The organism is Chloroflexota bacterium, assembly GCA_026708035.1.
In the GTDB taxonomy this organism is placed as follows: domain Bacteria; phylum Chloroflexota; class UBA11872; order UBA11872; family UBA11872; genus JAJECS01.
Map to the genome: position 1 here is coordinate 56,275 of JAPOVQ010000009.1, position 57,671 is coordinate 113,945.

The window sequence follows — 57,671 nt, forward strand, 5'->3', positions numbered from 1 at the left end:
AGCTGCCAGCGCCATTCCTCGATCCCGAGCCGCCCGGCCAGCGGCGCGAAGATTTCGAGCGTCTCCTGCCCATATCTCGCGCGCTTCTCGGCCGAATAGACCCAGGCGGTGCGCACGTTGTGCAGCCGGTCGGCGAGCTTGATCAGCACCACGCGCACATCGCGCGCCATGGCCAGCAGCACCTTGCGCAGGTTTTGCGCCTGCTGCTCGTCCAGGCTGGCGACGGTGACGCGCTCCAGCTTGGTCACCCCATCGACAAGCTCGGCCACCCCGCTGCCGAACTGCCGCCGGATCACGTCCAGGCTCAGGCTGGTGTCTTCGACTGCGTCGTGCAGCAGACCGGCGGCGACCGTGTCGGCGTCGAGGTGCAGATCGGCCACCAGCATGGCCACCGCCAGCACGTGCTGAATGTAGGGCTCGCCGGACAGCCGCTTCTGCGGCGCGTGCGCACGCTCGGCGGCGTCATAGGCGCGACGGATGAGTTCGCCGGCCTCGGGCTGATCGTCGGCGGGCGTGTAGGCGGCGACCCGCTTCAGCAGCTCGTCGATGGCCAGCGCGGGCGTCTCCGCGCTCACCATCGGCGCCAGCGTGGCCGTCACGGATACCGGCATGCGGCGCCCTCTCTAGGCCGCCGTGTGGCGGATGTCGTCGATAAGCATTTGCAACCGCGTCTCGTCGTTGAACGTGCGCAGGTTCAGACGAAACGCCACGTCGCAGCGCCGGCCCGGCGGCAGCGCGTGGCGCAAATCCGCCTGTCCGAACCAGATGCCCTCCACATCCGCGCCAAGCTCCGCAAAGCGCAGGACGAGATGCGTCGAGCCCACGACCCGGGTTTCGTCGATAGCCACATTTTCCACCACGAACCGCGGTTCGGCATGCGCCTCGCCAAACGGCCCCAGCTGCTGGGTCAGCTCATAGGTCTCCCAGGTCACGGTGCGCGGATAGACGCGGCAGTCGGCATCCAATCGCGGCTCAGCCGGCGCCTGCACGCCCGCTCGTTCCAGCTCCCGAGCCAGGCCGTCGCGCAGCGCATCCACGCGCTCGGGCCGCACGGTGAACCCCGCGGCCTGGGCGTGCCCGCCCCAGGCGTCGAGCAGATTCGCCTGCGTTCCCAGGACATCGGCCAGCACCACGCCGTCCGGCGCCCGCGCCGATCCGCGCACGACCCCGTTCACATGCGCCCCCACGAACGCGGGCAGCCCCGTCTGCTCCGCCAGGCGGCCGGCGGCCAGCCCGACGACGCCCAGCGGAAACTCGTCGCCGATGGCAAAGACCAGGGGCTCCGCCGGGTCGATCTGCGCCGCGGCCGCGTCGATCACCAGTTGCGTCAGCCGGCGCCGCTCGATGTTCAGATTGTCAAGCTCATGCGCCAGCGATTCGGCCTCGACGGACTGGCCGGCTCGAAGCAGCTGCAGCGCCAGATCGGCACGCGCCAAGCGGCCGGCGGCATTGAGCCGCGGCGCATAGCCGAAGGCAATATCCGCGGCGCCAACGCGTGAGACGGGACGTCGGGCAATCTCGCCCAGCGCGTGCAGTCCGCGGCGCCGGGTTTGGCGCAGCGCTTCGAGACCCTCGGCCACGAACGTACGGTTCTCGTCCCGCAGCGGCGCCATGTCCGCCACGGTTCCCAGGGCCACGAGATCGAGGAACTCTTCGGGATACGGCAGGCGCTCCGGCATCTCCTCCGCCAGCGCCTGCACCAGCTTGTAGGCCACGCCCACGCCGGAAAGTCCCGGAAACGGATAGGCGCCGCCGGGCTGATTGGGGTTCAGCACCGCCGCCGCGCCGCTGTCGGCGCCGTCGCCCGGGTGGTGGTCCGTGACGATGGTGTCGATCCCGTGCGACCGCGCGCGCGCAATCTCATCGGCGCTGCCGATCCCGCAGTCCACCGTCACCATGAGTCCGGGGCCCTGCGCGCCGATCGCGGCAACTGCGTTGTGGTTGAGGCCGTAGCCCTCGGTCAGCCGCTCCGGGATGTAGGGCGTGGCCGCGGCGCCGAGCATTTCGAAAGTTTCCAGCAGCAGCGCGGTGCCGGTGACGCCGTCCACGTCGTAGTCGCCATACACGTACACCCGCTCGCCCTGCGCCAGCGCCTGCGCCACGCGCGCCACCGCCGCGTCCATGCCGTCGAGCAGGTAGGGATCGTGCGGCGGCAGCGGACCGTCAAGGAACTCGCGAATCGCCGCCTCGTCGCCGTAGCCCCGGTTGTGAAGCAGCTGCACCGCCAGCGGCGGCACGTCCTCCAGCCGCGCAAACAGCTCCTTGGGCGCGCGGCGGCGGATGTCCCACACCGCGCCGGTGAGGCTGCTCATGCCGGGGATCGGGAATGCGGCATGGGGCCTAGGGTACTCCCGAACTCTACGCCGCGGCCTCGCGCTCGCCGATCACCCGATCGAACGTCCGCACTGTCGCCGCGGCGGGCGGCGGCGTGAGGAGCGACACCGCAACGGCCGCGACCAGCCCGAGCACGAATCCCGGCGTCGCGGGGTGGATGTCCATCACCCCGCCCGGACCTCCGGACGATGCCCACCAGATCGAGGACACGAGCGTGCCGGTCACAATCGCCGCGCCCGCGCCCCAGAGGTTGAAGCGGCGCCAGTACAGCGCCAGGATCGTGACCGGCCCGAAGGCCGCGCCCATGCCGCCCCAGGCATATGTGACCAGCTGCAACACCGACTCCTGGGCCACCAGCGCCAGCACCGCGGCCACGATGCCGATCGCCACCAGCAATCCGCGGCCAATCCACACGCGCGCGTATGCCGCGCGGGAGTAGGTCAGCCGCCGAAGCACCGGCACGTCGTCCGCGGCGACGGCCGACGCCAGGAGCAACTGCGAGTCCGCCGTGCTCATCACCGCCGCGATCAACGTGGTCATCAGCAGGCCCGTGATGACCGGATGGAAGTACGCCACCGCCACCACGAGGTAGATCCGCTCCGGGTCCGCCACGGCTTCGAGCAGGTCAAGCTCGGTAAGCGCGGGGAGCGCAATGACGCCCAACACCACCGCCGTCGTGTACATCAAGGCGATCCAAATCGTGCCTATCCGCCGCCCCGCGGGAATGCTCGACTCGCCTTCTATCGCCATGAACCGTTGCAAGATTCGCTGGGAGCCAAAGAAGCCCAGTCCCCAGCCCACGGCCGACAGCAGCATGACCGGCGTGATGGGATTGTTGTCGGGATCGGTCAGCGGATTCCAGAACCCCGGCGTGTCGGAACCCGCGCGCAGCAACGACTCTCCCGCGACGACGATCAGCGTCAGCGGCACGATCATGAAGCCCACCAGCATCAACACTGATTGAAAGACATCGGTTCGAGAGACGGCCAGGAATCCGCCGATGAACGTGTAGGACGCCACGGCGATCAACGTGATCAGAATGCCGGGGGTGTATGCGACGCCGAATTCCGATTCCAGCAGCTTGGCGCCCGCGACCAATCCTGAGCTCACGTAGAAGATGACAAAGAGAATCGTGAGCAGCGCGGCCAGCGTGCGCAGCACTTGCGTCGAGTCGCCGAACCGCTTCTCAAGGAATTCGGGCAGGGTCAGCGCGTCGTCGGTCGCGATGGTATAGCGGCGCAGCCGCTTCGCCACGACGGTCCAGCAGATCCAGCTGCCGGCCACAAGGGCGACGACGGTCCACAGGTGAGTCACTCCCCCGGCAAAGGCCAGCGCCGGCAACGCCAGGATCGTCCAGGCGCTTGTTGTCGATGAACTGGCGCTCAGGGCCGTGGTGAAGCTGCTGAGCTTGCGTCCCCCGAGCACGTAGTCCGACATCGCTCGCATGCGCCGGGCGCGAAACACGGCGATGCCGATGAGCACCGCAAAATAGGCAATGAAGACCGCAAGTTCCCAGGCATCCAACATATGTGCCGACTAATCCCCGGCTTTGCAGACGGTCCCGCGCGGGCCGACCAGACTAGCCAACGCCAATGCGCGCGGCAACGGTTTGGAGACCCGCTCGGGAGCCGCCGCTGCAAGTCCTCCATCCGCTTGATCCGGCCGCCGGCTGAACCCTGACGGAGACCCGCCCGCCGCGGTCGCCGTCCCGAGATGGTCCGCCGAGTCGGCGGCGGGCTATTCTCGCGCTCCCCCGGCATCGCCAACGCGAGAATGATCGACTTCAATCGATCCTTCGTCACCTGGACCGTTGAGTGGACCGAGCCCGATCCGGTCTATGCCTTTCCGGGCGGCTTCGTCGGGGAGCCGGGCGAGGCGACCACCAGCCGGATCCAGATCGACGCCGGTTGCGAGATCGTCGATGAGGCGCGGGGGACGGCGTGCACGACTTATCTAAGCGCGCCCTGCCGCTCCGAGTTCATCATCGCCGACGACAACCTGTTCCAGGTGCCCAACGGCGAGTTCCGCGCCGCGGTCAGCGACGCGTTCACGGTCCCCATTGCCACCGAGCCCAGCTGGCACGAGGAAGGCACGCGGCGGCAGCCCGTCGGCGCGCGCTTCGCGGAGTTCGCCATCGACGTGCGCACTCAGGAAGCGGTCGCTCTGACGTCGGACGACGCCGTCGTGGCGCACTCGCTGGCGGGCGCGCGCCTCAACGCCCGGTCCACCTACCGCGACGACACGCGCGGCCTGACGGTAACCGTCGAATACCCGATCAAGCTCATCAACCTGCACGCCGGCGGCGGACGCTATCAGGTGTGCACCGGCGCGGTGGCGCTGCCCGACCTGACGACCTGGGACGGCGTTGGCGTCGACCGGGTCTTCGTGGCCCACGCGGCCTTCACCGCCGACGACCACGTGGAGTTCATCCTGCGGCGCAGCATCGATGTGGCTGAGCGGGAGCTGGCCTGGGCGGCGCTCGTGCGCGGGCGCGACCGCTACCAGCGGCGCGTCCCGGGAGAGCCGGTCGATCGGCCGCCACCCCGAGCCGCCGGCTACTTTGAAACCTGGGAGTTGGCGGCGGTGAACACCATCTGGCGGACCTCCGGCGAGGCGCGCCCGTGATCGACTTCGCGGGTTCGCACTTCACCTGGGACCACCGGCCGCACGAGCCGGACCCCGACTACAAATATCCGGGCGGCTTCGTGGGCGAGCCGGGCGACGCCTATCACGTGCGCATCGGCTACGACGCCGTGTGCACGATCACCGGGGACCAGGGCGCGCCCCCGCTGGAAATCTTCCTGCTCCAGCCCTGCCTCGCCGAATACACCATCGCCGACCGCAACTTGTTCCAGGTTCCCAGCCAGGAGTTCCGCGTGGCGCTGAGCCGCACGCACGGCATCCCGATTGCCGGGCGCCCGTCAACCGAGCGCGAGCCCACCGACGCCACGCCGCACGCCGGCCGCTACGCCGGCACGGATTTCACGACCCACGAGGTTCCGGGCGCGCAGGTCACGCGTGACACCGACGAGGTGATGCGCGCGGTCTTGGCCGGCCGGCGCCTGAACGCCCGCACCACACACTATGAACACGCCCTCGGGCTCACGATCACGCTGGAATACCCCATTCGCACGATCAACATCGAGCGCGCGAAGGGCGCCTTTCAGGTCGACACCGGGCCGATGGCGCTGCCCGATCTCGCGACGTGGGACGGGGCCGCCGTGTCGCGGGTGTTCCTGGCCCACGCGGCGTTCAGCGCCTGGGACCGCGCCGAGTTCATCCTGCGGCGCGAGGTCGAGCCGTTGGCATCCGAGCACTGGTGGTGGGAGGTGCGAGGCCGCGACCGCCGCGCCCTGCGCGACCCGTCCAAAGCGCCCACCGAGCCGCCGCTGCCGCGCCGACCGCCGACGCTCTACAACGAGACGCTGGTCGTGACCGTCCGCAACGAGATCCTCATCGCGCCGGACAGTTAGCGAATCCCGTCCCGTCCGCCGTCAGGCGTGGCGGATCCGCACCCGACCCAGGTGCGACGAGCCCTGGATAAGCAGGTTCACGAAACCCGCGTCCGGCTCCGGCTCGTCGCCTCCGCTGACGCCGCGACTGCGGCTGCCGACCGGCCGCATGCGTCCAACCCATGACTCGGGCCTGGGCCCGCCGTGCTCCCCGGCCAGGCGCGCCTCGAGCACCAGGCGCGAAAGCGTGGTGTTCACGTTTTGGCCGATACGCCACCAGACCGGAACGACTAGGTCCAGCCGGCCCGCGATGCACGTCACGTCGAGGATCGCCGGCGGACGCGTGATGTCGACGTAGCGCAGATCGACAGTCACGTCGCACAGCCGGCAGGTGATCTCTCCTCGCCGGACATCGCCCCGCGCGCGCAGCGTGCCCCCGGTGTAGGTGAGGTCGATGTGGCTGTCCTTCCACCCCCGCAGGCGCACCGTGCGGCGCGTGCGGATGGTCCCGTTTTGCCACAAGGCGCCGAAGGCAACGATCGCGAAGGCCAACCAGAGGCCAAACTGTACGCCGCCGGTGAAATTGCCGAGATGACTCACCTGCACCAGGACTCCGCCGCCAGCCACAAGCCATGGGACCGGACTGCGCAAGCCGAGATCATTCATCCAGGAGAGACCAAAGAGGACCAACATCATCGTCAGCAGGTCCCAGACATCGAGGACTCCGACCATGCGCAGGATGATCCAAAGGAACACCACCATGCCGAAGGCCGCTCGCATGAAACGCGGCGAGTCCAGCAGTTGGCGCCAGAACGGCCTGGCCATCATGTAGCGCCGGTCAGCCATCACGATGACCCTCGTGAGCGTGCTGCGTCCGGCGACCAGCCCTCGAGGGATTGCGCACCGAGACGGTCCGCAACCTGCGCTCGTCCCGTGACCAGTGCCCAGTGTGGTGCATGCAGCACTCCTCTATTTCTGAGCCTAGCAAGGCATCGGCTCCGTCAGACCGCGCGACGGAACTCGAATTAGGGGACTAGGACGTCAGCCCGCTAGACCGCAGCAGGCCATCATCAGCCTTGGAGGTCACCGGGATCGCCGCAGACTCCTCGGCGACGCTCGAATCACGGGGAGATTGACGAGTGGCCGTCGCAGCGAACGCCCATCATCAGGCGTGGCGAATCCGCACCCGACCCAGATGTGACGATCCTTGCACCAACAGGTTCACGAAGCCGGCGTCCGGCTCCGGATCGCCGCTCTTGCGGAAGCCGCGCCTGCGGCTGCCGACTGGCCGCATGCGCGCGTACCACGTTTGCGGTCTGGGGCTGCCGTGCTCCCCGGCAATACGCGCCTCAAGCACCATGCGCGAGAGCGTGGTGTTCACATTCTGGCCGATGCGCCACCAGATAGGGACGACCAGGTCCAGCCGGCCCGCGACGCAGGTCACATTGAGGATCGCCGGCGGACGCGTGATGTCGACGTAACGCAGATCCACCACAACGTCGCAAAGCCGGCACGTGATTTCGCCACGCCGCACATCGCCCCTGGCGCGCAGGGTGCCCCCGGTGTAGGTGAGGTCCACGTGGCTGTCCTTCCACCCCCGCAGGCGCACCGTCCGACGCGTGCGGATGGTTCCGCTTTGCCACAGGGCGCCCACGGTAATGATGGCGAAGGCCAGCCAAATGCCCAACTGCACGCTGCCGCTGAACTCGCCAAGATGGCCCGCCTGCACCAGGATTCCGGCGCCGACCGCAAGCCACCCGGACGGGTGGCGCGAGCCGAGTTCCATCATCCAGCCGATACCGGCGATAACCAAGACGATTGTCAGCAGGTCCCATGCGTCGAGAATCCCCAACAAGTAGAGAATGATCCACAGGGAGAACGCCGCCCCGATTAGACCCCGCACGAAGCGCGGCGAGTCCAGCAGCTGGCGCCACTGCGGCGTAGCCTTCGCGAAGCGCCAGTCAGGCATGCGATCTCCCCGTGTCAGCGCGCTGGATCGTGCCACCGATCCTAGAGGAATCATGCACTGAGCCAGTGCTAACCCTGCGCTCATCCCGCGACAAACGCCCGGTGCCATGCATGCAGCGCTCCTCTATATCTGACCCTAGCAAAGCGCCGATTTCGTCGGACGGCACGACGGCTACAGCTCTTGGGGCACAGGCGTCAGCCCTCCGCGCCGCAGAACTCGATGGCCGCCAGGAATCGGCGCACGGACCTCATCGAGGCGCGGAAAGAGATGATCGGTATCAATTCCGCGCCCATCCACGGTGAAATTGGATGTCATGTGCTTCACCAATGGAATACTCCCTTGCCATAGGAGCCTAATATCATGACTACCATTGGTCAAGGTCGTATTCCCTTGTCCCAACGCCATATTCCCTTAGATCAAGCCGCCCGTTCTCTGGCCTGCGGCCGCCGACCCCCCACCAGGACCGCCTTATCGCGCAGGTGTCACTCGCCGACGCCGCAAAACTCCATCGCCGCCAGGGCGTACAGCGTGGCGGTCCGGTGTAGGCGCTCGACCGACACGCGCTCGTGGTCCGAGTGCGCCGTGGCGTACTCGGGGCCGCAGCACACGACCGGCAGCGACGCATCGTTGGCATAGATGTTGGCGTCGGTCACCAGCCCCAGCCCGATCCGCGGCAGCGCCGCGCCGGTAGCGGTCGTCGCCGCAGATTCCAGCGCCCGCACCAGCGCGTGGTCGGCGGGCGTCTCAAAAGGTTCGTGCGGCGCGTCCAACGAAAACGTCGCCGCCAGCCCGGAGCGTTCCTCGATGCGCCGGCAAATTCCCTGAAGCTCCGCCTCGATGTCATCCGCCGTCAACCCATGCCTCCAGCGCCGCGTGCCCCGCAGCGTCAGCGGCGTCGGCAGGCGGTTGGGATAGTCGCCGCCCGCGACCAGGCCAATGTCGACCCGCTGCCGACCGCACAGCGGATGCGGAGTCTCGCTCTCGAACCGCGCTTCCCATGTGGCGAACTCCTCCAGCATCGCACCCGCCCAGCGCGCCGGGTTGTCCGCGTAGGGCACGTGCAGCGTGTGCACGATGCCCCGTTCGCTGGTCAGCGTGATGCGGAACATCGCCGCGCCCAGTCCCGCCGTCCAGATGGCGTGCGGTCCCTCGGCGATGATCACCGCCGCCGCCGGAATGTCGCCCGCGCCGATGCGTTGCACTAGCCGCTTCGGCCCTTCCTTCTTGCCCACCGGCGTTTCGTGGCCGACGACCCCCGTCAGCCAGAGGTCCGAGCGCAACCGCACCCCGGCGCGCCGCAGCGCCGACGCGGCGTGCACCATCGCCACCAGGCCGCCCTTCATGTCCTCCGCGCCGCGGCCCACCACCCAGCCGTCGCGCAGCCGCGGCGGGTCGCTGTCGCCGCGCGGGATCGTGTCCACGTGGCCGTTCAACAGCAGCGGGCTACCAGATTCGGTTCCCGGAAGCCGCGCGTAGACGTTGGGCCGGTCGGCAATGAAGCGATCGACCTCGACCTCGAGCCCGGCCCGCTCGCAAAGGGCCGCAAAGTGCTCGCCGCCGGGACCCTCCGCACCCGTCTCGCTGGCAACTTCAACGAATGCCAGCGTGTCGCGCGCGATGGCGTCGGCATCGAGCAGATCCAGAACCCGTTGATGCATTACGTGCGCGGTCCGGCGGCTCTGATCGGACCGAGAGCCCTGCTACTTGAGATTTCTGCGTAAACCCGCCAGCGGGGATTCGGGAGCGGATCCGGTCCCCTCTCCCTTGATGGGAGAGGGCTAGGGTGAGGGTGATCCGAGCCTTGGGCGTGGGATGTCGACAGTTTGTTCAATGGACCCCATTCGCAGGAAAGACGTTGGTGTGCCACGTGCCACGTTCCGCCGGCGCGAGCCGCTCATACTAGACTCTGCGCGCGAACCACACCGTCGGGGAACTGGCCATGCTCAAGGCCGCCATGATCGGAGCCGGGGGACGCGCGACGCGGGCGCACTATCCCGTGCTGGCCGACGCCGACGACGTCAGCCTCGAAGCCGTCTGCGACCTGGACCCGGAGCGGCTGGCGCACGCCGCGGACGCCTATGACATCCCGCGACGCTACACCGACTACCACCGCATGCTCGACGAGGTCGACTGCGACGTGGTCTACGCCATCATGCAGCCCTATCAGGTGTGCCAGGTGGCCGTGGACGCACTGGACGCCGGCAAGCACGTCATGGTCGAAAAGCCGCCCGGCGCTAGCTCCACGGAAGCCGTCCGCATCGCGGAGGCCGCCACGCGCAACGACCGGCTGGTTTGCGTGGCGCTGCAGCGGCGCTGGACGCCGCTGATTCGCGCCGCCAAGGAACGCATCGAGGCCCGCGGCCCCATCCGCTACGTGCTGGCGGGGATGCACAAGCACCCCTCGCATCAGCCGCCCGAGTCGCTGCGGATCAACGTGATGTACGACCGCGACATTCACATGGTCGACTTCATCCGCTGGGTGTGCGGCGGCGAGTGGGACGAGGCCCACGCCCGCGTCGACAACGCCTACACCGACTGGACGAACGCCACGCAATCCGTCATCGCGTTCACCTCGGGCGCGCTGGCGGTGCACACGGCCATCGGCCACGCGGGCAGCCGCTACTACCGGATCGAGCTCCACGGCAACGGCATCAGCGCCTACCTGCGCCCGCCGTCCCATGGCGAGGTCTTCGCCGACGGCGCCGACACCCCCGAGATTCTCGACGCCGCCAGCCTCACGGGCGACCCGCACGCACAGTTGGACGACGGCGTGCCGGCGCTGCACCGCGATTTCCGCGACTGCATTCGCGAGGGCCGCGAGCCGCTCACCAGCATCCACGACGTGGTGCACAGCATGCGGCTGCTGGAGCAGGTCGCCCGGCTCGATGCCCACGGGCAACCGCTCGGGGGCGGAGCCTAGATCTTCTCTCCCCAGACGTAATAGCCCGGACCCGGCGGCCTAAGATTGACGGCATGAGGGGTGCGCTGAAGGCGTTCGTGGCGGCGCTCATCATCGCGGTGCCGGCCATCGCGTGCGGTCCGGAAGGCGGAGCGCAGCCGGCGGGACGCGACGACGCCATGCCGGCAACCACGCGAATACCCGAGACGCCCACGCCGCCCGATACCCGCGCCGCCGAATCCGACGACGACGCGCCGGCATCCGCGCGCGTGTGGCCGGCCAACTGGCCGGTCCCGCCTCTGCCGGTCATGTGGCTGGTGCACCCCAGCGGGTCGGTGTGGGGTTCGCCCCACCGCTACTGCTGGCACCTCGGAACCGAATCCAATCGCGTCTGCGAGGAATACGGCATCTGGTCGGGGATCAGCGCGTACCCCGAGGCCGTGCCGGGCAAACGGATTCCCGTCACGATTGAGTCCGAAACTCGGCCCGACAGGGTGTTCGCGAACGTGTACACGCGGCACGGGAACCTCATGGTCGAATCCCTGCAACTGGGACCGACTCATCCCGCGCTCGATCTCGACTTGGACCCCGGCGACTACCACATCCGCGTAATCGGGCAATGGCCATACCCCGACCCCAGCGCTCCGCTCGGTCGGCGCTACAACGAAGTCGCCTACGAGTTCGGCCTCCACGTCCCGGGCGCGGTGGTATTGGTCGGCGGGTGCGACATGACGGACATCGGAGGCGACCTGCGCATCGTGTTGCGCTCGCTCGACGACCGCCTGCGCACGGCCGCCGACAGCGCCAACCGCGCCGGCTGCCGGTTCAACAAGCCCATCGCGCGAGTCACACTGACTCTCGAGAACGGCGCCCGGATCTATACCGAGGTTTTCCATTTCGCTCCGCCATCGCACGAGTTCGGCTTGCCGCTGCCGGAAGATCTGGTCTCCGAGACGACCGGCGGACCGCTGCCGCCCGGCGAATACTCCCGCCGAATGGTCGCCGTGACCGAGGACGGCGACGAGTTCGATCTCACGAGCCGCGAAGGGATCCTTGACTCCATCACACTGGCGGGACGCTGAACTGAGACTCATTCTCGAGGCCTGGGGCTGGGAGCGCGCGCCTACAAATAAGCCGGTGGCGAGGTATAAGGCGAGAGCGGCCTACCCGGCCGTCTCGACCCCCTCCAGCGCGTCCAGGTAAGGAGCGTAGCGGAACACCCGGTTGCGCCGGCTTTCGGTGACTTCCTCCAGCACCCCAATCCGGACCAATCGGGCGACCAGGCGATTGGCGGCCGGATAGTTGGTCCCCGTGATTGGCGGAACATCGGCAACGGTAAGAAACGGACGCCGGTAAAGCTGGCCGAGCACGCGATGGCCGTCGGCGGCAGCGCGGCCAAGGCGCTCCGTGACCAGGGCCCGATGCTCCTCCCGCAGTGTGAGGATGCGGCGCACGGTCTCAGCGGCCTCGCTGCTTACGGCGGCCGCGCCGCGCAGGAAGAAGGCCAGCCAGCCTTCCCAATCGCCGCCGTGACGCACGGCCTGCAGCCGGTCGTAGTACTCGCCGCGGTGCTGCCGAAAGAAGTGTGAGAGATAGAGCACCGGTTGCTTCAGAATGCCCCGCTGGCACAAAAGGAATGTGATCAGGAGCCGGCCCACGCGGCCATTCCCATCCAGAAACGGATGGATGGACTCGAATTGCGCGTGGATCAATCCAATCTGGATCAGCACCGGCAATTTGCTGGGGCTGTGGATGAAGCTCTCCAGTGCGCCCAGGGCGTTGGGCACCTCGCGATGCGGCGGCGGAACGAACGTCGCCTCGTTGAGCGTGCACCCAGCGGGGCCGATCCAGTTTTGACTGCGGCGCAGCTCGCCCGGCTGCATCTGGGATCCGCGGACGCCTTCGAGCAGCCGGGCATGAATCTCACGGATCAAGCGGACGGAAATCGGCAGCGTCTGCAATCGGTCCAACCCGTGGTTCATGGCCGTCACATAGTTGATGACCTCGTCGACGTCGCGTGGCCTTTCCGGCGAGCGAATGCGCGCCTCCGCGGCCAGCACGTCCTGCAGGGAGCTCTGCGTGCCCTCGATCTGGCTGGAAAGCACGGCCTCCTTGCGCACGTACATGAACACGAAGAGATCCGGATCGGGCAACGTCTGGATCGAGCCGTCGAGGCGGCCGAGCGCCTGATCGGCCTGGGAGAGCAAGGCCTGAAGCTCGCCGTCCAATTGCACCGGCGGCCGCGGCGGTAGGGGAGCCGGTAGAAATGCCCGGTAGCCCTGCGGCTGCGCAACATATCTGCCAGCCCGCTGGCTCGCGGCTGCTTCCGCAGCGGCTGAGATGTCGAATCGTGCAGCGGAGCGTTCCATATGTTCGGAACCGACAACAAGGAACGAGTTGCGTTTCCATGTTATCACTTCGGGACTATATGGGGAGAAACCAGCTCCTTATTGTCATTAGCAGTATCTATAGAGCTTCAACGTCGGCCATATTGTCGGCAGCCGCACATATGGAGACCCGGCTGCAGCCACATTGTCGCCAGCCGACAATATGGCCAGGGGGCCGCCGGCGTTCGGCGGATGCCGGGCAGGCGGATCTGCGATACCTAGTCTCGAATCCCGCCTGGTGATCGCCCCGCCAGCGGCAGGCGCAGCACAAAGAACACGCCCTGATCGGTGTCCTTGGTGGGGTGCACGCCAAAGCCCAGCGACAGCTTGAGCGCGTGATTGGCCACGCGATCGCCGGCGCTCCGTGATCGCACCTGAAAGCAGCCGAGGGTCGTGGCTCGCTCGATCAACTCGTTCTGCAGCGCGGTTCCCACGCCGCGGCGCCGCTGATCGTCGGCGACGGCGAAGGCCAGCACGTACGCCTCGCGCATGGGCTCGCCGCGCAGGGTCAGGCTCGGTCGGTCGGAGTCGGGTCCGATTTCCTGGACGACAAAACGGAGAAACCCAACCACACGGTTAGCCGTCACCGCGACCAGCGTGTGTATCTCCAGGTGCCACTCGGCCTCATAGGCGAAGTACTCGGCCTGACCCACGGCATCGGCCAGATCGCGCGCCGCCTTCTCACGCGAATCGCCAGGTCCGCAGTACTCGATCGCGATGCCGGCCATGTCGCACGCCAACGATGCCGGCCGATGGCGAGCCGTCGCAACTCGGACACCGTCGCGGGTGGGGCGATATGCTAGCGGCAGGCTTGCGAGCTATTTCAAGCACGCAAAGGAGCGTGGCCGGTGCTGAGATTCGCCGAAGAAATCATGCTGCTCCTGCTCGACGACGAGGGCGGGGACTTCCTGCACGTCTCCGACTGGTCGCTGCGCTGTGCGTTGGCCGGTGCGGTGCTCATGGACCTGGCGTTGGAGAACCGCATCGACACCGACCTCAAGCAGCTCGTCCTGGTCGATGCCACGCCCGTCGGGGATGACCTGCTCGACCCAACCCTCGAAAGAATCGCCGCGTCCGACGAGACGCGCGACGCCGCCCATTGGGTCCACCAGACGGCGCGCCAATCCGACCAGATCCGCGACCGCGCGCTGGCGCGTCTCACGGAGCACGGCATTCTCGAGCGCCGGGACGAGAGTTTCCTGTGGGTGTTCAAGTCGCGGCGCTATCCGGCGGTGGACGGCAAGGCCGATCGCGAAGTCAAGCTGCGGATCATGGGTGTGCTCTTCAGCGACGAGATCCCCGACCCGCGCGACATCGTCATCGTCTGCCTCGCCGAGGCCTGCGGCATCTTTCAAGCGCTGCTGTCCACGCGCGAGCTGACCACGGCGTCCGCGCGCATCGAGCAGGTGCGCAAGCTCGACCTGATCGGGCAGGCCATCTCGCAGGCCGTGTGGGATATCGAGACGTCCCTGGCCATGGCCATGCACCCGCCCATGTAGCAGCCGCCTCCGGGCGGCGGTGTGTGGCTAGGGCGAAAAGACGCTCGTCACGGCGCCCGCGCTCGCCGACGAGACTTGCGCGGCGTACTTGGCCATCACCCCGCCGGGATAGCGCGCCGGCGGCGGCGACCAGGCCGCCAGGCGCTCCGCGATCTCGTCGTCCGACAGCGCCACCTCCAGGCGGCGGCCCACGGGGTCGAGGGTGATGCGCTCGCCGTCGCGCACGATGGCAATGGGCCCGCCGTGCGCGGCCTCCGGCGCCACGTGCCCCACCATGCGTCCGTGAGAGGCGCCCGAAAACCGGCCGTCAGTCATCAGGGCCACGGAGTCACCTAGGCCGGCGCCCTGCAGCGCGCCGGTCACCTGCAGCATCTCGCGCATGCCGGGTCCGCCCACCGGCCCCTCATAGCGAATCACCACGAAATCGCCGGGCGCGATCTCGCCCGCCTCCAGCGCCGCGTAGCACGCGGCCTCGCCGTCGAAGACTCGCGCCGGTCCGCTGAATGGCGTCTGTTCCTGTCCCGAGACCTTCGCGACGCAGCCGTCGGGAGCCAGATTGCCGCGCAGAATGGCAATCCCGCCGCTGGCCTTCACCGGCGCGTCGATGCTCTTGATCACGTCGCCGGCGGCGTCCGACCGCTCTGCGGCGGCCGCTATCTCCGCCACTGTCCGACCATCCACGTTCCGCGCGTCCGCATGCAGCAGGTCGCGCGACGCCAGCTCGGCGGCGATGACGGACAGGCCGCCGGCCGCATGGACGTCCGATGCCACGAAGCGTCCGGTGGGCTTGAGGTCGGTGATGATCGGCGTGCGCTCGGCGATGCGGTCGAAATCCTCGAGTTCGAGGTCAACGCCCGCCTCGTGAGCAATGGCCATCAGGTGCAGCACGGCGTTGGTGGAACCGCCGGTAGCCGCCAACGAGGCGATGGCGTTCTCCATGGACGCGCGGGTGATCACGTCGCGCGGGCGCACGTCGCGCCGCAGCAGGTCGACCGCCAGCTCGCCGGAGGCGACCGCCGCCTCGGCCTTGGCGGCGTTCGTCGCGGGAACCGCGTTGGCGCCCGCCGGGCTAATCCCTAGGAACTCCAGCGCCGTGGCCATGGTGTTGGCGGTGAACTGCCCGCCGCACGCACCGGCGCCGGGACAGGCGGCGTCCTCGATGGCCAACAGCTCGGCGTCGTCGATGCGCCCGGCGGCGTGCGTGCCCACGCCTTCGAACACATCCTGGATCGTCACGTCGCGCCCCCGGTGAACCCCGGGCGCGATGCTGCCGGTATAGAACGCCAGCCCCGGCAGGTTGAGCCGCGCCAGCACCATCGCGCCGGCGGGAATGGTCTTGTCACAGCCGACGAGCACCACCAGCGCGTCGACGCAGTGCCCCCGCGCCGCCAGCTCGATGGAGTCGGCGATGACCTCGCGGCTCACCAGCGAAGCGCGCATGCCTTCGGTGCCCATCGCCACGCCGTCGGAGACGGAAATGGTGTTGATCTCCACCGGCGTGCCGCCCGCCGCCCGCACCCCGGCCTTGACGTGCTCGGCCATTTCGCGGTGGTTGAAGTTGCACGGCATGGTCTCAATCCACTGGTGCGCCACGCCGATGATGGGACGCCGCAGATCCTCGTCGGTAAAGCCGATGGCCTTGAGCATGGAGCGTGCGGGGGCGCGCGCCGGGCCTTGGGTCATGGCGGCGCTGTTCGGTCGCGGCAGCGGAGGCATGGCAGGTCCTTCGAAGAGTCAGGAAAATGGCCGCGGGCCAGTGCCCGCGACCGGTGGTGCGCTGAGTCGCACCGTCACGAATGATATATCCCGCAGCGCGACCGGGTAGCGAGTCATACCGGTTTCGTCAATCCGGCGGACGGAAACTCTGGCGTGACCCCTCCGTCACTCCGGCGAAGAGCCTGCCCCGTACTCGATACGGGGCCGGAATCCAGGTCCCCGCCCGCTGGCGACCGGCGCAGGGACAACCCTCGCGGCTGCCCGGCCCGAGCCCATCCGCGTAGGGGCACCCCTCGTGGGCGCCCGTTCGCGATCTCCCGAGCCAGCCGCCCCGGTCCGGTCCCCTCTCCCTCGACTTCCGCTCTTTCCACCTGGTAGGGGGAGGGCTGGGGAGGGGGTCAGAGCCTGCCCCGAGTCGATTCGGAGGTGAGGGGGTTCCCCACCCACAGCCCCGCCGACCGCCTCGTCCCGTCAATCCTGGTGAAACAGCTCCTCCAGCATCTCCAGCGGCACCAGGCCCGAACTCATGTCCACGTCCAGGATGTCCGTGTGCAGGTCCTGCCAGCGCAGCTGGGACTCCGACTTCGCCAGGTATTCCGTCGCCGCGTCCCAGTCGTCGCACTCCAACAGGCCGATGGCGTGGTGGCCGAAGAGCACGATGGTGTAGTTGCGAATGCCCGCGACGGTATTCTCGGCCAGCAATTCGGGCCACACGTTGGCGTGAGTCTCCCGGTAGGCGTCGATCTTGTCGGGCTTGATCGGCAGGGCAAAGGCGATGCGCGGCATGACGTTCTCCAGCACCAGATATATAGCCGCTAGCAGCATGCGTCGCCGCCGGTGACTCGTCCACACACCTTTAGCGGAAACCGGCTGGACCGCGCCGAGCGCGAGCGGCGCGACCCGGCCTGGATCGCGCGGCGCGAGCGTGATCCCGCCAGCGTCTTCCTGCCGTTACGCCGCCTGGACGTCCTGGTGCGCGAAACCACCGCCACGCGCCTGGACTGGCGCCCGGGCCGCTGGCTGGCCGAAATGCGGGTGGACGGGCCGCGCTATCTGCTGGGGATCTCCGGCGGTGTGGCCCACTTCGCGGTGGACGTTTCGGACCATCCCGACGATCTCGACCAGGACCGCGAGCAGCGCTTCGCCGAGCTGCGCGAGGCTGCGGGGCTGCTCCCGGCGACCGAGGCCGGAATCGCCGCGCAGGCCCGGGCCAACGTGGACTGGCACGCGCGTCACCGGTTTTGCGGTGCGTGCGGTCACCCCACCGCGCCGCAGCGCGGCGGCCAGTCGCGCAAGTGCGGGCACTGCGGCATGGAGCACTTCCCGCGCACGGACCCAGTGGTGATCGTGGTTGTCGCCGACGGCGATCGCTGCCTGCTTGGGCAATCCCACGGACGGCTGTCGAGCCAGCGCATGTTCTCCGCGCTGGCCGGGTTCATGGACCAGGGCGAATCCATCGAGGAAGCCGTGCGGCGCGAGGTGGCCGAAGAATCCGGCGTCCAGGTCGGCGCGGTGCGCTACCACTCGTCGCAACCCTGGCCGTTTCCCTCGTCCCTGATGATCGGCTGCCACGCCGACGCGCTCACGTTTGACCCGCGCCCCGACGACGTCGAAATGCAGGCCGTCCGCTGGTTCGACCGGGACCAGGTCCTCCGCGCCCTCGCCGGCGCCGATCCCCACCTCCGCGTCCCCGGCGAGTACGCCATCGCCCACCACCTCATCCGCGCCTGGGCGGAGGGGGAAATCTAACCGGCGGCGTCACTTCGAGGGCAATGGTGATCTACCCACCGCCGCGGCACTGCGGTGTGCATAGAATTGTTTGAGCGTCTACAGGCAATCATCCATGGACCGCGTGTTCATCTACTGGGATAACTCAAACATCTTTCACGAGGCGCAGCGCCTTGCCGAAGAACGGGGCGAAGGACCCGACGCCCGCTACCGGGTGCGCATCAATTTCGACAACATTCTGCGCCTCGCGCACGCCGACCGGCCGCTCGAGCGCGCGGTTGCCGCCGGGTCCATTCCTCCGGAAATGCGGCATCTATGGAATCGAATGGAAGGCGCTGGGGTGGAAGTGCGGCTGTTTGACCGCGGCAGCCCCAACCGCGGCGAACAGGACATGCCCGACCGGTTGTTGCAATTGCGCATGCTCGAAGACGCGCTGGATTACAATGGCGATCCGGGCATCGCGGTGCTGCTGACGGGCGACGGCGCGGGCTATCTAGAAGGGGCGGGCTTTCACAGCACACTCGAACGCATGCACAATCGCGGTTGGCGGATCGAGGTCCTCTCATGGGCGCACTCTTGCAACCAGCGAATGCGGGGCTGGGCCGAGCACAACGGCGTGTTTGTTGCGCTGGACGATTTCTATGACGCGATTACGTTCATGGAGCCGTCCCAGCCCGGATTCGAATTGGCGCGAGCGCGAGACTCGGCGGACTTGGACCTTTCGCAGCGACTGATTGCCTGATAGCTGATTTCGAGCACCCATCGTGTCCTTCGATGTCAACTCGTTGACTGCCCTAGCAGGACAGACACATGCCCATGAAGAATCCACCGCATCCGGGGCTGTCGGTGCGGTTCGATTGCCTGGCGCCGCTGGATCTGAGCGTCACGGAGGCGGCAAGGCGCTTGGGCGTCAGCCGCAAACAGCTGTCGGATGTCGTGAACGGTCGCTCCGGGATCTCACCCGAGATGGCGATCCGCCTGGACAAGGCCTTCGGGGGCGGCGCTGCCGCGTGGTACCAGCTACAGGCCTCCTACGACCTGGCCCAAGCGATGCAGCGGTCGGATGACATCCACGTCGCACCGATTCACGCTGAGGTCCAGCGATGACAACCTGCCGGCGCAACGTGCCCGTGGTCGAATCACCTCCCCTTCCCAAGCCACCCAGAAAGTCGCGGCCGGTGGCGATCGACCACAGGATGAGAATTCCGGTCAGCTTCTTCGAGCCGCTTCCGCGGCATCTCATTGCCGCATTTCAGGGAGACGCTGACCCGGCGTGAATCTGCTACTGGGTACCTGAGAGGCGCAGTTGAAGGCGTACCCGAATGGCTGACGTCCTAATTGTACCGTTCAACAGCGGGGACAACGCCTTCCTGGCGGTCGGCAACGACCGGGACGATCTGCGGGTCTGGCACATCGACGATGGGGTCCTGAGGGAAACCCGGTCGCGCTTTCCCGGCTGCTTGCGCTTTTGCCCTACGCCGATTTCGGGGAGTGGGAAACGGGCGATTGGAACGATTCGGCCAGCCGTTACACCGTCATTCGCCTGCGTCCCCACGAATGACCACTGCCACCGAGCGCTCGCCTTCCCGCAGGTGGCCCCTCGCGCACCACGTCGTCAGCTAGCGGCCGCGACGCACATACCGCCGTGTCCGACTTGACTAATCAGCCGCTGGCGACGGGAAAACTCACGTTCGCGACTCGCAACGGTAGAACCGTACCCCGTACTATTGGCACACGGTCCCAGACTCCAACGGCGGAGTGGTTCAAATGGGCGGCATCCTGCGCGGACGGCTGATTCTCCTGGTCCTGATTCTCGGCGTCGCCGCGGCGGCGCTCGCCTGCGGCGACACTGCCGAAGCTCCGCCGGTCGAAACGATCGTCACCGTCACGGTGGAAGTCCCGGTCGAGGTCGAGAAGGTCGTTGAGGTCGAGAAGGTCGTCGAAGTCGAGAAGATCGTGGAAGTCGAGCGCGTCGTCGAGGCCACCCCGACCGCGGCAGCGCCCGCCGAAGCCGCGGCGCCCACCGGTCCGGCCATCTACAAGATGGGGCTGTTCGAGGATCCGATATCGCGCAACGTCTGGAACTACCTGGGCGGACCGGCAGGGTCGGTCTGGACCGGATACGTCATCGGCGGGTACGCCACGCAGCTCTACGGCTATTCCGACCAGCGATTCGACTGGGTCCCGGTGGCCGCGGACGGCTTTCCGACGGCATTGGCCCAGGAGACCGTCGACGGCGTCGAGTTCTGGACCACCGAGGTCTCGCTCAAGCAAGGCGTCACCTGGAGCGACGGCGAGGAGCTGACGGCGGACGACTTCGTCTTCACGGTCAACACCGTCATGGACCTGCAGCTCGGCGGAAACTGGGCTCAGCTGGTGGACTCCGCGTTCGTCGATCGGGCGGAGGCGCTCGACAGCCATCGGCTGAAGATCTATTTCAAGTCGACCGACGCCGACGGGAATCCGCAGACGCCCGGCCTCAGCGTGTGGCAGTTCGGCCTGGCCTTCATGCCGATTCTCCCTGAGCACTACTGGGCGCCCGTGGTGGAGCAAGCCAAGCAGGCCGGCACCGCGCCCCAGCAGATCGAAGCCCTGTTCGCGCACGTACCCGACGGCGAGCCCACCGCCGGCGGTCTGGCGTTTCGCCAGTGGGAGCCGGGCGCGTTCTTTGAAAACGAGACGGTCTCGAGTCATTTCCAGATGGGCGCCGTCGTCACGGAGTTCGCCAACGGCGCCTACCGGGAGACCAACGAACGACTCGGCTACAGCGAGGTCGCGTACGGCGAGGCCACCGGCGACACGGTTCTGGAGTTCGAGGTCGGTCCGCACTTCGAGACGGAGATCTTCAGCATCTACGGCAACCAGGACTCGGCGATCCTCGCCCTGACCACGGGCGACATCGACTTCCTCTTCAACCCACTGGGTCTGGAGAAGGGCTTTCTGGACCGCGTTCGGCAAGCGCCTGACCTGGAAGTCGTGACCAACCTCGATAACGGCGTCTTCTACCTGGGCTTCAACACCCGCAAGGGGCCCATGAGCTTCCGGGAGTTCCGGCAAGCCGTGGCGACCATGATCGACAAGGAATTCGTCGCGCAGTCGATTCTTCAGGACGCCGCGATTCCCATGTACGCCATGGTCCCCGAAGGCAACGCCTTCTGGCACAACGACGCCACGTCCAAGATCGGCCAGGGGCTGAGCCTGGGCGAGCGCATCGCGCAGGCGGTCGAGCTTCTAAAGAGCGCGGGGTTCACCTATGAGCAGGAGCCCGAGGTCGGCGAGGACGGCGAATTCGTCTCCTCGCCCGGCAGGGGCCTGCGCATGCCCGACGGGTCGGAGATCCCACAGCTCGAGTTGATCGCGCCGAGCGCCGGCTACGACCCCCTGCGGTCCACCTTCGCCATCTGGATCGAGCGCTGGCTCAACGACCTGGGCATTCCGGTTCGAGCGCAGCTGGTGGGATTCAACGTCCTCGTCGACCGGCTCTTCAGCGAGACGGTGGCCGAAGACCTCGACATGTGGATCCTTGGCTGGGGCTTCAGCATCTTCCCCAACTACCTGGAGAACATCTTCCACAGCCGCCACGCCCCAGAGAACGAGGAGGGCGGCTACAACTGGGGCGGCTACGGCAACCCCGAGTACGATGCGCTGGCCTTTGCCCTGCTGTCCGAGACCACCATCGAGGGCGCCCGGGAACTGGTCTACCAGATGCAGGAACTGCTCGCCGACGACCTGCCCTACGTGACGCTGTTCACCACGCCGAAAATCGATGTGTTCCGACCCACGCGGGTCGAGTACCCCTATACCTCGGTGCTCGGCGGCATGGCGCAGCAACAAGGGCTGCAACACGTCGTGCTGCTCAAGTAGCGCTTGACCGCGCGAACCAGGCGGGCTGCATGGGCGTAGTCGCGGTGTCAGCGGCCGATTCGCGTTCGCGCAGGTGACGTAGTTGGCCGCCTACCTCCTGCGTCGCACCGTCCAAATCCTGCTCACGCTCTTTGTCTTTCTGACCATCGTGTTCTTTCTCGTGAGCGCCCAGCCCGGCGACATCACCCGCCTGTACTCCATGGACCCCAGTCTCCCGCCGGAGACCCGCGCGAACCTCCAGGAGCTCTTTGGCGTCAACGAGCCGCTGTGGAAGCAGTACCTGGTCCATCTCAAGAACACGGTCACCGGCAACTTCGGCGTCTCATTCAGCCTCTATCCGAGGACCGTTGGCGACGTGATCCTGGAGCGCCTGCCGCGCACGCTGGTGCTGTTCGCGACGGCGACCGTGATTTCCTTTTACCTCGGCTTCGCACTGGGCAAAATCATCGCCTGGCGCCGCGGCGGATGGGTCGAATACACCTCGACCATCGGCGGGGTCTCGCTGTATACGGTGTTCACCCCGTGGTTCGGCCTCATGATGATCTGGCTGTTCGCCTTCAAGGCCGGCTGGCTGCCCATCGGCAAGTTCCTCGATCCGGTGGTATGGCGCGATTCGCCGACCGACTCGAACACGGTCTTCAACCTCATGCTGGCGACCGCCGCGATCCTCACGGTGGTCGTATTCGCGGTGGCAGTGGCGACCAAGAAGAAGCGCCTCGCCAAGGCGCCGCTCATTCAGGCGGGGACCGTCATCGCGGCTGCCGTGGCTGTGATCGGCGTGTGGCTGGCATCGGGCGTCGGATATCTCGCCCTGGACCTCGTCAAGCACATGATCCTGCCCATCGCCACGCTCACGCTGATCAGCTTTGCCGGAACCATGCTCCTGACCCGCAACAGCATGCTGGAGGTGATTCGCGAGGACCACGTGATGGTGGCCCGGGCCAAGGGATTGCCCGAAAAGGTCGTGCGTGACAAGCACGTCGCCCGCAATGCCCTCCTGCCGGTGGTCACCAGCTTCGTCTTCAGCCTCGCGTTCGCCATCGACGGCGGCGTCATCATTGAGTCCATCTTCTCCTGGCCCGGGATGGGGCAGACGCTCGTGTCGGCCACGGTCAGCGAGGACCTGCCGCTCGCTGTGGGCGCCTTCGTCTTCGTGGGCGTGTTCGTGCTCGTGGCGCACCTGGCGGCCGATGTCCTCTACGCCTACCTCGACCCGCGAGTCCGCCACCGATGAGGCTCGACGTCGCGCGCGTTGCCTCCACGCTGGCGCTGTGGCACATGCGCCTGGCGCTGGCGGGCCGAAGCCTCAAGCAGAACTGGTCGCTGTTTCTCGGAACGCGCATTGGCCTCTTGGGATTGGCCATCATCGTCTTCTACCTGCTGCTGGCCGCAGCGCATCCGATCCTGATGCACACAATCTGGGACGAGCGCACCTACGACCCAATCGTGGGCTACGCCTTCGACGAGCCCGTCCAGCCCGCGCCGCCGAGCCTGAGACATCCGCTCGGCACCGACCCGCTGGGCCGGGACATCCTCAGCCAGCTCATGTTCAGCACCCGGTCCGAGTTCCTGCTCGGATTGCTCGCGGCGCTCATGACGGTGTGCATCGGCACCATGGTCGGCGCCATCGCCGCCTACTACGGCGGGTGGGTGGACACGCTGCTGATGCGGCTGGCCGACATCATGATCATGATGCCGGCGATCAGCATCCTCATCGTGCTGAGCGCCCTATTCGAGGTCGGGCACCTGGAGCTGGCCGTACTGATCGGCCTGCTCTCGGGATTCGGCGGCACGGGCGTTGTGCTCAAGTCCCAGGCCCTTTCCGTCGTCGTCAAGCCCTACATCGACGCCGCCAGGGCCGCGGGCGGCGGAACGCTGCACATCCTGCTCGTCCACGTGGTCCCCAACCTGCTGCCGCTCTCGTTCCTCTACATGATGTTCACCGTCACCAGCGCCATCTTCTCGGAAGCTGTGCTGAGCTTCCTGGGCCTGTTGGACGTGCGCATGAGCTGGGGCCTGATGATCCACACCACCGAATCCGCCGGATACCTGCTGCAAGTCGGCGAGTACTGGTGGCTCATATTCCCGGCCAGCCTCTCGATCACCCTCCTGTGCTCGTCGTTCTACCTGCTGGGTCGTTCGCTGGACGAAGTCGTCAACCCGCGGCTGCGACGGCTATGAGCGGCCCCGCAAGCATTGGCCGGCGACGCGTCCTCCAGGCACTTGCCGTCGGAGGCGCGGCCGCGGTGTTGGCCGCCTGCGGCGATGCGGGCGACTTGGGGGCGACACCAGCGGATGCCGCGCCGGTCTCCAACGTCGCGTCGCCGCAGCCTTCCGCGTGGTTCAAGGACACGACGCCGTTCATCGTCCACGACGACGGCAAGAGCCTGGAAGCCCGCCTGGAATACATGGATGGGCTGATCACGCCCCATCGCTTCTTCTTTGTGCGCAACAACTCCGTCAGTCTCGACGTGGACGTGGATGCGTGGCGGCTCTCCATCGAAGGGGACGCCGTCGCCAATTCCCTGACGCTCACCTACGACGACATCCGCAAACTGCCCAGCCGCACGCTCGTCTGCTACCTGGAATGCGCCGGCAACCACCGCGCCATGTTTGGCCTGGTGCAGGAACGGCAGGCCAAGGGCACCCAATGGATGACCGGGGGCGTGAGCAACGGCAAATGGGTCGGCGTCCCCCTGCGCGAGGTGCTCACCCAGGCCGGGATCGCCGACGACGCGGTCAGCGTGCTGCTCATCGGGCTGGACACCGAGTCGCCGGAGCAGGGGTTTCGCCGCGTCCTTCCGGTGGCCAAGGCGCTGCACCCGGACACGCTGCTTGCCTACTCGCTCAACGGCGAAGACCTGCCGCGGGACCACGGCTTCCCGCTCCGCGCGCTGGTGCCCGGCTGGGTGGGCAGCAGCAACGTCAAGTGGCTCGGCCGCATCGTGGTCTCGCGGGAGCGCCTCTGGACGCGCAACAACACCACCTCCTACGTGCTCATCGGCGACGACTATGCGCCGGACGGCCAGGCGCTGGGCAAAGTCACGACGACCCAGGTCATCAAGAGCGCGCTGGCGCTGCCTTGGCCAGCGACGCTGCCTGCGCAACGCCACCAAGTCCATGGCTTCGCTCACTCGCCCGACGGTCCGATCCGGCGGGTCGAGTGGAGCCTCGATTCCGGAGAGAGCTGGCGCGAGGCCGCGGTGCTCGAGCCCCAGGTGCAGTACTCCTGGGCGCGGTTCGAGCTCGAGTGGGACGCGCGTCCGGGCGAATACACGGTCATGACCCGCGCCACCGACGCCGCGGGCAACACCCAGCCGGACGAGATTCCCTTCAACGAGAAGGGCTACCTCTTCAATCAGCCGGGCCCGCATCCGGTTCAGGTCAGCTAGCGACAAATTGGGGATGGACGAACACGCAATGCGACACCAGGTGCCTGAATCGGCAGCAGGTCCCTGCGGCTGCCACCGCCGCGGTCTGGCCCCCTCTCCCTCGATGGGAGAGGGATGGGGTGAGGGTGCTACCGCGGGCGATGGAGGCCGCCGCCCGGCGCATGTCGAACGAGGAAGAGCGCCCCACTGCCCAAGCCAGGCCGCACACGTTCATCCAGCGCCCACCGGTCCGCGATGAACCGCGCTCACACGCCCGACCCGGTCCTCGCCGTCGAGAACCTCGCCATGTACTACGCGACGCGGGCCGGCGACGTGCGCGCCGTCGATGGGGTTTCGTTCGCCGTCCAGCGGGGGGAGTCCATTGGCCTGGTGGGCGAGTCCGGTTGCGGCAAATCCTCCATCGCCATGGCCCTGCTCAAGCTGCTGCCGGTGAACGCCCGCCTCGTCAGGGGCAAGATCCTGCTCAACGGCGCCGACCTCGCGCCGCTCTCTGACGACGAGATGCGGGCGCACCGGTGGAACCACATCGCCATGGTGTTCCAGGCGGCCATGAACGCGCTCAACCCCGTCTACCGGGTCGGCGACCAGATCATCGAGGCCCTTGACGCCCACATCCGGTCAACCCCCGAGATCTCGATGGAGCGCGTGCGGGAGCTCTTCGACCTCGTGAGTCTCGATCCAAGCTTCATTCCGCGCTATCCGCACGAGTACAGCGGCGGCATGAAGCAGCGCGCCGGCATCGCCATGGCCCTGGCCTGCGAGCCGGACCTGCTGATCGCGGACGAGCCAACCACGGCGCTCGATGTCATCGTGCAGGACCGCATTCTCAAGGAGCTGCGGAAGGTCCAAGAGGCTCTGAACATGAGCCTGATCTACATCTCGCACGACATGGCCGTCATCGCCGAAGTCAGCCACGCCGTGGGCGTGATGTACGCGGGCCGGATCGTGGAGTGGGGCGAGACGGTGGAGGTCTTTCACCGCCCGATCCACCCCTATACGCAGACGCTGATGTCGGCATTTCCCAGCGTGACCGGACCCAAGCACAAGCTGGCGATGCTTTCGGGCGAGCCCCCCAACCTGCTCACGCCGCCGCCCGGATGCCGCTTCCATCCGCGCTGTCCCTATGCCACCGACGTCTGTCGCTCGGAAGAGCCGCCCACGGTGCGCTCCGGCTCCCACTGGGCCGCCTGCTGGCACCCCCTCGACGGAGCGGCCGCCTGATGGCCACCGCCGCGTCCGTCGGGACCAGGCCCTTGGTCAAAGTCGAGGACCTGCAGAAGCGCTTCCCAGTCTCCGCCGGCCTCTTCGAGCGCAGCCACAGCTTCGTCCACGCCGTGGACGGCGTCTCCTTCGAGCTGGCCCGTGGCGAAAGCTTCGGCCTGGTCGGCGAGTCCGGCTGCGGAAAGACGACCACCGGACGGCTGCTGGTCCGGCTGGCCGAGCCAAGCGACGGGCGGGTGCTCTTCGACGACGCTGTGGGCACGCCAACCGACATCACCCACCTGTCCGGGGCGGACCTCAAGGCCTTTCGACGCCGGGCGCAGATGATCTTTCAGGACCCCTACGAGTCGCTCAATCCGCGCCGCACGATCTTCGACACCGTCGCCGAGCCGCTCAAGGTCCAGGACGCCTGCGGCCCGCACGAGTGCCTGGAGCGGGTTTCGCGCATGTTGGAAATGGTGGGGCTCACGCCCGCGGCGGCCTATCTCTTCCGCTATCCCCACGAGCTGTCTGGCGGGCAGCGGCAGCGGGCCGCCATCGCCCGGGCCCTGGTCATCGAGCCGATCTTCGTCGTCGCCGACGAGCCCACCTCGATGCTGGACGTCTCGATCCGAACCGGCGTCATGCAGCTGATGCAAAGCCTCGCCGACCGCCTGGGGATCAGCTACCTCTACATCACGCACGACCTGGCCGTGGCCCGCTACATGTGCTCCCGCATCGCCGTGATGTACCTCGGCAAGATCGTGGAAATGGGCGACACCGAGGCCGTGCTCCAGCACCCCAAGCACCCCTACACCCAGGCGCTGTTGTCCGCCGTGCCGATTCCCGATCCCACCGTGACCCGCGCCCCGGTCAGAATCGCCGGCGGCGTCTCGACGCCGGTGGACCCGCCGCCCCGCTGCCGCTTCTACGACCGCTGCCCAATCGCCGACGACTTCTGCCGCGACAACGACCACCCGCCGCTCGAATCCAAAGGCTCAGGCCAACTGGCGGCTTGCTACAAGGCGTAGTGCAGCGTTTCTGACCAATATGACATCATGGTCATATTGGTGAACGGGCGGCGTCGGGATAGAGGAGGCGCAGCGTGACCAGACGGGTGAGCGTGGCGCGGGCCAAAGCCGAGCTATCGGCGCTGATGGCGGCGGTCGCCTATCAAGGCCAGCACGTCGTGATTGAACGCCGAGGCAGGCCGATGGCTGCGCTGGTGAGCGTGGACGACCTTGACCGGATCGAGGCGGAGCGGGCGACCTCAGCGCGGCCGCGGGGCGCGCTAGCCCTCGTAAGAGCCTGGGAAGACGTCGGCGATTCCGAGATCGACGCGATGATTGCCGACATCTACGCCGCGCGCGAGCAAGACACCGGACGCGAGGTGGCGCTCGACGACTGATGTACCTCCTCGACACTGACGTTCTGAGCAATCTCCTAAAGCGCTCGCCCTCGATATCTCTGATCGCAAAGCTGGCCAGCGTGCCGGCGGAGCAGCAATTCACGTCGAGCATCACGCTCGGCGAGTTGATCTACGGCGCACAACGACGGGGGACAGAAGGGGATGTCCTGCTGCGTCGAATCGAAACCCTGCTCCTGCCCGAGCTGCCGGTGCTGCCCTTCGACACCGCCGCCGCGAGGCGTTATGGCGCACTGCGAGCCGAGTTGGAGCGGTGCGGAACGCCCTTGGGCGATGCCGACCTGCGCATCGCCGCCATCGCACTCGAGCGCGGTCTGAGCGTCGTCACCGGAAACCTGCGGCACTTCCAGCGGGTCCCGGGCCTGCCCGTCGAGAATTGGCTCTAGTCGAGAGCTTCTGATTGGTGTCGGTGCCGGAGGGTCAACGGTAGACCTGGTCTCGCCCGGCCACTCGCAGCACCAGAACCCGCAGCACTTCGTCCTGGAGGTCGCAGATCACGCGGCACCGCCCGACCCGGTAGCGCCACAAGCCGCCCATCGGTCCGGTCAATGCCTTGCCGCGCCGCCGCGGATCGTCGAGAACCGCGACAAGTTCGTCCATGTACTCAACCACGCGTCGCGCCATGCGCCGATCAAGCCTGCGAAGTTCCCTCAGCGCCGTGTCGGTGTAGTCAACCGTCCAGGCCAAGGTCGGCTTTCACGTCGGCTGCCGGGTGTACTGGCTCCTGCCCCTTGCGCACGCGCTCGAGCGCATCGGCGGCCAGGTAGTAGTCCTCGAGGTCGTCGATGCCGCCTTCAATCAGCTCGCGCAAGTAATAGGCCTTCGAGCGCCCGGTTTGCGCGGCGAGGAGGCGCAGCCGCTCCTCGGTTTCGCGAGACAGGCGGATCGACGTCGCCAAAAGTGATAGCTCTGAATGCAGTGAATACAAGTATGCATAGTATCTCGGGCGGCACCAAAAGTGTGGCGAGCGCTAAGCCGCCAATGCCGCCAGCCGGATCGAAGGCCGTCTCCACGCGGCGCAAACCGCCAGCAGCGAGGTCGAATTGGAGCATTGGCGTAGGTCCGCTCAGGGCGCCGCCGCGCGGCAAGAACCCGCGCTAGGCCGCGGCGAAACCGCCGGCGGAGGAGGTGGGATTCGAACCCACGACCGAGGGGAGCACCCCCGGTAACCGCTTAGCAGGCGGCCGCACTAGACCAACTATGCGACTCCTCCAAGTTCGGACCGGGCCGGATCGGGCATCGGGCGGAGGGGGTGGGATTCGAACCCACGAGGCGGGCAAGCCGCCTAGTGGTTTTCAAGACCACCTCCTTAAGCCACTCGGACACCCCTCCAGCTTTACCGAAGTATAGCCCGGCCAGACCGCCGCGGACCCGCGTGCCGCCTGGCTATGCTGGCGTCGCCCTGATGGCGGCGCACCGCGTGGCCACACTGGCGCGAGGCGAGGGGAAATCGGCGTGTGCGGCAAGGCTTCCGTGCCCCGCGGCTGCGACGATTCGCCGGACGAGGCGCTGCTGCGCGGGGCGGCGCTGTTCAATCAGCGCGCCTTCTATGCCCAACACGAGGTCCTGGAAGACGCCTGGCGGGCCGAAACGGGAACGGTGCGCGATCTGTACCGCGGGATCTTGCAGGTCGGCGTGGGGTGCTATCACCTTTCGCGCGGGAACCATCGCGGCGCCTGCAACCTGCTGCGCTACGGCTTGGCGCGCTTGGAGCGATTCGAACCGGTGTGCCTTGGGGTGGACGTGTCAGCGCTGCGGAGGGATGCGGCGCGGGCGCTGGCGGCGCTCGAAGCACTGGGTCCGGAGCGCCTGGATGAGTTTGACGATCGATTGCTCCCGCGGGTGGCCTTCGTCGCGCCGGAGACTGCCTAAGGACCGGACGACTCCCCGGCTTTGCCGTCCGCACCGCCTCCATCCACCACGGCACGTACGATGGCGCACTGAGGGCGTCGCGCCGAGATTCAGAAACGGTTCCGGGCCGTCGGCGGCGCTGAGTCGGGAGCCATTAACAAGACGCAGGGGGACCAAATGGCGGGGGCACTGGCCATCACCGGCGCCGGACGCGGCATCGGTCGAGCGATCGCGTTGCGCATGGCCCGCGAAGGCTGGGCCGTCGCGGTGTCCGACATCAACGGCGACAGCGCCGCCGCGGTGGCGGCTGAGATCGAGCAGACCGGCCGGCGCGCGCGCGGCGACGCGCTGGACGTCACCGACCCGGACGCCGTGTCGGCCTGGGTGAATGAGGTGGACGCCGACCTGGGCGGGCTCACCGGCGCGGTCGCAAACGCCGGCATCATCACCATCCGGCCGCTGCTGGAGGTTTCGCCCGATGAGTGGCGCCAGGTAATGGCGGTCAACCTGGACGGCGCGTTCTTCTTCTGTCAGGCCGCCGGACGGGTGATGACGCCACGCGGGAAGGGAAGCATCGTCATCATCTCCTCGGCGTCGTCCCGCCGACCCTCGCTGTGGCTGGGGCCTTACAGCACCAGCAAGACCGCGCTGCACGGGCTCACGCGCAATCTGGCCCTGGAGCTGAGCGAGCATCAGGTGCGCGTCAACGCCATCAGCCCCGGCCTCGTGGATACCGACATGTGGGAGAAGATCGACCGCGAGCGAGGCGGCCGCCAGGGGCGGGCAGCCGGCGAGGTGTTCGCCGAGATGATCAAGATGGTCCCCTTGGGCCGCGCCCAGGTGCCCGAGGACGTCGCCACCATTGCCGCGTTCCTGCTGTCGGAGGAAACCGAGTACATCACCGGGCAGAACATCAGCTACGACGGCGGGTTCCAGATGCCCTAAGCGGGCTCACGCGCGCGGCCGGGGCGCACTCCCCCCGCTCCGCCGCCACGGTCCGCCTTCCCCCCACTCCCCGGATGACACCTTGGCGTCGCAAATTCGTCATTCCGGCGGAAGCCGGAATCCAGTCCGGTTGCGCCTGGCTACATGGGGTGAGGCGGTTTGCGAACCGCCCGTGCCGGAATTGGCAAGCGTCTCTAGGTGGGAATGGGCTGGAAATTGGGTGCATGTCATGAATGCAGGGAACGCCTCCAGCGCGCATGACGATGGAATAAACGGCCTATCGCATGGCCGCGAAGTCCACCAGAAAAATCCCCGGCAGCAGAAAGCCCCGTTGCTATACTCGGGTCCCAGACGACTTTTCTTCGATTCCGAAGTAATAGAGGTGCGCGCTTGACCACTACCGACGACGCGCCGGCCGCCGCCGCCGTCGCGGAGACCATGCCGCCGGACGAGATGCCGGCGCTTGAGTCCATGGAAGCCTTGTTGGAAGAGGCAACCGCGCAGCTGCCGAGCATCGGCCGCGGCGACGTCCTCGAGGGCGTCGTCGTTGGCATCGAGCCCGACGAGATCCTGGTCGACATCGGCCTCAAGGCCGAGGGCTTCGTGCCCGAGCGCGAGCAGTGGGACAACCGGCTCGAGGAGCCCCGCCCGACCTATTCGCTTGGCGAGACGGTGCTCGTGTACGTGGTGCAGCCGGAGGGCGACGGGCGCGCCATGCTCTCCTTCCGCCGCGCCGAGCAGGAAAAGGTCTGGCGCGCCACCGAGGAGCTCTTCGAAAAGGGCGAGATCATCGACGCCACGATCCTCGAATACAACAAGGGCGGCGTCCTGGTGGACGTGGGGCCGCGCGGCTTCGTGCCGCTGTCACAGCTCACCAGCCTGCGCCGCGGCGCCAGCGACGAGACCGAAGACGAGTTGGCCGCGCGGCTGGCGGAACTGGTCGGCCGCAAGATCAACGTCAAGATCATCGAGCTCGACCGTCGCCGCAATCGCCTGATCCTCTCCGAGCGCGTCGCCGAGCGCGAGGTCCGGTCCCGCCGCCGCGAGGTGCTGCTGGACGAACTGCAGGTCGGTCAAGTGCGGCAGGGCATCGTGAGCAACATCTGCAGCTTCGGCGCCTTCGTCGACCTGGGCGGCGCGGATGGCCTGGCCCACATCTCCGAGCTCTCGTGGAGCCGGGTGGAAAGCCCCGAGGAGATTCTGAAGCCGGGTCAGGAGATCGAGGTCTACGTCCTGTCCCTCGACCGCGAGGACAAGAAGATCGCCCTCAGCCTGCGCCGCGCGACCAAGGACCCGTGGCAGTCGCTGGAGTCCAAGTACGGCGTGAACGAGATCGTCGAGGGCGAGGTGACCAAGCTGGCGCCGTTCGGGGCCTTCGTGCGGCTCACCGACGGCATCGAAGGGCTGGCCCACGCCTCCGATCTCGGCGACGCGGCGCTGGACTCGATGCGCGAAGGCGACTTCGGCAAGTTCCAGATCCTGAGCATCGACGCCGGCCGGCGGCGGATCCGGTTGTCTCCCTTACCCACCGAGGTCGCCGATAGTGCGACAATGGAGGCGTAGGCCACCGCCCACGGTCGACACCGGGGCCGCTGCAGGGGATGTCAGGTGAACGACCGCCTGAATAAGTTCACCGAGCGGGCGAAGAAAGTCCTGGTCTTTGCCCAGGACGAAGCGACTCGGTTTAATCACAACTACATCGGCACCGAGCACTTGCTGCTTGGTCTGGTGCGCGAGGGCGAGGGCATCGCCGCGCAGGTGCTCACCAACCTCGGCGTCGAGCTGAACAAAGTCCGCAACGCCGTGGAGTTCATCATCGGCCGCGGCGAGCGCATGGTGGTGGGCGACATCAGCCTCACGCCCCGCGCCAAGCGGGTCATCGAGCTCTCCATCGAGGAAGCGCGGCGGCTCGGGCACAACTACATCGGCACCGAGCATCTGCTGCTTGGCCTGGTGCGCGAGGGCGAAGGCATCGCCGCCGGCGTGCTCGAGAGCCTGGGCGTGAACCTCGAGAAGGTGCGGGCCCAGGTCGTCCAACTGGTGAGCCAGAACTCCACCGAGCGCGGTCGCGGCGAAGCGAAAAAGAGCGGCTCCAAGACTCCCGTCGCCGATCAGATGGGCATCGACCTCACCGCGGCGGCGCGCGCCGGCAAGCTGGACCCGGTGATCGGGCGTCACGACGAGGTCGAGCGCGTCATCCAGATTCTCAGCCGCCGCACCAAGAACAATCCGGCGCTCATCGGCGACCCCGGCGTGGGCAAGACGGCCATCGTGGAGGGTCTGGCGCAGCGCATCGTCTCGGGCGACGTGCCCGAGTCGCTTCGCGGCCGGCGGCTGCTCACGCTCGACATGGGTGCCCTCGTCGCCGGCACCAAGTATCGCGGCGAGTTCGAAGAGCGGCTCAAGAAGGTCATCGACGAGCTCAAGTCGGCCAGCGACTGCGCCCTGTTCATCGACGAGTTGCACACCGTGGTTGGCGCGGGCGCGGCCGAAGGCGCGGTGGACGCCGCCAATATCCTCAAGCCGTCGCTGGCCCGCGGCGAGCTGCAGGTCATCGGCGCCACCACCCTCGACGAGTACCGCAAATACGTGGAGCGCGACTCGGCGCTCGAACGCCGCTTCCAACCCGTCACCGTGCGCGAGCCGTCGATCGACGAGACCATCGCGATCCTGACCGGCGTGCGCCCGCGCTACGAAGAGCACCACCGCGTCCAGATCACCGACGACGCGGTCAAGGCCGCCGCCGAGCTGGCCGGCCGCTACGTCACCGATCGCTTCCTCCCCGACAAGGCCATCGACGTGATGGACGAGGCGGCGGCCAAAGTCAAGATTCGCCACGGCATGCCCCCGCGCGCCGTGCGCGAGTTGGAAGCGAAGCTCGAGCAGATCACCAACGACAAAGCGCGCACCATCAACGAGCAGCGCTTCGAGGACGCCAACGAGCTGCGGCAATCCGAGCAGCAGCTGCGCATCGAGTTGAACGAGGCGCGGCAATCCTGGACCTCCGAGCAGGGCGAAGGACCGCCGCACGTCGGCGAGGACGAGGTGAGCCAGGTCGTCGCCATGTGGACCGGCATTCCGGTCACCCGCATTCGCCAGGAGGAGTCCGAGCGCCTGCTGCACATGGAAGACGTGCTCGCGCGCCGCATCGTCAGCCAGCAGGAGCCGATCCACGCCGTCGCCAGCGCCGTGCGCCGCGCGCGCGCCGGGCTCAAGGACCCGCAACGGCCCATCGGGGCCTTCATGTTCCTCGGCCCGACCGGCGTCGGCAAAACGCTGCTGGCCCGCGCGCTGGCCGAGTTCATGTTCGGCAGCGAGGACGCCCTCATCCGTATCGACATGTCGGAATACATGGAGCGCCACGCGGTATCGCGTCTTGTGGGCGCGCCGCCCGGCTACGTGGGCTACGAGGAGGGCGGTCAGCTCACCGAGGCCGTCCGCCGCCGGTCCTACGCGGTGATCCTGCTCGACGAGGTCGAGAAGGCGCACCCCGAGGTGTTCAACATCCTGCTCCAGCTCATGGACGACGGGCGATTGACCGACGCCAAGGGCCGCACGGTCGACTTTCGCAACACCATCATCATCATGACCTCCAACGTCGGCGCGCAGCACATCAAGCGCGGCGCGGCGCTTGGCTTCCACTTCGACGAGGGCGAGCAAGCCGACGAGGCTCGCTACAAGAACATGCGGGCCAAGGTGCTGGGCGAGCTGCGCAAGCTCTTCCGGCCCGAGTTCCTCAACCGCGTCGACGGCACCGTGGTCTTTCACGCGCTCACCCGCGCCGACGTCGAGGCCATCGTGGATCTCGAGCTGGGCCGGGTGCGCCTGCAGTTGAGCGAGCATGAGCTGGAGTTGGAGGTCACCTCCGAGGCCAAGTCACTGCTGGCCGAGCGGGGCTACGACCCGGACTTCGGCGCCCGCCCGCTGCGACGCGTGATCCAGAATCTCATCGAGGACCCGCTGGCCGAGGAGCTGCTCCGCGGCGCCTTCGCCACCGGCTCGAAGGTAATCGTGGACCGCGCCGGCGACGAGCTCGACATCACCACCCGAGCCCCTGTCAGCGCCTAGTCGGGCCCGCGCGCCGCGATGCGCGCGCCCAAACGTTTGCGAAGCCGGTTGAATCCCCGGCGCCTCCGCTCCGTCATTCCGGCGGAAGCCGGAATCCAGTCCGGTCGAACCCGAGGGTGCGCCGAATGGCTGGGGTAGAGGCGAGCCTGAGGCCCTTGTGTAGCTTCGCCAATGGGGATTGGCCGGTGGGCCCGGTCCCCTCTCCCTGGAAGGGAGAGGGCTAGGGTGAGGGTCATTCGGAACTTGTACGCGGGGTTTCGACCAATACCGCAAAGGCCCCCCGATGGCTAAGCCACGCGCCAGCTTCATCTGCGAGGACTGCGGCGCGCGCCACCAGCAGTGGAGCGGGCAGTGCGGGGCCTGCGGCGGCTGGAACAGCATCACCGAGCACCGCCCGACGCGCGCGGCGTCTTCGGCGTCGGTCGCCGCGGTGCCGCTCGGCGCGGTCGAGGACGATGCCGCCGCGAGGCGCTCGACCGGCATGAGCGAATTCGACCGCGTGCTGGGCGGCGGTCTGGTCGACGGCGCGCTCATTCTCATCGGCGGCGACCCGGGCATCGGCAAGTCCACCCTCGTGCTGCGCGCCGCCGCCGCGTTGGGGACCGACCGGCGCCCCGTGCTCTACGTCGCGGCGGAGGAGTCGCCCCAGCAAGTCCGCATGCGGGCGCGGCGCATGGGTCTCGAGGCCAGCGCCATTCACGTCTACCCCGACACCGAGGTCGGCGGCGCGCTGGCCGAGGCCGAGCGGCTGCGCACCGGCCTGGTCGTGGTCGACTCCATTCAGACCGTGCGCGTCGAAGGCCTGGCCGCGGCCCCCGGCAGCGTCAGCCAGGTACGCGAGGCCACGGTCCAGATCATGCAGTTCGCCAAGGCGTCCCAAACCCCCGTGATGTTGGTGGGCCACGTCACCAAGGAAGGCACGGTGGCCGGGCCGCGAACCCTCGAGCACATCGTGGACACGGTGCTTTACCTCGAAGGCGACGACTTCCACGCCCAGCGCCTGCTGCGGTCGGTGAAGAACCGCTTCGGCCCGACCTTCGAGGTGGCGGTGTTCGAGATGCGCGGCGACGGCCTGCACGAGGTGCCCAATCCCTCCGCGCTTTTCCTGGCCGAGCGCGACGCCCGCGCGCCGGGCTCGGCGGTGGCCGTGCCTTTGGAGGGCACCCGGCCGCTGGTCGTCGAGATTCAAGCGCTGACGGCGCCGACGGCCTACGCCCTGCCCAAGCGCCTGGCCACGGGATTCGACCTCAACCGGCTGCACATGCTGCTGGCGGTGCTGGGCCGCCGCGCCGGTGTGCAGCTCGGCCAGCATGACGTCTACGTCAACGTGGTCGGCGGCCTGCGGCTGCGCGAGCCCGCGGTCGACCTGGCAGTGGCGGTGGCCATCGCGTCCAGCGCGCGCGACCAGGCGCCCGGACCGCAGGTCGCGGCGATCGGCGAGCTGGGTCTCTCCGGCGAGCTGCGCTCGGTGCCCTCGGCGGCGGTGCGCGTGCGCGAGGCCGAGCGACTGGGCTTCACTCGCTGCCTGGTGCCGACCGCCAGCGCCCGCAACGGCGCGACCGAGGGCCTCGGGGCCGCGAATCTCGCGGAGGCCCTCGCTCTCGCGTTGCCATGACCGCGGGCCCCGTGGACGCGGTGGTGCTGGCCGCGGGCGGCGCAACCCGCATGGGCGGCGAGGACAAGCTGCTGACGCCCCTGGGCGACGCGCCGTTGATCGTCTGGAGCCTGCGCGCCTTCGAGCAGGCGCCCGAAATCCGCCACGTGGTGGTGACCACCAGCCCGGCCAACCGCGACCGGCTCGCCGACGTGACTCGCGCGGCCCGGTTCACCAAGGTGACGCGCGTGGTGCTGGGCGGAACGTCCCGCGCCGGGTCGGTCCTCTGCGGACTTGAAGCGCTCGCGGATTTCGGCGCGGCGTTCGCCGCCATCCACGACGGCGCGCGCCCGTTCGTGACCCCCGACATCATCGCGCGCGGCGTCCAGGCGGCACGCGTGCACGGCGCGGCGGTGGCCGCCGTGCCGTCCGTCGACACCGTCAAGCTCGTCACGCCCGCGGGCCGGGTCAGCCGCACGCTGCCGCGCGAGCAGGTGTGGCTGGCCCAGACGCCCCAGATTGGTCCGCTGGACTCCCTGCTCCAGGCCCACCGGCGCAACCGCGACCGCTTGGGCGATTTCACCGACGACGTGGCGCTGCTGGAACACGAGGGCGTGCCCGTGCACGTCTTCGAGTCCGACGCCGACAACGTCAAGATCACGCGGCCCGCGGACCTGCAGGCAGCACGTGTCCGGGTCGCGTCAATGCCCGGCTATCCTGACGCCATGACCGCCCCTGACACGCAGCAGTGATGGCTGACGCCCAGCAAGCCCCGGCCCCCGCCCCGCGCCGTCGACGCCGCGACATTCGCGAGCGCATGGAAAGCGCGCGGCTGGCGTCCTGGGAGCTGCTCGAGGACCCCGATCTTGCGATCTTTACCATCGAGCGCCCCGACGGCGAGCCGTTCGCCGAATTCGAGCCCGGCCAGTACACCCAGCTCGCCTTCTGGGACCAGCCCGCGGACGACCCGCGCCCGCGCCAGTTCTCCATCGCGTCGACGCCCGCCGACCGTACGTCGCTCGAGTTCTACGTCATCCTGGTGCGCGACGCCGACGAGGACGGCAGCAACCGGCAGGGCGTCTTCACCGGCGCGCTCTGGCGCCACGCGCCCGGCGACGAAGTGCTCTATATGCCGCGTCCCGCGGGACGCTTCGTGCCCTCGCGGACCTCCCAGCACGACCTGGTGTGCGCCGCCACCGGCACGGGCCTCGCCCCGTTCGTCTCGATGGCCCGCGTCTACTGGCAGGACTATCAGCGCGACGGGCGCTCGCCGCGGCGTCTCACGGTGCTGCACGGCGTGTCCTACGCCAGCCAGCTCGGCTACCGCGCCGAGCTGGAGGAGCTGGCCTCCCATGCAGGGTTCGAGTTGCTCTACGTGCCCGTCGTCAGCCGACCCACACAGGACCCCGGGTACGAGGAGCCCATGGGCCGCGGACGTCTGAACGACGTGCTGCGAATGATCTGCGGCGAGCCCGCCATCGGCCGCGTGGAGCCTTGGCTCCCCGCCGAGGTCCACGACGAGGTGCGCGAGCGGCTCTCGGTCGCCGGCAGCGCGGCCTACCTGTGCGGCAATCCCGGCATGATCAGCGACGTGAAAGAGGTGTTCGCCGCCGAGGGCTTTCCCACCACCGGCCGCGAGTCCCAGGTCATCACGGAGGACTACTGGTAGACGACCCGGAGGCGTCAGAGCCCCTGCCCGAGGTGCGCGTGGGCCACGGCTACGACATCCATCGTCTCGCCGCCGGCCGCCCGTTGATGATCGGCGGCGTGCAGGTGCCGTCGGAGCAGGGGGCCGTGGGTCACTCCGACGCCGACGTGCTGCTGCATGCCGTCGTGGACGCGATCCTCGGCGCGCTCAAGGCCGGCGACATCGGCCGCCACTATCCGGACAGCGACCCCGCCTGGCGCGGCGCCGACAGCACGCGATTCGCCCGCGAGACGGCCGCCCGCGCCCGCGACGCCGGCTGGGAGCCCGTGAACGTGGACGCCACGGTTCTGCTGGAGCGGCCCAAGCTCGCCGGGCACGTGCCCGCCATCGAGCAAAGAGTGGCGGAGTGCCTTGATGTCGCCGCCGACCGCATAAACGTCAAGGCCGCCACGAATGAGGGCCTGGACGCCGTGGGCCAGGGTCGGGCCGTCGCCTGCCACGCCGTGGTCCTGCTGGCGCGGCGTCATCGGTAGAATTCGCCGCCGCATCGCCCACGGTCAGCCACGGTGACGCTTCACATCTCCGACACGCGCACGGGAGAGAAGCGCCCCTTCACGCCGCTCGACGAGACGGTGCGCATTTACGTCTGCGGCATGACCCCCAAGGCCCCGCCCCACGTCGGCCACGGCTTCATGTTCGTCCACATGGACGTGGTGCGCCGCTACCTGGAGTACCGCGGCTACAAGGTGCGGCACCTCCAGAACTTCACCGACATCGACGACAAGATCATCGACCGCGCGCGGGCCACGGGTCAGGATCCGCTCGAATACGCCGAGGAGCAGACGCGGGCCTATTTTGATGTGCTCGACCGCCTGCGCGTGCGCCATGCCCACGAGTACCCCACGGTTACCGGCGCCATGTCCGACATCGTGGCGGCGGTGGAGCATCTGATCGAACGCGGCGTCGCCTATGCCACCTCACAGGGCGTCTACTTCTCCGTGCCCGACTTCCCGGATTACGGCTGCCTGTCTGGACGCACCGAGGAGCTGGGCGTCGAAGCCGGCGCGCGCGTGGAGGTGGACCCGGAGAAGCGCGACCCGCGGGATTTCGCGCTGTGGAAGCTCGCCCCGGACGACGAGATCGGCTGGGACAGTCCCTGGGGACGTGGGCGCCCAGGCTGGCACATCGAGTGCTCCACCATGATCCAGACCGCGTTCGGCAACCAGATCGACATCCACGGCGGCGGTGCCGACCTGATCTTTCCGCATCACGAAAACGAGATCGCGCAATCCGAAGCCGGCAGCGGGGCGTCGCCCTTCGTGCGCCACTGGCTGCACACGGGGCTGCTGCAGACCGACGGCGAAAAGATGGCCCACTCCGCCGACAATTACACGACCCTGGCGGACGTGCTGGAAGTCGTGGAGCCGGACGTGCTGCGGCTCTTCTTCCTCTCGGTGCACTACCGCACGGCCATGGGCTTTTCGATGGAGGCCCTGCAGCCGTCCGCCGCCGCCTATGAGCGGCTGCGCGGCATCATTCGCGCGCGCGGCGGCGATTCCTCCGGCGACGCGGAGACGCTGGCCGCCGCCCAGCGTACGGCCCAGCGCGAGTTCGAAGCCGCCATGGACGACGACTTCAACGCCCCGCGCGCCATCGGCGCGCTCTTCGAGCTTGGACGGTCCATCAACCGCGCCGCGCCGAGTTCGACGCCGGCCGCCGTGGCCGAGGCGCAGGACCGCCTGCGGGCGCTGCTGGGCGTATTGGGCGTGGAAGTCTCGGAAGGCGCGGCCGACGCCGCGGACGCCGCGCCGTACATTGAGTTGCTGGTCGAGATTCGCGGCTTGGCGCGGGAGGCGCGGCAATGGGAGCTCGCCGATCGCATCCGGGATCGTCTCGCGGACCTCGACGTCGTCCTGGAAGACGGCCCCGACGGCACGATCTGGCGCCGCAAGGCGCCGACCGACCCCTAGCCGGAGCCGTCTGGGGCCGCCACCCCGTCCGCGAAGCGCTCACCGCCGGATATCGACTGACCCGCCTGATGGTCGCCCGCGGCGCCGCTGAATCCACCGCATCCCTACGCGAGCTGGCTGGCGCCGCCGGCGTGCCGGTGGCATTCGTGGACGCTGCCGAGTTGGACTCGCTCGCATTCGGCGGCAACCACCAGGGCGTCGTCGCCACCATTGACTCAACTCCGAACGCTGGACTCCGCGACCTGCTGCAACCCCAGCCGGGACGCGCCCAGCCACCGCTGATCCTGGCCGCCGACCAGGTGGAAGACGTCGGCAACCTTGGCTCCCTTGTCCGAACGCTCGAGGCCTGCGGCGGCGCCGGCGTGATCGTGCCGCAGCGGCGCAGCGCGGCGCTGACCGGTGGGCTGGCGCGAGCCTCCGCCGGAGCGAGCCTGCGCTCCACGGTCGTCTCCGTGACCAACCTCGCGCGGGCGCTCAAATCCCTGCGGTCGGACGGTATACGCGTCGTCGGACTTGACGCCGACGCCGCGACGCCGTTCGACGCGGGGGCCTACGACGCGCCATGCTGCATCGTCGTGGGCAACGAGGCGCGCGGAATGCGGCCAGGCGTGCGGGAAGCGTGCGACGCGATCGTGCGGGTGCCGCTGCGCAGCGGCATCGGCTCGCTCAACGTGGCCGCCGCCGGCGCCATCGTCCTCCACCACATCGCCCGCCAACGAACAGGGTGACCCTTGCCCAATCGTCATACCCGTGTCCGCCCCCTCTCCCCGCGGGAGAGGGTTGGGGTGAGGGGTCCCCACCGTCAGTCCCGCAAAGAGCCTGCCCCCTACGCGATTCGGGGAAGACTCGTGCCTAACCCCTCCGTCATTCCGGCGGAAGCCGGAATTCAGTCCGGTCGAACCTGGAAGCGCGCCGGATGCCTGGCGTCGGGCGGGTCCGGTCCCCTCTCCCTTGATGAGACCCTTGCGTAGCCCCTCCGTCATTCCGGCGGAAGCCGGAATCCAGTCCGGCCGAATCTGGAGGCGCGCCGGATGCCTGGCGTCGGGCGGGTCCGGTCCCCTCTCCCTTGATGAGACCCTTGCGTAGCCCCTCCGTCATTCCGGCGGAAGCCGGAATCCAGTCCGGCCGAATCTGGAGGCGCGCCGGATGCCTGGCGTCGGGCGGGTCCGGTCCCCTCTCCCTTGATGGGAGAGGGTTAGGGTGAGGGTGATTCGGGGCGTGGGCTGTCGACCATGAATGCAAGGGTCTCCGAAGGCGAGAATCCATGAGCGCCGACGTCATCAGCCTCAAGGGCATGATCTTCTTCGCCTACCACGGCGCCCGTGCCGAGGAGCGCACCTTGGGGCAACGGTTCGTCGTCGACGTGGACGTCCACGCCGACCTGCGCACCGCCGGCCAGTCCGACGGCGTGAGCGACACCGTGAACTACAGCGAGCTTTACGCCGTCGCCCAGGACGTGATGCAGGGCCCGCCGCGCAATCTGCTGGAATCGCTCGGCGAAACCATCGCCGCGCGAGTGCTGGCCGAGTTCCCCCGCGTGACGCGCGTGCGCGTGCGCATCGCCAAGCCCAGCGTCGCCATCGCCGGCTCCATCCTCGCCGAAGCCGCCGTCACCATCGACCGCGCGCGGGCGTAGGCCGCGTCAGGTCGTCGCAGACACGAAATCACCCAGAGAGGTCCGCCGACAGGGAACGAATCGCCCAAGCGACGCGTAGTATCCCGTAGAAGTGTCCGGCAGCCGACGCCGTGAGCGCGCGGGAGGCGGTTCCGTGAGAGTCCGGAGTCTGGCGCGGCGCACCTCCGTCGTTCTCCTGGTGGCGCTCGCACTCCTTCTCGCGCTCGCGGCGGCCACGTGCGATGCCCCGAGGGAGCCGCCCACGACAGCGGATGGAGCGCCGCCCACAGGCCCGGCGTCCCCGCCGACACCTTCCCGCGATCAGGCCACCGCAGCACCGACCCAGACGCCCGCAGCCACACCAACACCTACGAGCGCTGCGACGCCCACCCCCACGCCTGCCCAGGCCGAGGTGCATCGGCATTTCACACGAACGCCGACTCCCGTCCCCACGCCCACGCCTGACCGGGCCGCACTGGTTGCGCTTTACAACGCGACCGATGGACCGAACTGGTGGATCAACAGCAACTGGTTGAGCGAGGCCCCACTCGGGACGTGGCACGGCGTCACCACAGATCACCGTGGCCGGGTCACGAAGCTGGAGCTCCATGAAAACCAACTGCGCGGGACGATCCCGCCGGAGGTTGGCCGCCTCGCCAACCTAGAGGAGCTGTGGCTCACGGATAACGAGCTCGGAGGGGAGATTCCACCGGAACTGGGCCGTCTGACAAACCTGAAGCACTTGGTAGTCGAGGGTAATCAGCTACGGGGAACGATCCCGCCCGAACTGGGGAATCTCTCCAGCCTGACATGGTTGGCGCTCGGTCATAACCAATTGCGTGGTGAAATTCCGCCAGAGTTGGGCCATCTCTCCGGGCTACAACGGCTGGCGCTCGGGACGAATCAACTCAGCGGCGAGATCCCACCCACGCTCGGAAGACTTCTCACCCTCGAACAACTGTTCCTCCAGGAGAACCGCCTGACGGGGACTATCCCACCGGAATTGGGACTTCTTTCCCGGTTGACATGGCTGATGCTCAATGACAACCACTTGGGTGGGACTATCCCACCCGAGCTGAGAAGCCTCTCCAAGCTGGAAGTGCTGGTGCTGGGTGGCGGCAACCACCTCACCGGATGCATACCCGAGGAGTTTGGCGCTGCGGCTGTTGGCGATCTCGGCGCGCTTCGTCTTCCGTATTGCGATGCCAATGGCCGCACGCCACTTGCGGCAATAGGCCCAGCGCTGCCCGCGGCGCCCGCAAGCGCCCGCGCCGCTGATCGATCTGCGCTGGTTGCCCTTTACGACGCGACGGGTGGGCCGAACTGGAGGACCGCTACCGGATGGTTGAGCGGCTCCCCCGTCGGTGAATGGCACGGCGTTGTCACCGACTCCTCCGGCCGGGTCACGGAGCTGCGTCTCCATGGCAACCAATTGGCCGGCGAGATTTCGCCCGAAGTCGAGCGCCTCGACCGGCTGGAAGTGCTGGTGCTCAATGGGAACCAATTGCGCGGGTCAATCCCAGCCGAGCTCGGAAGCCTCACTCGGCTAGTCGTACTGTCCCTTTACGGAAACCAACTAGGTGGAGCGGTTCCGTCCGAACTGGGGAACCTCGCCCAGTTGAGATGGCTGGACCTGAACCAGAACCAGTTGCGCGGTGAGATTCCGCCCCAACTCGGCCGCCTCGCAAATCTGGAGAGCTTGGATCTCAGCTTAAACCAGTTGAGTGGCGAAATCCCACCCGCGTTGGGCAGCCTTTCCCGACTGGAGTGGCTGGGGCTCTGGGACAACGAGTTGCGTGGGCCAATCCCGGCTGACGTGGGAACGCTCGCCAACCTCGGAGTGCTTTGGCTTGGTGGCAATCATCTCACGGGATGCATTCCCGCAGTGCTGCGAAGTGTCCGTCACAGCGACCTTGCCGGCCTCGGGCTCCCGTTCTGCAGCGTTCGGGAAGTCCAGACCGATAGGGCCGCACTGGTGGCGCTCTACCAGGCGACCGGCGGCGAGAACTGGAAGAACAGCGCCAACTGGCTGAGCGACGCGCCGATCAGTGAATGGCACGGCGTCGCCACTGACCCCAACGGCCAAGTTTTAGCGCTGCTCCTCTATCACAACGGTCTCACGGGAATCATCCCGCCCCAACTGAGCCGCCTCACCAGTCTGGAGACCTTGGAGCTTCATCAGAACCGGATTACGGGAAGGGTCCCGCCCGAACTGAGCCGCCTCGGGAGCCTGCGGATCTTATCGCTCGGCGGCAACGAATTGCGCGGAGAGATCCCGCCCGAACTGGGCCGCCTCGCCAGCCTGTCGGGGCTTTACATCTGGGGCAACCAGCTAGTTGGCGAGATTCCGCCCGAACTTGGCAGTCTTTCCAACTTGCAGGAGCTGTCGCTAAGCGAGAACCGGCTGACGGGTCCGATCCCACCCGAGCTGGGCCGCCTCGCCGATCTGAGAATGGTGCAACTCCATGACAATCAGTTGCGCGGTGCGATCCCGTCTGAACTAGGGGCGCTCACCAAACTGGAAGAGTTGTCGCTCAGTGAGAACCACTTGAGCGGAACGATCCCGCTCGAGTTGAGTCTCCTCTCGAATCTGACCTTCCTCGGTCTCCGGAACAACCAGCTCGATGGGGTGATCCCGGCCGAGTTGGGCCGCCTCGATCAACTGGCAGAGTTGCACTTGTCGGCGAACCAGCTGCGTGGAGAAATCCCCGCCGAATTGGGCAATCTCTCCAGGTTGGAGCAGCTATGGCTTCGTGGCAACCAGCTAAGCGGGTGCATTCCCGAGCCGTTGCGAGCGGTGCGCAACTCCGACCTCGATGAGCTTGGGCTGCCATTTTGCCGCGCCAGCTGAGCCGGATCCCTTCTGAGGCGCGTGCGCATCGCCAAGCCCAGCGTCGCCATCGCCGGCTCCATCCTCGCCGAAGCCGCCGTCACCATTGAGCGAACGCGGGTGTAGACCGGGTCAAGCTGTCGCCGAAACAAAGTCGCCCCAAAGGTTCCGCGGACAGGGAACGATTCCACCGGACCGCGCGTAGTATCACGTAGGAGTGTCAGGCAGCCGAGGCCATGCGCCCCCAGGAGGCGGACCCGTAAGAGTCCTTGCTCAGGCGCGGCGCACGTCCGTGGTGTTGCTGGTTGCGCTCGCACTCGGAGCGGCCACGTGCGATGCCGCCGGCGAGGCCCCCGCGACCACGGATCCAGCGCCAACGACAGCGAGTCGCGACCCGGCCCCGACAGCCGCCCCGGTACGTGCCCAGCCCAGGGGCGCAATTCCGGACGCCTCGCCAGCACCAACTCGAATAGCCGTCACGCCCACCGCGCCCACGCCCACCGCCACGCCCTCATCCGCCGTCGCGATCGACCGAGCCGCGCTGGTCGCGTTCTACCACGCCACCGGGGGCCCGACGTGGGAGTTCAACACCAACTGGCTGAGCGACGCGCCGCTCGGCCAGTGGCACGGCGTTGTGACCGACGCGAGCGGCCGGGCCATCGAGTTGAGGCTCTTCAACAACGGGTTGCGGGGGGAGCTTCCGCCGGAAGTGGGCAACCTTGCCAAGCTGCGCGTGCTCGAGCTCCGAGCCAATCAGCTTGATGGCGAGATTCCCGCCGCACTGAGCAACCTGATCCTGTTGCAGGAGCTGTGGCTCGACAATAACCAGCTGCAGGGTGAGATCCCGCCCGAGTTGGGCAACTTTGACAACCTGCGTGTGCTCCAGCTTCAAGGAAACCAGCTGCGGGGCGAAATCCCCGCCGCGCTGGGAGACCTCCTTCAGTTGGAAGAGCTGTGGCTCGACCTCAACCAGTTGCAGGGCGAGATCCCGCCCCAGCTGGGCAACCTTGCCAACCTCCGCCAGCTGGTCCTGAGCGCCAATCAACTCAACGGACCGATCCCCCCGGACCTCGGCCGTCTTGGCCGGCTGCAGGCGTTGAGTCTTGCGAGGAACCAGTTGAGCGGAGCAATTCCCCCGGAGCTGGGCAACCTCTCCCAGCTGCGTTCATTGACTCTTGCGAGCAACCAGTTTCAGGGAACGATCCCTCCCGAACTAGGGAATCTCTCCCAACTGCAAGGGCTATGGCTCGACCACAACCAGCTGCACGGCACGTTTCGAGCCGCGCTGCTGAGCCTCACAGACTTGCGGGAATTGGACCTCAGCCATAACCAATTCAGCGGCGAGATTCCGGCCGAGTTGAGCCGCCTCGCCAACCTGGACAGGCTGGATCTGGCACACAACCAGTTCAGCGGAACGATCCCACCCGAGGTCGGCAACCTTGGCAACCTCTTCTGGCTGAGCCTGGCCGGCAATCAGCTCGGCGGGGCAATTCCGTCCGCTCTGGGCGAGCTCGCCAAGCTGCGCTCGCTGGATCTCAGCAACAACGAGCTCTCCGGCGAGTTCCCAACCGCGCTGACCCGACTCGCCACCCTGGACTGGCTGAGCCTGGCCGGCAACCAGCTCAGCGGTTCGATCCCGTCCGCTCTGGGCGAACTTCACCAACTGCACGTGTTGGACCTCACCAACAACCAGCTTGGCGGTGAGATTCCAGCCGCGCTGTCCCACCTCGCCAATCTGCGGTCACTGCTCCTGGCGGGCAACCAATTCAACGGCTCTATGCCGCTTGGGCTGGACCGCCTCCACAACCTGAAGGTGTTGAATCTCAGTGACAATCAACTGAGCGGCACGATCCCGCCGGCGTTGGGCAGTCTCGCGACGCTGGAATGGCTTGGGCTCTCGAATAACCAGTTTCGCGGGGAAATCCCGCCTGCCTTCGGACGATTCTCCAACCTGGAATCGCTATGGCTCGGCGGCAGCAACCAACTCACCGGCTGCATCCCCGAGCGGTTGCAGGATGTCGAGAACAATGACCTTGCCGAGCTTGGGCTGCCGTTCTGCGGCGGCAGTTGACGCCTCGTCCTACGGAGCCGTGCCGACACGCTCCTGCTCCCTCGGCTGGTCGGGTAAGTGCAGCAGCCCTTTGCCCGGCGACCGCGCGCCGCGGAAGCCCCGGCGTCTATCCGCGACCCAGTGCATCTGCCGGCCGTCGGCCACCCCGCCGGCGGTTGCCCCGTCGCCAGGCATTCGGCAATGCTTGCCGCGGCCCAAGCACTGATGAATTCCCAGCACACCGCCTCCGTGGGAGGCAGCGCAAGTGACCATTCGTGCCGTCGCGTTGACGCTCCTGCTTGTCGTCGCGTTCGCCGCGACGGGACGAGCGCCGACTTCGGCATCAGCCCAGACGACGGCAACTGATCGGGATGCGCTGGTCGCGCTCTACGACGCGACCGACGGGCCGAATTGGATCAACAGCACCAACTGGCTGAGCGACGCGCCACTCGGCGAATGGCACGCGGTCACCACGGACGACGCGGGGCGGGTCACGGAGCTGCGCCTGCCTGAGAACGGGTTGGACGGTGAATTCCCGCCCGCGCTCGGCAGTCTCGCCAACCTGCGCGTGGCGGACCTCAGTGGGAACCAATTGCGCGGAGCGCTGCCACGCGAGTTGGGACGCCTGGCCAGCCTGCAGCAGCTGTGGCTCAACAACAACCAGCTCAGCTGGGAGCTGCCGCCCGAGTTGGGGCGCCTGGCCAAACTGACCCTCTTGGGTCTCGGCGGCAACCAGCTGAGCGGGCCGATCCCCGCCGAGCTCGGCAACCTCTCCAATCTGAGCCAGCTATCACTCCGGGACAACCAATTGACTGGTGAGATTCCGCCCGACCTCGGACGCCTCGCGAACCTCCAAGGGCTGAGCCTATCGGCGAACCAATTGAGCGGCGGGATACCGGCGGAGCTGGGCCGCCTCACCAACCTGCGCGTCCTTCGGCTCGATGCCAACCGATTGACCGGCGCCATACCGCCCGAGCTCGGCAGCCTCTCCGAGTTGGAAACGATTGCGCTCTCGGAGAATCAGCTGAGCGGCGCGATCCCGCCCGAGCTGGGTCGCCTTGCCAACCTGCGCCGACTCTTCCTCGACCACAACCAGTTGACCAGCGCGATCCCCGCTGAATTGGGGCACTTGGAGCACCTGCGCGAGCTCCAAGTGCACCAAAACCGGCTCACCGGGTCGATCCCGCGTGAGTTGGGGCGCCTCGCCAACCTGGAAGTGCTGCAACTCGGCGGCAACGACCAATTCACCGGCTGCATCCCGGCCGAATTGGGAGATGTCGTGATCAACGATCTCGACGAGCTCGGCCTGCCGTTCTGCGCCGCCGATCCCGATGCCGCGGTGACGCCCTCAGTTGCCACGGACCGGGCCGCCCTGGTCGCGCTCTTTCGGCTCACCGATGGACCGAATTGGATCAACAACAGCGGATGGCTCAGCGAGGCATCCCTCGACAAGTGGCACGGCGTCAACACCGACGAGAGCGGCCGCGTTGTCGCCCTGTGGCTCGGTGAGAACGGCCTGCGCGGAGAGGTCCCGGCCAGGCTGGGCCGCCTCACCAACCTGGAGCGGTTGATCCTCAGCGGGAATCACCTCCGCGGTCAGATCCCGCCCCAGCTTGGCCGACTTGTCAACCTGACGTCGCTCGGACTGCGTGGAAACGAGCTCAGCGGACCCATACCACCCGAACTGGGAAACATTGCCAGCTTGGTGTGGTTGGACTTCACGAACAACGAATTGAGCGGGCAGCTCCCGGTTGAGTTGGGCCGGCTCGCCAACCTCGAGTCGCTCTGGCTGTCAGGAAACCAACTGCAGGGAGAGATCCCGCCCGAGCTCGGCAGCCTGTTCCGTCTGCAATCGCTGTATCTCAACGACAACCAACTGCAGGGCGCAATACCGCCTGAACTGGCCGGGCTCAACAACCTGGAGCAGCTGATCCTCTCCGGCAACCAATTACAGGGGCCTATACCGCCCGAGCTGGGCAATCTCTCCAATCTGCAGGCGCTGTGGCTTGCCGGAGGCAACCAGCTCACCGGCTGCATCCCCGCGTCGTTGGAAGACGTGCCGCAGAGCGATCTCGCCTGGCTTGAGCTACCGTTCTGTGGCGATGCCGATCCCGGCCCGGTCGAACCCCCAGAGGCGGATCGGCAGGCCCTCGTCGCGCTTTACCACGCCACCGACGGACCGAACTGGACCAACAGCACAAACTGGTTGAGCAACGCGCCCGTCGGCGAATGGCACAGCGTCACCACGGATGCCTCCGGTCGCGTCACCGCATTGGACCTGCCCGAGAACGGGTTGCGCGGAGAATTGCCGCCGGAGCTTGGCAATCTCTCCAATCTGCAAGCGTTGTCGCTGGCCGACAACCACCTGCGGGGCGAGATTCCCGACGCACTCGGGAACCTCGCCGACCTGCGGGAGCTAAATCTCAGCCACAATCAGTTGACCGGCAGGCTTCCTGCCGTGATTGGCAATCTCGCTCGCCTGCGCGGGTTGGATCTGAGGGGCAACCAGCTCCACGGCGAAATTCCAGCCGTCCTGGCTCGCCTCGAGAGCCTGGAGTCGCTGCGCCTGGCCGGCAACCAGTTCAGCGGCTCAATCCCGTCCGCCCTGGGCGAGCTCGCAAATCTGGGGGCGTTGGGCCTTGGCAACAACCAGCTCAGCGGCGCGCTCCCAGCGGCACTGTTCAATCTCGCCAACCTGTCCTGGCTGAGCCTATCCGGCAATCAGCTCAGCGGGCCGATCCCTCCCGAGTTCGGGGAATTGACAAAGCTGAGCGTGTTGGATCTCAGGGGCAACCAGCTCGACGGCGAGGTTCCGGCCGCGATGGCTCGTCTTGACGAGCTGTTTTGGCTGGGCCTGTCCGGCAACCAACTCAGCGGGCCGATCCCACCCGAGCTTGGCGAGCTCGCCAAGCTGGCTGAGCTGCGGCTGCACGGCAACCAGCTGAGTGGCGAGATCCCAGCCGAACTCGGGCGTCTCCTCAATCTGGAACGGTTGACGCTGCACGACAACCAGTTGCAAGGGCCGATCCCAACGGAGTTGGGCAACCTTCCCAAGCTGCAGGAGCTACGGCTGGCTGCTGGCAACCAGCTCACCGGATGCATCCCCTCCTCGTTGGCCGACGTGCCCCACAGTGACCTCGACTGGACCGGGCTGTCGTTTTGCGATCCGATCGCCGCCGACCGCGCCGCGCTGGTCGCGCTCTACCACGCCACCGATGGGCCGAACTGGGCGGGCAGCTTCAACTGGTTGACCGACGCGCCCGTGGGCGAGTGGCAGGGCGTCATCACCGACGCCGCCGGTCGCGTCACCGAACTCCGCCTGCACGAGAACGAGTTGACGGGGCCGATCCCCCCGGCGATGGGTCGCCTTGACCAGCTCGTTCTGCTATCGCTTCGGGGCAACCGATTGCGTGGGGCGATCTCGCCTGAATTGGGCCGCCTCTCGAAACTGCGAGAACTGCACCTCTGGGGGGCAACCGACTCGAGGGCCCGATCCCGCCCCAGTTCGAACACCTTGCCGATCTGGAAGTGGTGCGGCTTGGAGACAACCTGTTGCAGGGTGAGATCCCGCCTGGGCTGGGCCGCCTCGCCAAGCTGCGCGTGCTGCGGCTGGGAAGCAACGAGTTGAGTGGCGGCATCCCACCCGAGCTCGGCAACCTCTCCAACCTCACGTTCTTGGATCTCGGGGGAAACCAGCTCAGCGGGGAAATACCGCCCGAGCTTGGCCGCCTCTCGAACTTGGAATGGCTGGTGCTCGTCGGCAACCAGCTGCACGGACCGATTCCGCCCACGCTCGGCAGCCTGCACAGACTGTCCGTGCTCTGGCTCGGCGCGAACCAATTGAGTGGCGCCATACCAGCGGAATTGGGCGAGCTCTCTAGCCTGAGAACACTGTGGCTAAGTGAAAACCGGCTGAGCGGTGCGATTCCGTCCGCCCTCGGCAGCCTGACCTACTTGGAGTTTCTGTCCTTCAGTACGAACCAATTGCGTGGAGCGATTCCGCCCGAGCTGGGCAACCTCTTCCACCTGCGGTCGCTGCTGCTCGACGGCAATCAGCTAAGCGGAGCGATACCAGCCGAGTTGGGCGACCTCGTCAACCTTGAAGCGCTCGAGCTCGGCGGCGGCAACCAACTCACGGGGTGTATCCCGGCGGCGCTGCGCGACGTTCCGGAAAGCGACGTCGCCGACCTCGGGTTGCCGTTCTGTGAGGCGATCGCAACTTCTGACGACCGGGCCGTCCTGGTCGCGCTCTACCGGGCGACGGACGGGCCGAATTGGACCAACCGAACCAACTGGTTGACCGAGGCGCCGCTCCGCCTTTGGCACGGCGTCACCGCGGATCACGCCGGCCGCGTCACCGCCTTGGACCTGCCCGAGAACGGATTGCGCGGCGAATTGCCTCCCGCGCTGGGCGATCTCTCCAATATGCGAGTGCTGCGCCTCTCCCAAAACAACCTGCATGGCCGCATCCGGCCCGAACTTGGCCTCCTCGCCAATCTCCGAGAGTTGGATCTTTTCGGCAACCAGTTTCTTGGAACGATTCCGCCGGAGTTGGGGAATCTCACCGAGCTGCGAACCCTTTCCCTCAGTCGCAACCAGCTCAGTGGCGTCATCCCCGCCGAGCTGGGTCAACTCACCAAGCTGACGGATTTCTCGCTTGCAGAAAACCGCCTGAGTGGGGCGATCCCGCCGGAACTCGGCGGCTTGACAGGTCTCGTGACGCTGGCCCTCCAGAGCAACCAGCTGAGCGAAGCCATTCCACCCCACCTGGGAGGTCTCGCCAACCTGGTCTTGCTCTGGCTCGGGTCCAACCAGCTTGCCGGAAACATCCCGCCCGAGCTGGGGAATCTCTCCAAACTTGAATTGCTGGACCTCGTAAACAACCGGCTCTCTGGGGAGATTCCAGCCGAATTGGGAGGCCTCTCCCGGTTGCGTCTCCTCTCTATCGATATGAATCGCCTTACAGGACAGATTCCGTCGGAGCTTGGGCACCTAGCCAACCTGACGAGGCTTGGGCTTGGTGACAACCAACTCACCGGACAGATTCCACGCCAATTGGGTCGACTCACCAAGCTGGAGTGGCTGTCGCTTGATCAGAACCAGTTACAGGGTCCAATTCCAGCCGCGCTGGGTGGTCTCACCCAGCTAGAAACCCTGAAGCTCAGCAACAACCGGCTGCAGGGAACCATCCCGCCCCAGCTGGGCAACCTCGCCAGATTGGAATGGCTGAGTCTCGACGGGAACCAGCTGCATGGGCCTATCCCTTCCGAGTTGGGCCGCATTCCCAATCTGAGCTTCGTGCGGCTCAGCGGCGGCAACCAATTCACCGGGTGCATACCCAACGCGGTGCGCGCGATCGAAACTAACGATTTTCAAGATCTCGAGCTGTGGCCGTGTGGGATCAGCGAAAGCGCCGAGGATCGGGCCGCGCTGATCGCGTTCTACCACGCCGCCAACGGTCCAAGTTGGACCAACAGCCGCCACTGGCTCGGCGAGGCTCCCATCGGCGAATGGCACGGCGTAACCACGAGCTCCGACGGCCAGGTAACCGCCCTTCGCCTCCAAAGCAACGAGCTATCGGGCGAACTGCCGCCCGAGTTGGGCGACCTCGCGCATCTGGAGATTCTGGAGCTATCGAAGAACCAACTGCGCGGGGCCATTCCGCCCGACCTGGGCCGCCTCGCCAATCTGAGAGATCTGCGGCTCGGATCCAACCAGCTCCAGGGGCCGATCCCGCGCGAGTTGGGGCGCCTGGCCAACCTGGAGGTCCTGTGGCTGGCGCACAACCAACTGACCGGGGCGATCCCGATTCAGTTGGGGCACCTCGCCAAGCTGACCTATCTGTCGCTCCGACAGAACCTGTTGAGGGGAAGGATTCCGGCCGCATTGGGTCGACTTGACCATCTCAACGAACTGAATCTCCGTGGCGGCAACCGCTTTGGCGGATGCATCCCCGACGAGCTGCGGCTCTTGCCAAACAGCGACCTCCGCCACACCGGCCTTCTGTTCTGCGTCGAGGTCGCAATCGCCGCCGACACGGCCGCTCTCGTCGCCCTCTACCACGCCACCGATGGACCAAGGTGGACCACCAGCGCCAACTGGCTCACCGACGCGCCCCTCGGCGAATGGCACGGGGTCACCACCGACGACGCCGGCCGGGTCACGGGTGTGCGGCTCCAGCAAATCGGACTCGCGGGAAGCATCCCGCCGGAGCTGAGCCGCCTCACCAAGTTGCAGGCGCTCGAACTCAACCAGAACCAGTTGACCGGAACCATCCCGCCCGACCTCGGCCGCCTCGCCAACCTCGAAGTCTTGGATCTCAGCGACAACCAACTGCGAGGCGCGATCCCGCCGGAACTTGGCCACCTGAGCGATCAGCTGCATGGGGAACTTCTACCCGAACTCCCGGGCTTCACCAACCTCCGCGTGTTGATTCTCGGTGGCAACCACCTGCGCGGGACTATTCCGGCCACGCTGGGCGGTCTCGCCAGTCTGGAAGTGCTGGGCCTCAACGACAACCAGTTGGGCGGTCACATCCCCGCCGAGTTGGGCAACCTCACGAACCTGGGGGGGCTTTTTCTCACCGGGAACCAGCTGCATGGGGAGATTCCACCCGCACTGGGTGGTCTCGCCAACTTGGAATCGTTGTATCTCGACCTGAACCGGCTATCCGGCCCGATCCCCGCCGAGCTCGGCACCCTCACGAACCTCGGAGGCCTTTCGCTCGCCGGCAACCAACTGAGTGGATCGATCCCGGCCGATCTGGGCCGCCTCGCCAACCTGGTGCAGCTGTCGCTCTGGGACAACCAACTGGTTGGAACGATCCCAGCCGAGCTGGGCCGCCTGACAAACTTGCAAGGGCTGTATCTCGACGGGAACCGGCTGGACGGGGAGATTCCGCCCGCGTTGGGCCACCTGACCAATCTGCGAGGGCTCTATCTCGGCGGAAGCAACCAATTCACCGGGTGCGTGCCCACGGGGTTGCGCGAGGTGCCGGACAGTGATGTTGCCGAGCTTGGTCTGCCGTTTTGCGAGGCCGGCTGACCTCGCCTCGACCTAGGGAGCCCCGCCGCCGCGCCGCTCCTGCTCCCGCCGTTCGTCGAACTCGCGCAGCATCACGTTGCCCAGCGAGGGGGGCCGGCGATAGCCCGGAACATCCTTCGCCACCGACCACTCGTGCGCCTCCAGCTGGCGGGTGATGAGCTGGTCCGCCTGTTCGAGATACGCGTCGGCCTCGGTTTCACCGCGCCGGACGGCTTCGATCGGTGCTCCGGTCAGCACGTGCCAGGCCTTCGATCCAGGATTCGAGGGCGTCTGCATGTCATGCGCGGTAGCGCCGCTCCACGCGGTGCGGTCCGCGGGCGGTCGGTTGGGGTCGCGAAAGGCCGGCTCGCGCAGCACCGAGCGGCGAAACGGGACGGCGGCGTCGGTGCGCGCCAGCGCCCGCTGAGCCTCGGGCTCCAGAAAGAACTGGGCCAGCCGCCAGGCCGGCTCGAGGTCTTCGCTGGCGCCATTGACGCCAAGGCAAATCTCCACCCCTTCCGTCACCGGGGATTCGTCCGTCCACGCGGGCAGCGGCGCCACGCCCCACGGGATCGTCGGCCGCACCAGCGGCGCGAAGTCGCTGGCGTCGATGTACAACGCCACCTGACCGCCGTTAAACGGCGTCCCAAAGCGCTCCTCGATTCCAAGCTCGATCTGTGACTGGCTCCGCCAGCGCGCCATGCGTCCCAGGGTGCGCGCGTGCACGGCCGACTGCATCGTGGATCGGGTCTGATCGGGGGCAAAGAATGCGTCCGCCCCGCCAAGTCCCGCCGCCCCGGCCATCGCGGCGCGCGTCACCCATGGCACGGCGGCGAGGCCATAGCGATCCACGCGGTCTTCATCCGCCGCCGTGAGTCGTCGCGCCGCGAATTCGAACTCGGCGATCGACCACGCGTCCTCCCAGCTCGACGGCGGCTCGACCCCGGCCAGCGCCAGGTGGGCCTCGTTGTAAAACACGCCAAGGTAGGCCGCGCCGATGCTGAGGGCGGTTATCTCCCCACCCGGTCCGGTCCGCGCCTCGATCGCAGCCGGCACAAGGTCCTCCAGGTCCACGTCGCGCGCCACGAGCTCGTCCAGTGGCGCCAAATAGCCGCCGGCCGTCAGGTCGAACACGTCGTCCGCCGCCACCCGGACCACGTCCGCGTCGATGCCGTCGACCAGCCCGGCTCGCATGCCCTCGCCCGCCAGCGTGTTGTCCAGCCGCACGTCGAGATCGACCTCGGGCTGGGCCTGCTCGAAGGCCGCCAGCACCTGGCGCAGCGCGTCCTGCTCGGTCGAAGTGCCCCAGCCGGCGAAACGGACCGTCGTGCCGGCCGGGAGCGGCGTGGCTTCGGCCGCGGCGAGGGTCGTGGGCGCGGACGGCGTCGGGCTCGGCGTTGGCGTATACCGCGGCACGCTGACGAATTCGACCGGGAGCGGAGTCAACGGCGGCAGTTCCGCGTCCGCCGGACCTAGATCGCATCCCGTAATCCCGGCCGCCACGGCCAGCGGCAGGGCGCGCAAGATGGCGCGCCGCGAACAGCGGCCGGCGGCGGTGCGCGGGCGCCGAGCGCCCGGCGATGGGTATGGGTTCGCCACGTGCTGGAAGCCTCGGGGCCGCCCGACAGGCGAAGGCGCGCCGCTGCTTGAGATCAGGGACCGCCCGACGTGCGCCAAACCTAGCGCCCCGAGGCAGGATAGCAGCGGTCCCCGGCATCCCAGCCCCCGAAACACGCTCACCCTCACGCTGCGCGGCGCCCACTCGTCCTCCCAGCGCGCCGCCGACCCCGCGCGTGACGCAACGACGAAGCGTCCCCGACCGGCGATGCCCCGCCGCCTCGCCGCCGTCCGGCCCCCTCTCCCTCGATGAGAGAGGGCTGGGGTGAGGGTGATTCGGCGAGCGCTTCCCCGACCGCACGCCGAAGGCGACACACTCACTCACCACCGGGGAGCCACCGGGCCCACTGCGCTACCCTGCGGCCGCGGCCCATGACCGCCGGACGGCGGCTTCACCAGAGGCGATGACGATGTATCGCGCCGGCATCGTGGGGCTCGGCGTCGGCAAGCGGCACGCCGGCGCCTATACCGGCAGCGCCGCCACCGAGCTCGTCGCCATCGCCGACCTCGACGCCGCGCTGCTGGACGAGGTCGGCCGCGACTTCGACGTGCCGCACCGCTACACCAGCCTCGAGGCCATGCTGGAGCACGAGACGCTCGACATCGTCAGCGTCGCCACTCCCTGCCAGTTCCACGCGCCCATGGTGATCGCCGCCGCCGAGGCCCGCCCCAAGGCCATCATTTGCGAGAAGCCCATGGCGCCCGACATGGGCGGCGTCGAGGCCATGATCGCGGCCTGCGACGAGCACGGCGTCAAGCTCGTCATCAGCCACATGCGACGGCAGCTCCCGCAGTTCGCCCATGCGCGCCGTCTCATTGCCGAGGGCGCCATCGGCCGGCCCCTCGCCTGCACCGTGAGCGCGCAGGAAGGCGGTCTGCTGAACCAGGGCTCCCACGTCGTCGACCTGGTCCGATTCATGCTGGGCGATCCGGCGGTCGAGTGGGCCGTGGGCCAGGTACAGCGCGAAACCGACCGCTACGAGCGCGCCCTGCCCGTCGAGGACCTCTGCGGGGGCGTCGTCGCGTTCGAGGGCGGCACGCGCCTGGTGCTCGACGTGGACATCGGCGCCAACCCCACCATCGGCAACTGGGGCTTCGTGCTGGCGGGCGACGAGGGCGTGCTGCGCGTCAGAGCCCACCAGGCGCACGGCCGCGAGGCCTTCGACCTGCATCTGACGTCGTCCGCCCACGGTGAGATGGATCTCGCGTCGACGGAGTTCCCCGAGGTCGATCCCTGGCCCGCCCAGGTCGACAAGCTGGCCACCTGGCTCGACGGCGGCCCGGAGCACGTGCAGTCCATCGCGCGCACCAAGCCGTCGCACGAGGCCCTCATGGCCATCTACGAGTCCGCGCGCACCCGCTCACGCGTCACCCTGCCGCTCTCGACCCGCCGCTCCCCGCTCGAGGCCATGATCGAGGACGGCCAACTGACGGTTCGTTATCCGGGCGCCTACGACATCCGCCATGCCGGGCTCTACCCCCCGTTGGAGGTCTGAGCCGTGTCCGGCGCATCTACCAACGACCGACCGCTGCGCGCCGCCGTCGTCGGCGCCCGCATCGGACGCACGCACGCCGCCGGCTACGCCGCCAGCGAGCGCGCCGAACTGGTGGCGATCTGCGACGCCATCGAGTCGCGCTGCCACGCGCTGGCCGACGCGCACGACGTGGAGGCCCGCTACACCGACTTCGAGACCATGCTGCGCGAGCAACGCCCCGAGGTGCTCAGCATCGCCACGCCGCAGGCCACCCACGCCCCGCTCACGATCCTCGCCGCTAGCCGCTACAAGCCCACGGCCATCCTGTGCGAGAAGGCCATGGCCGGCAATCTGGGCGAGGCGCGCGCCATGCTGGAGACCTGCGACAGGAACGGCGTGAAGCTCGCCATCGGGCATCAGGGCCGCTGGCTGCGGGCCTTCGAGCAGGCGCGCGACGCAGTGGCCGCCGGCGACATCGGCGCCCCCGTCTTCGCCCGCGTCGGCTGCACCGTCGGCGGCATCACCAATCACCTCACCCACGCCCTCGACCGCATGCTCTTCATGCTGGGAGAGCCCGACATCGAATGGGTGCTGGGCAACGTCCAGCGTGAGACGGACCGCTGGGAGCGCGGCTGGCCCAGCGAGGAAATGGCCGCCGCGGTCGTCGGCTTGGCCGGCGGCATGCGGCTGGCGCTGGAAAGCGAGACGCCGGACGCGCCGGGTCTGGAGGCTCACACCCACCTCATCGTGGGTACCGACGGCCTGGTGATCGTCTCCCAGGACGGCCGCGGCGCCGACTACGCCGTGCGCATCGTGGGCCGCGGCGGACGTACGCGCGACATCCCCGGCGACGCCGACTACTACGACGACGCCCGCCTACGCGAAACCGATGCGCTGGCAGCCTGGGCCGCGGGCGAGGTCGACGAGCATCGCGGCGACGCCCACCTCGCCATCAAGACCCAGGAAGCCCTCATGGCCATCTACGAGTCGGCCCGCATCCGCGGCCTCGTGCGCCTGCCGCTCAAGACCATGGCCTCGCCGCTGATCCGGATGATCGAGTCCGGCGACCTGCCCGTGCGCTACCCCGGCCGCTACGACATCCGCCACCACACGGCGGCG

47 protein-coding genes and 2 tRNA genes (2 of these 49 only partly in view) are annotated in these 57,671 nt (G+C 67.6%); 33 read left to right on the forward strand and 16 right to left on the reverse strand.

The window, feature by feature from the left end; all coding sequences use genetic code 11:
• The 3 genes in view from OXG33_03540 to OXG33_03550 are tightly spaced (at most 46 nt apart) and all read right to left on the reverse strand, a layout consistent with a single transcriptional unit that may run on beyond the window.
• On the reverse strand, positions 1–611 hold the 5' portion of the coding sequence (locus OXG33_03540; protein MCY4113001.1) for a bifunctional (p)ppGpp synthetase/guanosine-3',5'-bis(diphosphate) 3'-pyrophosphohydrolase. 1,774 nt of this gene lie to the left of the window's left edge; only the first 611 of its 2,385 coding nucleotides appear in the window; the start codon lies at positions 609–611; its stop codon lies off the left edge, out of view.
• Positions 612–623: 12 nt separating this feature from the next.
• Positions 624–2,312, reverse strand: coding sequence for a single-stranded-DNA-specific exonuclease RecJ (recJ, locus tag OXG33_03545; protein MCY4113002.1), 1,689 nt, complete (start codon positions 2,310–2,312; stop codon positions 624–626).
• Between the two features lie 46 nt (positions 2,313–2,358).
• Positions 2,359–3,861 carry a sodium/proline symporter gene (locus OXG33_03550; GenBank protein MCY4113003.1) on the reverse strand — a complete coding sequence of 501 codons (1,503 nt, stop codon included), beginning with the start codon at positions 3,859–3,861 and terminating at the stop codon, positions 2,359–2,361.
• A 246-nt stretch (positions 3,862–4,107) separates the two neighbouring features.
• Between OXG33_03550 and OXG33_03555 the strand changes: the two genes are divergently transcribed.
• Positions 4,108–4,959, forward strand: a complete 852-nt coding sequence (locus tag OXG33_03555) for a hypothetical protein (protein ID MCY4113004.1) — start codon at positions 4,108–4,110, stop codon at positions 4,957–4,959.
• The gene (locus OXG33_03560) at positions 4,956–5,807 is read left to right on the forward strand and encodes a hypothetical protein (GenBank protein ID MCY4113005.1); all 852 of its coding nucleotides are present in this window, start codon (positions 4,956–4,958) and stop codon (positions 5,805–5,807) included. Before OXG33_03555 ends, OXG33_03560 begins: the two co-directional genes overlap by 4 nt.
• Before the next feature lie 21 nt (positions 5,808–5,828).
• Here the strand turns inward: OXG33_03560 and OXG33_03565 are convergent, their stop codons facing one another.
• The 3 genes from OXG33_03565 to OXG33_03575 all read right to left on the reverse strand — a co-directional run bounded on the left by OXG33_03565 (position 5,829) and on the right by OXG33_03575 (position 9,413).
• Positions 5,829–6,632: a hypothetical protein gene (locus tag OXG33_03565; GenBank protein ID MCY4113006.1), complete on the reverse strand. Its 804-nt coding sequence runs from the start codon at positions 6,630–6,632 to the stop codon at positions 5,829–5,831.
• Between the two features lie 319 nt (positions 6,633–6,951).
• Positions 6,952–7,755, reverse strand: a complete 804-nt coding sequence (locus OXG33_03570) for a hypothetical protein (protein MCY4113007.1) — start codon at positions 7,753–7,755, stop codon at positions 6,952–6,954.
• Positions 7,756–8,237: 482 nt separating this feature from the next.
• Positions 8,238–9,413 carry a M20/M25/M40 family metallo-hydrolase gene (locus OXG33_03575; protein MCY4113008.1) on the reverse strand — a complete coding sequence of 392 codons (1,176 nt, stop codon included), beginning with the start codon at positions 9,411–9,413 and terminating at the stop codon, positions 8,238–8,240.
• Between the two features lie 281 nt (positions 9,414–9,694).
• Here OXG33_03575 and OXG33_03580 point away from each other — a divergent pair, with 281 nt between their 5' ends.
• Together OXG33_03580 and OXG33_03585 are read left to right on the forward strand one after the other, a co-directional pair.
• A complete protein-coding gene (locus OXG33_03580; GenBank protein MCY4113009.1) occupies positions 9,695–10,675 on the forward strand; it encodes a Gfo/Idh/MocA family oxidoreductase in 981 nt (326 codons plus the stop codon).
• A gap of 53 nt (positions 10,676–10,728) precedes the next feature.
• Complete coding sequence (locus OXG33_03585; protein MCY4113010.1) at positions 10,729–11,736, forward strand: hypothetical protein; 1,008 nt, start codon at positions 10,729–10,731, stop codon at positions 11,734–11,736.
• Between the two features lie 81 nt (positions 11,737–11,817).
• Here the strand turns inward: OXG33_03585 and OXG33_03590 are convergent, their stop codons facing one another.
• Together OXG33_03590 and OXG33_03595 are read right to left on the reverse strand one after the other, a co-directional pair.
• Complete coding sequence (locus tag OXG33_03590) at positions 11,818–13,023, reverse strand: Fic family protein (protein MCY4113011.1); 1,206 nt, start codon at positions 13,021–13,023, stop codon at positions 11,818–11,820.
• Between the two features lie 236 nt (positions 13,024–13,259).
• A complete protein-coding gene (locus OXG33_03595) occupies positions 13,260–13,769 on the reverse strand; it encodes a GNAT family N-acetyltransferase (GenBank protein MCY4113012.1) in 510 nt (169 codons plus the stop codon).
• 120 nt (positions 13,770–13,889) lie between these two features.
• On the opposite strand from OXG33_03595, the gene OXG33_03600 reads away from it, so the two are divergent.
• The gene (locus OXG33_03600) at positions 13,890–14,540 is read left to right on the forward strand and encodes a GPP34 family phosphoprotein (protein MCY4113013.1); all 651 of its coding nucleotides are present in this window, start codon (positions 13,890–13,892) and stop codon (positions 14,538–14,540) included.
• Between the two features lie 27 nt (positions 14,541–14,567).
• On the opposite strand, the gene ilvD is transcribed toward OXG33_03600, so the two are convergent.
• A complete protein-coding gene (ilvD, locus tag OXG33_03605) occupies positions 14,568–16,256 on the reverse strand; it encodes a dihydroxy-acid dehydratase (protein ID MCY4113014.1) in 1,689 nt (562 codons plus the stop codon).
• A gap of 471 nt (positions 16,257–16,727) precedes the next feature.
• Positions 16,728–17,081: an L-rhamnose mutarotase gene (locus tag OXG33_03610; GenBank protein ID MCY4113015.1), complete on the reverse strand. Its 354-nt coding sequence runs from the start codon at positions 17,079–17,081 to the stop codon at positions 16,728–16,730.
• A gap of 12 nt (positions 17,082–17,093) precedes the next feature.
• On the opposite strand from OXG33_03610, the gene nudC reads away from it, so the two are divergent.
• From nudC to OXG33_03665, 11 genes are all read left to right on the forward strand, one after another.
• Positions 17,094–18,005 (forward strand): NAD(+) diphosphatase, encoded by a 912-nt coding sequence (gene nudC, locus OXG33_03615; protein MCY4113016.1) that lies wholly within the window; start codon positions 17,094–17,096, stop codon positions 18,003–18,005.
• Positions 18,006–18,099: 94 nt separating this feature from the next.
• Entirely contained in the window at positions 18,100–18,726 is a 627-nt protein-coding gene (locus tag OXG33_03620; GenBank protein ID MCY4113017.1) for an NYN domain-containing protein, read from the forward strand.
• Positions 18,727–18,794: 68 nt separating this feature from the next.
• Positions 18,795–19,091, forward strand: coding sequence for a HigA family addiction module antitoxin (locus OXG33_03625; protein MCY4113018.1), 297 nt, complete (start codon positions 18,795–18,797; stop codon positions 19,089–19,091).
• A gap of 660 nt (positions 19,092–19,751) precedes the next feature.
• Positions 19,752–21,848: an ABC transporter substrate-binding protein gene (locus OXG33_03630; protein ID MCY4113019.1), complete on the forward strand. Its 2,097-nt coding sequence runs from the start codon at positions 19,752–19,754 to the stop codon at positions 21,846–21,848.
• An 82-nt stretch (positions 21,849–21,930) separates the two neighbouring features.
• Positions 21,931–23,082, forward strand: coding sequence for an ABC transporter permease (locus OXG33_03635; GenBank protein MCY4113020.1), 1,152 nt, complete (start codon positions 21,931–21,933; stop codon positions 23,080–23,082).
• Entirely contained in the window at positions 23,079–24,029 is a 951-nt protein-coding gene (locus OXG33_03640; GenBank protein ID MCY4113021.1) for an ABC transporter permease, read from the forward strand. The genes OXG33_03635 and OXG33_03640 overlap by 4 nt, the downstream gene beginning before the upstream one ends.
• On the forward strand, positions 24,026–25,240 hold the full coding sequence (locus OXG33_03645; GenBank protein MCY4113022.1) for a sulfite oxidase: 1,215 nt from the start codon (positions 24,026–24,028) through the stop codon (positions 25,238–25,240). Before OXG33_03640 ends, OXG33_03645 begins: the two co-directional genes overlap by 4 nt.
• Positions 25,241–25,474: 234 nt before the next feature.
• Positions 25,475–26,461, forward strand: coding sequence for an ABC transporter ATP-binding protein (locus OXG33_03650; protein MCY4113023.1), 987 nt, complete (start codon positions 25,475–25,477; stop codon positions 26,459–26,461).
• A complete protein-coding gene (locus tag OXG33_03655; protein MCY4113024.1) occupies positions 26,461–27,471 on the forward strand; it encodes an ABC transporter ATP-binding protein in 1,011 nt (336 codons plus the stop codon). The genes OXG33_03650 and OXG33_03655 overlap by 1 nt, the downstream gene beginning before the upstream one ends.
• 74 nt (positions 27,472–27,545) lie before the next feature.
• On the forward strand, positions 27,546–27,848 hold the full coding sequence (locus OXG33_03660; protein MCY4113025.1) for a type II toxin-antitoxin system Phd/YefM family antitoxin: 303 nt from the start codon (positions 27,546–27,548) through the stop codon (positions 27,846–27,848).
• A complete protein-coding gene (locus OXG33_03665; GenBank protein MCY4113026.1) occupies positions 27,848–28,252 on the forward strand; it encodes a PIN domain-containing protein in 405 nt (134 codons plus the stop codon). Before OXG33_03660 ends, OXG33_03665 begins: the two co-directional genes overlap by 1 nt.
• Positions 28,253–28,286: 34 nt before the next feature.
• On the opposite strand, the gene OXG33_03670 is transcribed toward OXG33_03665, so the two are convergent.
• From OXG33_03670 to OXG33_03685, 4 genes are all read right to left on the reverse strand, one after another.
• The gene (locus tag OXG33_03670; protein ID MCY4113027.1) at positions 28,287–28,553 is read right to left on the reverse strand and encodes a type II toxin-antitoxin system RelE/ParE family toxin; all 267 of its coding nucleotides are present in this window, start codon (positions 28,551–28,553) and stop codon (positions 28,287–28,289) included.
• A complete protein-coding gene (locus OXG33_03675; protein ID MCY4113028.1) occupies positions 28,537–28,764 on the reverse strand; it encodes a ribbon-helix-helix protein, CopG family in 228 nt (75 codons plus the stop codon). Before OXG33_03675 ends, OXG33_03670 begins: the two co-directional genes overlap by 17 nt.
• A gap of 222 nt (positions 28,765–28,986) precedes the next feature.
• Positions 28,987–29,079: transfer RNA gene (locus OXG33_03680), tRNA-Ser, on the reverse strand.
• Between the two features lie 31 nt (positions 29,080–29,110).
• Positions 29,111–29,198 (reverse strand) — tRNA-Ser (locus OXG33_03685).
• Between the two features lie 141 nt (positions 29,199–29,339).
• On the opposite strand from OXG33_03685, the gene OXG33_03690 reads away from it, so the two are divergent.
• From OXG33_03690 to OXG33_03750, 13 genes are all read left to right on the forward strand, one after another.
• The gene (locus OXG33_03690; protein MCY4113029.1) at positions 29,340–29,738 is read left to right on the forward strand and encodes a DUF309 domain-containing protein; all 399 of its coding nucleotides are present in this window, start codon (positions 29,340–29,342) and stop codon (positions 29,736–29,738) included.
• A gap of 156 nt (positions 29,739–29,894) precedes the next feature.
• On the forward strand, positions 29,895–30,662 hold the full coding sequence (locus tag OXG33_03695) for an SDR family NAD(P)-dependent oxidoreductase (GenBank protein MCY4113030.1): 768 nt from the start codon (positions 29,895–29,897) through the stop codon (positions 30,660–30,662).
• A gap of 390 nt (positions 30,663–31,052) precedes the next feature.
• Positions 31,053–32,225 carry a S1 RNA-binding domain-containing protein gene (locus OXG33_03700; GenBank protein ID MCY4113031.1) on the forward strand — a complete coding sequence of 391 codons (1,173 nt, stop codon included), beginning with the start codon at positions 31,053–31,055 and terminating at the stop codon, positions 32,223–32,225.
• A 45-nt stretch (positions 32,226–32,270) separates the two neighbouring features.
• Positions 32,271–34,730 (forward strand): ATP-dependent Clp protease ATP-binding subunit, encoded by a 2,460-nt coding sequence (locus OXG33_03705; protein MCY4113032.1) that lies wholly within the window; start codon positions 32,271–32,273, stop codon positions 34,728–34,730.
• Between the two features lie 283 nt (positions 34,731–35,013).
• Entirely contained in the window at positions 35,014–36,345 is a 1,332-nt protein-coding gene (gene radA, locus OXG33_03710) for a DNA repair protein RadA (GenBank protein ID MCY4113033.1), read from the forward strand.
• Positions 36,342–37,076 (forward strand): 2-C-methyl-D-erythritol 4-phosphate cytidylyltransferase, encoded by a 735-nt coding sequence (ispD, locus tag OXG33_03715; GenBank protein MCY4113034.1) that lies wholly within the window; start codon positions 36,342–36,344, stop codon positions 37,074–37,076. The genes radA and ispD overlap by 4 nt, the downstream gene beginning before the upstream one ends.
• Positions 37,076–37,993: a hypothetical protein gene (locus OXG33_03720; protein MCY4113035.1), complete on the forward strand. Its 918-nt coding sequence runs from the start codon at positions 37,076–37,078 to the stop codon at positions 37,991–37,993. Before ispD ends, OXG33_03720 begins: the two co-directional genes overlap by 1 nt.
• A 32-nt stretch (positions 37,994–38,025) precedes the next feature.
• The gene (ispF, locus tag OXG33_03725; protein MCY4113036.1) at positions 38,026–38,505 is read left to right on the forward strand and encodes a 2-C-methyl-D-erythritol 2,4-cyclodiphosphate synthase; all 480 of its coding nucleotides are present in this window, start codon (positions 38,026–38,028) and stop codon (positions 38,503–38,505) included.
• Positions 38,506–38,538: 33 nt separating this feature from the next.
• Complete coding sequence (cysS, locus tag OXG33_03730) at positions 38,539–39,942, forward strand: cysteine--tRNA ligase (GenBank protein MCY4113037.1); 1,404 nt, start codon at positions 38,539–38,541, stop codon at positions 39,940–39,942.
• Complete coding sequence (rlmB, locus tag OXG33_03735) at positions 39,834–40,670, forward strand: 23S rRNA (guanosine(2251)-2'-O)-methyltransferase RlmB (GenBank protein ID MCY4113038.1); 837 nt, start codon at positions 39,834–39,836, stop codon at positions 40,668–40,670. The genes cysS and rlmB overlap by 109 nt, the downstream gene beginning before the upstream one ends.
• Positions 40,671–41,206: 536 nt before the next feature.
• Positions 41,207–41,578 carry a dihydroneopterin aldolase gene (gene folB, locus OXG33_03740; GenBank protein MCY4113039.1) on the forward strand — a complete coding sequence of 124 codons (372 nt, stop codon included), beginning with the start codon at positions 41,207–41,209 and terminating at the stop codon, positions 41,576–41,578.
• Positions 41,579–41,969: 391 nt separating this feature from the next.
• Positions 41,970–44,408 carry a hypothetical protein gene (locus tag OXG33_03745; GenBank protein MCY4113040.1) on the forward strand — a complete coding sequence of 813 codons (2,439 nt, stop codon included), beginning with the start codon at positions 41,970–41,972 and terminating at the stop codon, positions 44,406–44,408.
• Between the two features lie 274 nt (positions 44,409–44,682).
• Entirely contained in the window at positions 44,683–46,458 is a 1,776-nt protein-coding gene (locus OXG33_03750; protein ID MCY4113041.1) for a hypothetical protein, read from the forward strand.
• Between the two features lie 9 nt (positions 46,459–46,467).
• On the opposite strand, the gene OXG33_03755 is transcribed toward OXG33_03750, so the two are convergent.
• Positions 46,468–46,632: a hypothetical protein gene (locus tag OXG33_03755; protein ID MCY4113042.1), complete on the reverse strand. Its 165-nt coding sequence runs from the start codon at positions 46,630–46,632 to the stop codon at positions 46,468–46,470.
• Between the two features lie 70 nt (positions 46,633–46,702).
• Between OXG33_03755 and OXG33_03760 the strand changes: the two genes are divergently transcribed.
• Together OXG33_03760 and OXG33_03765 are read left to right on the forward strand one after the other, a co-directional pair.
• A complete protein-coding gene (locus OXG33_03760) occupies positions 46,703–50,065 on the forward strand; it encodes a hypothetical protein (protein MCY4113043.1) in 3,363 nt (1,120 codons plus the stop codon).
• On the forward strand, positions 49,969–53,481 hold the full coding sequence (locus tag OXG33_03765) for a hypothetical protein (protein ID MCY4113044.1): 3,513 nt from the start codon (positions 49,969–49,971) through the stop codon (positions 53,479–53,481). Before OXG33_03760 ends, OXG33_03765 begins: the two co-directional genes overlap by 97 nt.
• 12 nt (positions 53,482–53,493) lie before the next feature.
• Here the strand turns inward: OXG33_03765 and OXG33_03770 are convergent, their stop codons facing one another.
• Positions 53,494–55,059, reverse strand: coding sequence for an extracellular solute-binding protein (locus OXG33_03770; GenBank protein MCY4113045.1), 1,566 nt, complete (start codon positions 55,057–55,059; stop codon positions 53,494–53,496).
• 428 nt (positions 55,060–55,487) lie between these two features.
• Here OXG33_03770 and OXG33_03775 point away from each other — a divergent pair, with 428 nt between their 5' ends.
• Together OXG33_03775 and OXG33_03780 are read left to right on the forward strand one after the other, a co-directional pair.
• Positions 55,488–56,573, forward strand: a complete 1,086-nt coding sequence (locus OXG33_03775) for a Gfo/Idh/MocA family oxidoreductase (protein ID MCY4113046.1) — start codon at positions 55,488–55,490, stop codon at positions 56,571–56,573.
• 3 nt (positions 56,574–56,576) lie between these two features.
• On the forward strand, positions 56,577–57,671 hold the 5' portion of the coding sequence (locus OXG33_03780; protein ID MCY4113047.1) for a Gfo/Idh/MocA family oxidoreductase. The gene runs 12 nt beyond the window's last position; only the first 1,095 of its 1,107 coding nucleotides appear in the window; the start codon lies at positions 56,577–56,579; its stop codon lies beyond the right edge, outside the window.

What these genes read in the sequence shown, in the direction of transcription:
- recJ (MCY4113002.1), bottom strand. Translation starts at nt 2,312, where the DNA reads ATGAGCAGCCTCACCGGCGCGGTGTGGGACATCCGCCGCCGCGCGCCC.
- OXG33_03550 (MCY4113003.1), bottom strand. Translation starts at nt 3,861, where the DNA reads ATGTTGGATGCCTGGGAACTTGCGGTCTTCATTGCCTATTTTGCGGTG.
- OXG33_03555 (MCY4113004.1), top strand. Translation starts at nt 4,108, where the DNA reads ATGATCGACTTCAATCGATCCTTCGTCACCTGGACCGTTGAGTGGACC.
- OXG33_03565 (MCY4113006.1), bottom strand. Translation starts at nt 6,632, where the DNA reads ATGGCTGACCGGCGCTACATGATGGCCAGGCCGTTCTGGCGCCAACTG.
- OXG33_03570 (MCY4113007.1), bottom strand. Translation starts at nt 7,755, where the DNA reads ATGCCTGACTGGCGCTTCGCGAAGGCTACGCCGCAGTGGCGCCAGCTG.
- OXG33_03575 (MCY4113008.1), bottom strand. Translation starts at nt 9,413, where the DNA reads ATGCATCAACGGGTTCTGGATCTGCTCGATGCCGACGCCATCGCGCGC.
- OXG33_03580 (MCY4113009.1), top strand. Translation starts at nt 9,695, where the DNA reads ATGCTCAAGGCCGCCATGATCGGAGCCGGGGGACGCGCGACGCGGGCG.
- OXG33_03585 (MCY4113010.1), top strand. Translation starts at nt 10,729, where the DNA reads ATGAGGGGTGCGCTGAAGGCGTTCGTGGCGGCGCTCATCATCGCGGTG.
- OXG33_03590 (MCY4113011.1), bottom strand. Translation starts at nt 13,023, where the DNA reads ATGGAACGCTCCGCTGCACGATTCGACATCTCAGCCGCTGCGGAAGCA.
- OXG33_03595 (MCY4113012.1), bottom strand. Translation starts at nt 13,769, where the DNA reads ATGGCCGGCATCGCGATCGAGTACTGCGGACCTGGCGATTCGCGTGAG.
- ilvD (MCY4113014.1), bottom strand. Translation starts at nt 16,256, where the DNA reads ATGCCTCCGCTGCCGCGACCGAACAGCGCCGCCATGACCCAAGGCCCG.
- OXG33_03610 (MCY4113015.1), bottom strand. Translation starts at nt 17,081, where the DNA reads ATGCTGCTAGCGGCTATATATCTGGTGCTGGAGAACGTCATGCCGCGC.
- OXG33_03620 (MCY4113017.1), top strand. Translation starts at nt 18,100, where the DNA reads ATGGACCGCGTGTTCATCTACTGGGATAACTCAAACATCTTTCACGAG.
- OXG33_03625 (MCY4113018.1), top strand. Translation starts at nt 18,795, where the DNA reads ATGCCCATGAAGAATCCACCGCATCCGGGGCTGTCGGTGCGGTTCGAT.
- OXG33_03630 (MCY4113019.1), top strand. Translation starts at nt 19,752, where the DNA reads ATGGGCGGCATCCTGCGCGGACGGCTGATTCTCCTGGTCCTGATTCTC.
- OXG33_03640 (MCY4113021.1), top strand. Translation starts at nt 23,079, where the DNA reads ATGAGGCTCGACGTCGCGCGCGTTGCCTCCACGCTGGCGCTGTGGCAC.
- OXG33_03645 (MCY4113022.1), top strand. Translation starts at nt 24,026, where the DNA reads ATGAGCGGCCCCGCAAGCATTGGCCGGCGACGCGTCCTCCAGGCACTT.
- OXG33_03650 (MCY4113023.1), top strand. Translation starts at nt 25,475, where the DNA reads ATGAACCGCGCTCACACGCCCGACCCGGTCCTCGCCGTCGAGAACCTC.
- OXG33_03655 (MCY4113024.1), top strand. Translation starts at nt 26,461, where the DNA reads ATGGCCACCGCCGCGTCCGTCGGGACCAGGCCCTTGGTCAAAGTCGAG.
- OXG33_03665 (MCY4113026.1), top strand. Translation starts at nt 27,848, where the DNA reads ATGTACCTCCTCGACACTGACGTTCTGAGCAATCTCCTAAAGCGCTCG.
- OXG33_03695 (MCY4113030.1), top strand. Translation starts at nt 29,895, where the DNA reads ATGGCGGGGGCACTGGCCATCACCGGCGCCGGACGCGGCATCGGTCGA.
- radA (MCY4113033.1), top strand. Translation starts at nt 35,014, where the DNA reads ATGGCTAAGCCACGCGCCAGCTTCATCTGCGAGGACTGCGGCGCGCGC.
- ispD (MCY4113034.1), top strand. Translation starts at nt 36,342, where the DNA reads ATGACCGCGGGCCCCGTGGACGCGGTGGTGCTGGCCGCGGGCGGCGCA.
- OXG33_03720 (MCY4113035.1), top strand. Translation starts at nt 37,076, where the DNA reads ATGGCTGACGCCCAGCAAGCCCCGGCCCCCGCCCCGCGCCGTCGACGC.
- rlmB (MCY4113038.1), top strand. Translation starts at nt 39,834, where the DNA reads ATGGGAGCTCGCCGATCGCATCCGGGATCGTCTCGCGGACCTCGACGT.
- folB (MCY4113039.1), top strand. Translation starts at nt 41,207, where the DNA reads ATGAGCGCCGACGTCATCAGCCTCAAGGGCATGATCTTCTTCGCCTAC.
- OXG33_03755 (MCY4113042.1), bottom strand. Translation starts at nt 46,632, where the DNA reads ATGCCTGGCGACGGGGCAACCGCCGGCGGGGTGGCCGACGGCCGGCAG.
- OXG33_03775 (MCY4113046.1), top strand. Translation starts at nt 55,488, where the DNA reads ATGTATCGCGCCGGCATCGTGGGGCTCGGCGTCGGCAAGCGGCACGCC.